Origin of the sequence: Pseudomonas sp. RIT-PI-q (assembly GCF_001297125.1) — a bacterium.
In the GTDB taxonomy this organism is placed as follows: domain Bacteria; phylum Pseudomonadota; class Gammaproteobacteria; order Pseudomonadales; family Pseudomonadaceae; genus Aquipseudomonas.
In genome coordinates, this window is sequence record NZ_LHPC01000077.1 from 1 (window position 1) to 57,115 (window position 57,115).

At 60.3% G+C, this 57,115-nt stretch carries 53 protein-coding genes and 1 pseudogene (1 of these 54 cut by a window edge); 29 read left to right on the plus strand and 25 right to left on the minus strand.

Going from position 1 to position 57,115, the window contains the following annotated elements:
* Positions 1–404: pseudogene (locus tag AEQ67_RS31790) on the plus strand (MipA/OmpV family protein); the annotation flags it as partial.
* 126 nt (positions 405–530) lie between these two features.
* Here AEQ67_RS31790 and AEQ67_RS31795 read toward each other — a convergent pair.
* The 11 genes from AEQ67_RS31795 to AEQ67_RS31845 form a co-directional block, all read right to left on the minus strand.
* The gene (locus AEQ67_RS31795) at positions 531–929 is read right to left on the minus strand and encodes a transporter (protein WP_059407696.1); all 399 of its coding nucleotides are present in this window, start codon (positions 927–929) and stop codon (positions 531–533) included.
* A gap of 10 nt (positions 930–939) precedes the next feature.
* Entirely contained in the window at positions 940–1,314 is a 375-nt protein-coding gene (locus AEQ67_RS31800; RefSeq protein WP_059407697.1) for a transporter, read from the minus strand.
* On the minus strand, positions 1,311–2,231 hold the full coding sequence (locus AEQ67_RS31805) for an arginase (protein ID WP_059407698.1): 921 nt from the start codon (positions 2,229–2,231) through the stop codon (positions 1,311–1,313). The genes AEQ67_RS31800 and AEQ67_RS31805 overlap by 4 nt, the downstream gene beginning before the upstream one ends.
* A 216-nt stretch (positions 2,232–2,447) precedes the next feature.
* Positions 2,448–2,777, minus strand: a complete 330-nt coding sequence (locus tag AEQ67_RS31810; protein WP_177333697.1) for a GlpM family protein — start codon at positions 2,775–2,777, stop codon at positions 2,448–2,450.
* Between the two features lie 8 nt (positions 2,778–2,785).
* On the minus strand, positions 2,786–4,114 hold the full coding sequence (locus tag AEQ67_RS31815; protein WP_059407700.1) for a sigma-54-dependent transcriptional regulator: 1,329 nt from the start codon (positions 4,112–4,114) through the stop codon (positions 2,786–2,788).
* On the minus strand, positions 4,111–6,012 hold the full coding sequence (locus AEQ67_RS31820; protein ID WP_059407701.1) for a sensor histidine kinase: 1,902 nt from the start codon (positions 6,010–6,012) through the stop codon (positions 4,111–4,113). The genes AEQ67_RS31815 and AEQ67_RS31820 overlap by 4 nt, the downstream gene beginning before the upstream one ends.
* A gap of 129 nt (positions 6,013–6,141) precedes the next feature.
* Positions 6,142–6,876 (minus strand): amino acid ABC transporter ATP-binding protein, encoded by a 735-nt coding sequence (locus AEQ67_RS31825; protein ID WP_059407702.1) that lies wholly within the window; start codon positions 6,874–6,876, stop codon positions 6,142–6,144.
* Positions 6,873–7,544 carry an amino acid ABC transporter permease gene (locus AEQ67_RS31830; RefSeq protein WP_059407703.1) on the minus strand — a complete coding sequence of 224 codons (672 nt, stop codon included), beginning with the start codon at positions 7,542–7,544 and terminating at the stop codon, positions 6,873–6,875. Before AEQ67_RS31830 ends, AEQ67_RS31825 begins: the two co-directional genes overlap by 4 nt.
* Positions 7,544–8,290: an amino acid ABC transporter permease gene (locus tag AEQ67_RS31835; RefSeq protein ID WP_059407704.1), complete on the minus strand. Its 747-nt coding sequence runs from the start codon at positions 8,288–8,290 to the stop codon at positions 7,544–7,546. Before AEQ67_RS31835 ends, AEQ67_RS31830 begins: the two co-directional genes overlap by 1 nt.
* A gap of 190 nt (positions 8,291–8,480) precedes the next feature.
* Entirely contained in the window at positions 8,481–9,395 is a 915-nt protein-coding gene (locus AEQ67_RS31840) for a glutamate/aspartate ABC transporter substrate-binding protein (RefSeq protein WP_059408033.1), read from the minus strand.
* A 278-nt stretch (positions 9,396–9,673) separates the two neighbouring features.
* Positions 9,674–11,299 (minus strand): glucan biosynthesis protein D, encoded by a 1,626-nt coding sequence (locus AEQ67_RS31845; protein WP_059407705.1) that lies wholly within the window; start codon positions 11,297–11,299, stop codon positions 9,674–9,676.
* A 413-nt stretch (positions 11,300–11,712) separates the two neighbouring features.
* Between AEQ67_RS31845 and AEQ67_RS31850 the strand changes: the two genes are divergently transcribed.
* Positions 11,713–11,898 (plus strand): hypothetical protein, encoded by a 186-nt coding sequence (locus tag AEQ67_RS31850; RefSeq protein ID WP_059407706.1) that lies wholly within the window; start codon positions 11,713–11,715, stop codon positions 11,896–11,898.
* 313 nt (positions 11,899–12,211) lie between these two features.
* Here AEQ67_RS31850 and AEQ67_RS31855 read toward each other — a convergent pair whose 3' ends face one another.
* Positions 12,212–12,718 (minus strand): BRO-N domain-containing protein, encoded by a 507-nt coding sequence (locus AEQ67_RS31855; protein WP_059407707.1) that lies wholly within the window; start codon positions 12,716–12,718, stop codon positions 12,212–12,214.
* 436 nt (positions 12,719–13,154) lie between these two features.
* Here AEQ67_RS31855 and AEQ67_RS31860 point away from each other — a divergent pair, with 436 nt between their 5' ends.
* Positions 13,155–14,408 (plus strand): AAA family ATPase, encoded by a 1,254-nt coding sequence (locus tag AEQ67_RS31860; RefSeq protein WP_059407708.1) that lies wholly within the window; start codon positions 13,155–13,157, stop codon positions 14,406–14,408.
* 2 nt (positions 14,409–14,410) lie between these two features.
* Positions 14,411–15,037, plus strand: coding sequence for an RloB family protein (locus tag AEQ67_RS31865; RefSeq protein ID WP_059408035.1), 627 nt, complete (start codon positions 14,411–14,413; stop codon positions 15,035–15,037).
* A gap of 44 nt (positions 15,038–15,081) precedes the next feature.
* Here the strand turns inward: AEQ67_RS31865 and AEQ67_RS31870 are convergent, their stop codons facing one another.
* The 8 genes from AEQ67_RS31870 to AEQ67_RS31905 all read right to left on the minus strand — a co-directional run bounded on the left by AEQ67_RS31870 (position 15,082) and on the right by AEQ67_RS31905 (position 25,241).
* Positions 15,082–16,566 (minus strand): APC family permease, encoded by a 1,485-nt coding sequence (locus tag AEQ67_RS31870; protein ID WP_059407709.1) that lies wholly within the window; start codon positions 16,564–16,566, stop codon positions 15,082–15,084.
* Between the two features lie 253 nt (positions 16,567–16,819).
* Positions 16,820–18,244: a gamma-aminobutyraldehyde dehydrogenase gene (locus tag AEQ67_RS31875; RefSeq protein ID WP_059407710.1), complete on the minus strand. Its 1,425-nt coding sequence runs from the start codon at positions 18,242–18,244 to the stop codon at positions 16,820–16,822.
* A 164-nt stretch (positions 18,245–18,408) separates the two neighbouring features.
* Positions 18,409–19,218, minus strand: a complete 810-nt coding sequence (locus tag AEQ67_RS31880; RefSeq protein ID WP_059407711.1) for an ABC transporter permease — start codon at positions 19,216–19,218, stop codon at positions 18,409–18,411.
* The gene (locus AEQ67_RS31885; RefSeq protein ID WP_059407712.1) at positions 19,208–20,155 is read right to left on the minus strand and encodes an ABC transporter permease; all 948 of its coding nucleotides are present in this window, start codon (positions 20,153–20,155) and stop codon (positions 19,208–19,210) included. The genes AEQ67_RS31880 and AEQ67_RS31885 overlap by 11 nt, the downstream gene beginning before the upstream one ends.
* 1 nt (position 20,156) lies before the next feature.
* Complete coding sequence (locus tag AEQ67_RS31890) at positions 20,157–21,194, minus strand: ABC transporter ATP-binding protein (protein WP_059407713.1); 1,038 nt, start codon at positions 21,192–21,194, stop codon at positions 20,157–20,159.
* Positions 21,195–21,363: 169 nt separating this feature from the next.
* Positions 21,364–22,515: a putative ABC transporter substrate-binding protein YdcS gene (gene ydcS, locus AEQ67_RS31895; protein WP_059407714.1), complete on the minus strand. Its 1,152-nt coding sequence runs from the start codon at positions 22,513–22,515 to the stop codon at positions 21,364–21,366.
* Positions 22,516–22,736: 221 nt separating this feature from the next.
* Positions 22,737–24,194, minus strand: a complete 1,458-nt coding sequence (locus tag AEQ67_RS31900) for a gamma-aminobutyraldehyde dehydrogenase (RefSeq protein WP_059407715.1) — start codon at positions 24,192–24,194, stop codon at positions 22,737–22,739.
* Between the two features lie 132 nt (positions 24,195–24,326).
* Positions 24,327–25,241, minus strand: coding sequence for a LysR family transcriptional regulator (locus tag AEQ67_RS31905; protein ID WP_059407716.1), 915 nt, complete (start codon positions 25,239–25,241; stop codon positions 24,327–24,329).
* 186 nt (positions 25,242–25,427) lie between these two features.
* Here AEQ67_RS31905 and AEQ67_RS31910 point away from each other — a divergent pair, with 186 nt between their 5' ends.
* From AEQ67_RS31910 to AEQ67_RS31980, 15 genes are all read left to right on the plus strand, one after another.
* On the plus strand, positions 25,428–26,150 hold the full coding sequence (locus tag AEQ67_RS31910) for a tellurite resistance TerB family protein (RefSeq protein ID WP_059407717.1): 723 nt from the start codon (positions 25,428–25,430) through the stop codon (positions 26,148–26,150).
* Positions 26,151–26,373: 223 nt separating this feature from the next.
* A complete protein-coding gene (locus tag AEQ67_RS31915) occupies positions 26,374–27,996 on the plus strand; it encodes a methyl-accepting chemotaxis protein (protein ID WP_059407718.1) in 1,623 nt (540 codons plus the stop codon).
* Complete coding sequence (locus AEQ67_RS31920; RefSeq protein WP_059407719.1) at positions 27,996–28,532, plus strand: chemotaxis protein CheW; 537 nt, start codon at positions 27,996–27,998, stop codon at positions 28,530–28,532. The genes AEQ67_RS31915 and AEQ67_RS31920 overlap by 1 nt, the downstream gene beginning before the upstream one ends.
* Positions 28,529–29,794 carry a CheR family methyltransferase gene (locus AEQ67_RS31925; protein WP_059407720.1) on the plus strand — a complete coding sequence of 422 codons (1,266 nt, stop codon included), beginning with the start codon at positions 28,529–28,531 and terminating at the stop codon, positions 29,792–29,794. The genes AEQ67_RS31920 and AEQ67_RS31925 overlap by 4 nt, the downstream gene beginning before the upstream one ends.
* Positions 29,791–30,474, plus strand: coding sequence for a chemotaxis protein CheW (locus AEQ67_RS31930; protein WP_059407721.1), 684 nt, complete (start codon positions 29,791–29,793; stop codon positions 30,472–30,474). Before AEQ67_RS31925 ends, AEQ67_RS31930 begins: the two co-directional genes overlap by 4 nt.
* Positions 30,471–32,741 (plus strand): hybrid sensor histidine kinase/response regulator, encoded by a 2,271-nt coding sequence (locus AEQ67_RS31935; protein WP_059407722.1) that lies wholly within the window; start codon positions 30,471–30,473, stop codon positions 32,739–32,741. Before AEQ67_RS31930 ends, AEQ67_RS31935 begins: the two co-directional genes overlap by 4 nt.
* A complete protein-coding gene (locus AEQ67_RS31940; RefSeq protein WP_059407723.1) occupies positions 32,738–33,748 on the plus strand; it encodes a chemotaxis response regulator protein-glutamate methylesterase in 1,011 nt (336 codons plus the stop codon). The genes AEQ67_RS31935 and AEQ67_RS31940 overlap by 4 nt, the downstream gene beginning before the upstream one ends.
* Before the next feature lie 48 nt (positions 33,749–33,796).
* Positions 33,797–34,798 carry a response regulator gene (locus AEQ67_RS31945; RefSeq protein WP_059407725.1) on the plus strand — a complete coding sequence of 334 codons (1,002 nt, stop codon included), beginning with the start codon at positions 33,797–33,799 and terminating at the stop codon, positions 34,796–34,798.
* Between the two features lie 348 nt (positions 34,799–35,146).
* Positions 35,147–36,242 (plus strand): peptide chain release factor 2 gene (gene prfB, locus AEQ67_RS31950; RefSeq protein WP_152974944.1). Its coding sequence is split into 2 segments (ribosomal slippage): positions 35,147–35,218 and positions 35,220–36,242, totalling 1,095 coding nucleotides; the frame shifts between segments, so codons are not numbered across the junction.
* A 112-nt stretch (positions 36,243–36,354) separates the two neighbouring features.
* Positions 36,355–37,857, plus strand: coding sequence for a lysine--tRNA ligase (gene lysS, locus AEQ67_RS31955; protein WP_059407729.1), 1,503 nt, complete (start codon positions 36,355–36,357; stop codon positions 37,855–37,857).
* Positions 37,858–37,956: 99 nt separating this feature from the next.
* Positions 37,957–38,673, plus strand: coding sequence for a TetR/AcrR family transcriptional regulator (locus AEQ67_RS31960; RefSeq protein ID WP_059407731.1), 717 nt, complete (start codon positions 37,957–37,959; stop codon positions 38,671–38,673).
* A gap of 158 nt (positions 38,674–38,831) precedes the next feature.
* Positions 38,832–39,386: a hypothetical protein gene (locus AEQ67_RS31965; protein WP_059407732.1), complete on the plus strand. Its 555-nt coding sequence runs from the start codon at positions 38,832–38,834 to the stop codon at positions 39,384–39,386.
* A gap of 36 nt (positions 39,387–39,422) precedes the next feature.
* The gene (locus AEQ67_RS31970; RefSeq protein ID WP_059407736.1) at positions 39,423–40,700 is read left to right on the plus strand and encodes a flavohemoglobin expression-modulating QEGLA motif protein; all 1,278 of its coding nucleotides are present in this window, start codon (positions 39,423–39,425) and stop codon (positions 40,698–40,700) included.
* Between the two features lie 162 nt (positions 40,701–40,862).
* The gene (locus AEQ67_RS31975) at positions 40,863–41,777 is read left to right on the plus strand and encodes an alpha/beta hydrolase (protein ID WP_059407738.1); all 915 of its coding nucleotides are present in this window, start codon (positions 40,863–40,865) and stop codon (positions 41,775–41,777) included.
* Positions 41,774–42,103, plus strand: coding sequence for a hypothetical protein (locus AEQ67_RS31980; protein WP_059407739.1), 330 nt, complete (start codon positions 41,774–41,776; stop codon positions 42,101–42,103). The genes AEQ67_RS31975 and AEQ67_RS31980 overlap by 4 nt, the downstream gene beginning before the upstream one ends.
* 166 nt (positions 42,104–42,269) lie before the next feature.
* Here AEQ67_RS31980 and AEQ67_RS31985 read toward each other — a convergent pair whose 3' ends face one another.
* From AEQ67_RS31985 to AEQ67_RS31995, 3 genes are all read right to left on the minus strand, one after another.
* Complete coding sequence (locus AEQ67_RS31985) at positions 42,270–43,058, minus strand: OmpA family protein (protein ID WP_059408037.1); 789 nt, start codon at positions 43,056–43,058, stop codon at positions 42,270–42,272.
* A 48-nt stretch (positions 43,059–43,106) separates the two neighbouring features.
* Positions 43,107–43,520, minus strand: coding sequence for a DUF4398 domain-containing protein (locus tag AEQ67_RS31990; RefSeq protein WP_059407740.1), 414 nt, complete (start codon positions 43,518–43,520; stop codon positions 43,107–43,109).
* A gap of 318 nt (positions 43,521–43,838) precedes the next feature.
* The gene (locus AEQ67_RS31995; protein WP_034150733.1) at positions 43,839–44,183 is read right to left on the minus strand and encodes a hypothetical protein; all 345 of its coding nucleotides are present in this window, start codon (positions 44,181–44,183) and stop codon (positions 43,839–43,841) included.
* A gap of 842 nt (positions 44,184–45,025) precedes the next feature.
* Between AEQ67_RS31995 and ppc the strand changes: the two genes are divergently transcribed.
* The 7 genes from ppc to AEQ67_RS32030 all read left to right on the plus strand — a co-directional run bounded on the left by ppc (position 45,026) and on the right by AEQ67_RS32030 (position 52,313).
* The gene (gene ppc / locus AEQ67_RS32000; RefSeq protein ID WP_059407741.1) at positions 45,026–47,656 is read left to right on the plus strand and encodes a phosphoenolpyruvate carboxylase; all 2,631 of its coding nucleotides are present in this window, start codon (positions 45,026–45,028) and stop codon (positions 47,654–47,656) included.
* 288 nt (positions 47,657–47,944) lie between these two features.
* Positions 47,945–48,592, plus strand: coding sequence for an adenylate kinase (adk, locus tag AEQ67_RS32005; protein WP_059407743.1), 648 nt, complete (start codon positions 47,945–47,947; stop codon positions 48,590–48,592).
* A 94-nt stretch (positions 48,593–48,686) separates the two neighbouring features.
* On the plus strand, positions 48,687–49,361 hold the full coding sequence (gene tsaB, locus AEQ67_RS32010) for a tRNA (adenosine(37)-N6)-threonylcarbamoyltransferase complex dimerization subunit type 1 TsaB (protein ID WP_059407744.1): 675 nt from the start codon (positions 48,687–48,689) through the stop codon (positions 49,359–49,361).
* A gap of 233 nt (positions 49,362–49,594) precedes the next feature.
* Positions 49,595–49,900 carry a hypothetical protein gene (locus tag AEQ67_RS32015; RefSeq protein ID WP_059407747.1) on the plus strand — a complete coding sequence of 102 codons (306 nt, stop codon included), beginning with the start codon at positions 49,595–49,597 and terminating at the stop codon, positions 49,898–49,900.
* The gene (locus tag AEQ67_RS32020; RefSeq protein WP_059407749.1) at positions 49,900–50,760 is read left to right on the plus strand and encodes a DUF72 domain-containing protein; all 861 of its coding nucleotides are present in this window, start codon (positions 49,900–49,902) and stop codon (positions 50,758–50,760) included. The genes AEQ67_RS32015 and AEQ67_RS32020 overlap by 1 nt, the downstream gene beginning before the upstream one ends.
* Positions 50,761–50,793: 33 nt before the next feature.
* The gene (locus AEQ67_RS32025) at positions 50,794–51,615 is read left to right on the plus strand and encodes an isocitrate lyase/PEP mutase family protein (protein WP_059407751.1); all 822 of its coding nucleotides are present in this window, start codon (positions 50,794–50,796) and stop codon (positions 51,613–51,615) included.
* Between the two features lie 2 nt (positions 51,616–51,617).
* A complete protein-coding gene (locus tag AEQ67_RS32030) occupies positions 51,618–52,313 on the plus strand; it encodes an extensin-like domain-containing protein (protein ID WP_059407753.1) in 696 nt (231 codons plus the stop codon).
* 3 nt (positions 52,314–52,316) lie between these two features.
* Here the strand turns inward: AEQ67_RS32030 and AEQ67_RS32035 are convergent, their stop codons facing one another.
* Positions 52,317–52,937, minus strand: a complete 621-nt coding sequence (locus AEQ67_RS32035) for a hypothetical protein (RefSeq protein WP_059407755.1) — start codon at positions 52,935–52,937, stop codon at positions 52,317–52,319.
* Positions 52,938–53,030: 93 nt separating this feature from the next.
* On the opposite strand from AEQ67_RS32035, the gene AEQ67_RS32040 reads away from it, so the two are divergent.
* The gene (locus AEQ67_RS32040; RefSeq protein WP_059407758.1) at positions 53,031–53,813 is read left to right on the plus strand and encodes a class I SAM-dependent methyltransferase; all 783 of its coding nucleotides are present in this window, start codon (positions 53,031–53,033) and stop codon (positions 53,811–53,813) included.
* Between the two features lie 114 nt (positions 53,814–53,927).
* On the opposite strand, the gene AEQ67_RS32045 is transcribed toward AEQ67_RS32040, so the two are convergent.
* Positions 53,928–54,566, minus strand: coding sequence for a TetR/AcrR family transcriptional regulator (locus AEQ67_RS32045; protein ID WP_059407759.1), 639 nt, complete (start codon positions 54,564–54,566; stop codon positions 53,928–53,930).
* A gap of 93 nt (positions 54,567–54,659) precedes the next feature.
* On the opposite strand from AEQ67_RS32045, the gene AEQ67_RS32050 reads away from it, so the two are divergent.
* Both AEQ67_RS32050 and AEQ67_RS32055 read left to right on the plus strand, forming a co-directional pair.
* A complete protein-coding gene (locus tag AEQ67_RS32050) occupies positions 54,660–55,760 on the plus strand; it encodes an efflux RND transporter periplasmic adaptor subunit (protein WP_059407761.1) in 1,101 nt (366 codons plus the stop codon).
* A gap of 6 nt (positions 55,761–55,766) precedes the next feature.
* On the plus strand, positions 55,767–57,115 hold the 5' portion of the coding sequence (locus AEQ67_RS32055) for an efflux RND transporter permease subunit (RefSeq protein WP_059407762.1). It continues 1,717 nt past the right edge of the window; only the first 1,349 of its 3,066 coding nucleotides appear in the window; it begins with the start codon at positions 55,767–55,769; its stop codon lies beyond the right edge, outside the window.

Sequence of the window (57,115 nt, forward strand, 5' to 3'; positions counted from 1 at the left end):
GTGGGGTTGCGTGCGTCGGGCGAGCGGTGGGTGGGGGCGGCGGGCAGGGCGGGGTGGTGGGGCGGGTCGGGGGGGAGGGGGGTTAGCCAGTGGGCGGCGGGGGGAGCGGCAGCACGAATTTGACCGCGCATTTCGCCGATGCCCGGCAGACCCGGACGTTCTTTGGGGTGAGTGCCGATGAGTCGCAGGCGTCCGGGATTCGGCCGTACAACGCTGGCGGTGGATTGCAGAATGTGGCCCTGACCCAGAGCTTCGAATTTCCCTTGGCGCCGCACTGGTCGCTGCTAACCAGTGCGAGCTGGATTCACCTGACGGGTTCGGCGGCGGATAGCAGTATCGTCAAAGCCGTGGGAGATACTAATCAGGGAGAAGTGCAGGCGGCGGTGGCTTACAAATTCGACTGACCACCACCGAAACCCTGTAGGAGCTGTCGAGTGAAACGAGGCTGCGATCTTTTGATCTTGATCTTTCTAAAATCAAAAGATCGCAGCCTCGTTTCACTCGACAGCTCCTACAGGGGGATGTTGTTTTCAGGTTTCTTCACCCTCGGCCAACAACGCAATCCCGCCCATAATCACCGCCACTCCCACCCAGTGCAGCACGCTGATCTGCTCGCCCAACCCCAACCACGACCCCAGTAAAACCCCGACAAACACCAGCGAACTCAGCGGAAACGCCAGGGACAAACTGCTGCGCCGCAGTATCAGCATCCACACAAAAAACGCCCCGATGTAGCAGGCTATCGCCAGCCATACGCCAGGGTTGACCGCCACGGCCAGCAGCCATTGCAGGTTTAAATCCATCTGCCCCAGTTGATCACCGCCCACTTTGGTAGCGATCTGCCCGGCGCTTTCAAAACCGATCAACAGCGCCCACAGCACCACCGTACCGAGGCGCTCATGCAGCCAGTCGGTCTTGCTCCTGACCATCGATTGAACCTCAGGCATGGGCGACACACACGAGCATCACGCCCGCCGTAATCACCCACGTGCCGAGCCAGCGCCGACGGCTGACGGTTTCACCGAGGATCAGTTTTCCAGCCAGCACCACGCCGCAATACGCCAGCGCCGCCGCCGGAAACAACAGGCTCAACGGCGCGCGGGACAGGGCTTCGAGCCAGACGAAAAACTCGATCACGTAGGCGCCAATGCCGCACCACAGCAGCGGCGCGTTGAACACTTGGCCCCAGAACGCATTCAGCCGAAACCCGCCTTCAAGCTCGGGCAAACGGTCGAGGCCGAGCTTGAAACAGAGCTGGCCGATGACGTCCAGCACAATGGAAAACGCCACCAGCACAATCACCGTGAAGGTCATGGGAACAACTCCTCGAACAGCTCGATCAGCGCCTGATTGGTCGCCACGTTGCGCAGCAGATCGGCTTCGCTCCAGCGTTCGGCGGGCGGCTGGTCAGACTTGGCTTCCCAGCGTTTGAAGGCGTTGCTGAAGGCCGGCGGCGCGTATTCCCCGCAGATGTCGATGCCGATGATTCGTTTGCCGGCCGCCAACACGCGTATGGCTTGCAGCAAATGGCTGAGGCGCATGCCGCCTTGATCCCAGTTGGTCGCCGCGTCTTCGCTGGCCAAAACGTCCTTGTCGATGGTGATCCACACCGCGTCGGTGGGCAGGCTGGCGATCATTTGTTGAAGAAACACCGGCCAGTCCAGCTCGGCCAGATTGCGCCAGTGCAGCAGATTTTCCTGTTGCTGATGCCCGGCACCGTCGCCGACCCGGCCCCAGACCTTGGAGGGCGGGTGCTGCCACGGGAACAGCTGCAAGACACCACGCCTGAGGGCACTGAGGTTACCGCCCTTGAGCTGCGGATTTTGCAGGTCGTCGCTGCACGGGCCGAGCGTGACGATGCGCCGGATGTTCGGCAGCTTCAGCGCCTGGTTGACCCACGAACCGCAATGCCGACGCGGGGCGAAGTGAACCCAGTCGGGGTGATTGTCGAAATGGATCAGGCTCACCGGCTCTGGCAAATCGCTGAGGAAGGCCGGCGTCAGGTGATGGTAATCACCAGAGCCCACGAAGAAGATTTCCGGCTGCGGGCCGCTGTGGCGCGGGCGTTGTTGCAGGCGTTCAACGAAGCGCCGCCACGTTCGTTCGCTGGACCAGAGCCGCAGTTTCGGGCCGAGGTCGAGCAGGTCCAGGCGTTTGGCGCTACCGCTGTCGAGCAGCCGTGCGATCGGTGCCTGGGCAGTCAGGCTGTGGTCGAGATCTAAAATGTTCAAGGTCGCAATTCACCCTTGGCACACCCTCCCAGACACCGGCTCCATCCATCATGAAGGCCGGCCGAGCGGGCTTTCAGGGGTAAATGCAAGGGCCGGGCCAGCCACACACCGCTGACCTGTAGGAGCGAGGCTTGCCCGCGAATGGGCCGCCACGGATTATCTGGTACACCGCGTTATCGTTCTTCGCGGGCAAGCCTCGCTCCTACGGGAGATGAATCACGCTTGGAAGCGGAGCCAGACGGTGACCAGCACCGTCGCCGCCATCAACCACGCCACCGCCGCCACCGCCAGCGACGCCTCCAACCGCATCCGGTCGACCATCACGTACAACGTCGCCAGGTAGATGAAGTACGGAATGATCGACCACATGCCAAACACGATGGTGGTCTTCAAATCCTCCAGCGAGCGGCCCTTGCCGACGATGTAATGCGCAATCAGCGCAAAGGTCGGAAACAGCGGCACCAGTCCGGCGATGTAATAGTTTTTGGTCTTGGCCAGGGCGGCGAGGATCAGCACCACCGCCGCGCCCAGGGTTGCTTTGAGAATCAGGTCCATCAGTGGCTCAGCCCGTACTTCTTCACTTTGTCGAACAAGGTGGTCTTGGCCATCCCCAGTTCCAGGCTGGCCTGGGTCAGGTTGCCGCCGCTGCGCTGCAACGCATCGCTGAGCAGGTTACGTTCAAACGCTTCCACCGCTTCGGCGAAGGCCAGGCCTTGATTGCTGCCGCTGACGCCGGTCTTCTTGAAGGCTGGCAGACCGAGGGCGAAGCGTTCGGCAACGTTGCGCAATTCACGCACGTTGCCCGGCCAGTCGTGGCTCATCAGGTTCGACAAGGTCTGGTTGTCCAGCTCCGGCACGGCGCGGTCGAAGCGCAGGGACGACTGCTGCAAGAAGTGTTCGAACAATTGCAGGATGTCTTCGCGACGTTCGCGCAATGGCGGCAGTTCGAGGGTCACCACGTTGAGGCGGTAATACAGGTCACTGCGGAATTCGCCGGCCTTGCTCGACTCGTCGAGATCGGACTTGGTCGCGGCGATCACCCGGCAATCCACCGCCACGCTCTGGTTCGAGCCGAGGCGTTCGAGGGTGCGTTCCTGCAACACCCGCAGCAGTTTGATCTGCAAGGGCAGGGGCATGCTTTCCACTTCGTCGAGGAACAATGTGCCGCCGTCGGCGTGTTCGATCTTGCCGATCCGCCGCTTACCGGCGCCGGTGAACGCGTTGGCCTCGTGGCCGAAGATCTCACTTTCGAACAGGTTCTCCGGCAAGCCGCCGCAGTTCAGCGCGACGAACTGTTTGGTGTGGCGCCGACTGAAGTCGTGCAGGCAACGCGCAACCAACTCTTTACCGGTGCCGGTCTCGCCTTCGATCAACACGTTGGCGGAGGTATCGGCGACATTGGCAATCAGTTCGCGCAGGTTCTGCATCGCGGGCGAGCGGCCGATGATCCGGCCTTCCAGGGAATCGCGTTCGGCCAGTTGCCGGCGTAGCGAGGAGACTTCCCGCGCGAGGCTGCGTTGCTCCAGCGCGCGGCGGGCCACGTCCACCAGGCGTTCGGGGGAGAAGGGTTTCTCCATGAAATCGTAGGCGCCTTTCTGCATCGCGCCGACGGCCATGGAAATATCGCCGTGGCCGGTGATCAGCACCACCGGCAGGCTGCGGTCGCGGGCCTTGAGCCGGGTCAGCAATTCCAGCCCGTCGATGCCCGGCAGGCGGATGTCGCTGATGACGATCCCGGCAAAGTTGTCGCCAACACGCTCCAGCGCTTCTTCGGCGCTGCCCACGCCCACGCAGGGAATGTCTTCCAGGGTCAGCGCCTGTTGGCAGCCGAGCAGCACATGGGGGTCGTCTTCGACGATCAGCACACTAAGGTCGTTGTTCATATTGGCTCGGCGGAAGTGAGGCTTACCAACGGTAAACTGAGGACGAAGGTGGTTCCACCGCTGGCCGGGTGTTCGACACCCAGGTGCCCGCCGGTGGCGGCGGCCAGGCTCGCCGACAGGGTCAGGCCGAGGCCCAGGCCCTGTTCGCCGGGTTTGGTGGTGAAGAACGGTTCGAACAGATGCTTGCGCGCTGCGGCGTCGATGCCGTGGCCGTTGTCGCGCACCCGAAGGCGATATTTGCCATCGAACACTTCGCCTTCGAGCCACAACTCTGGCAGCGGCTGCGCCTGCATCGCGTCGAGGGCGTTGCCGATCAGGTTCACCAGGATCTGCTCCAGGCGGGTCTGGTCGATCTGCACCTGCACATCGGCGAAGTCACGATGCAGTTGCAGGTGGACACTTTCCACGCGACTGCCGAGCAGTTGCAACGCGGCGTCCACCGCTTTGCCGAGGCAGGCCCGGCCTTTGTCGTCGCCGCGACGGGCGAAGGAGCGCAGGCTGGCGGTGATCCGGCCCATGCGGTCGATCAGTTCGTTGATGGTCTTGAGGTTGGTGCTGGCGACGTCCAGCTGACCGCGTTCCAGAACGCGCACGGTGTTGCCGGACAAGGTTCGCAGCGCGGCCAGCGGCTGGTTCAATTCGTGGGCAATGCTGGTCGACATCTGGCCGATGGCGGCAAGTTTTCCGGCCTGTACCAGTTCATCCTGAGCCCGGCGCAACGTCTCTTCGGCCTGACGGCGTTCGCGGATCTGGCCTTTGAGCCGTTCGTTGCTGGCGCGCAGGTCGGTGGTGCGTTCGGTAATCCGACGCTCCAGTTGATTGTTGGCTTCCTGCAAGGCTTCGCGGGCGGCGAGACGGGTGGCGATCACCTTGCGCCGCTCGTTCCAGGCGATCAGCAGGAACGCCACGAGCGCAAACGCCACCGCCACCAGAATTCCCTGATTGATCGCTTCGCGGCGCAAATCCTGCAGCGGTGTGAGCAGGGTGAAATTCCACGGGGTGTCGCTCAGTGGGCGAGTTTGCGAGAGGTAGCTGATGTCCTCTTCGTCGGATTCCACTTCGCTATTGGCGGGAAACGTCAGTTTTTCTTCGCCTTCAGCCAGTTTCTCCCGGGCCAACGGTTGCAGTTCGTTCAGCGGAAACCAGTAATACTGCAGGCTGCGGGCGAGTTTTTCCTTGGTCTCGTCGCTCAGCGGTATCACCGATTTGAGCCGCCGCGCCGGATCGCTGGAGAGAATGATGATGCCATTCTCGTCGCTGACGAACGCTTCGAGGCGCGCCCGTTGCCAACGTTCTTCCATGGCTTCGAGGCGGACTTTGACCACCGCGACGCCGATGATCTTGCCGTGTTCTTCCAGGCCGTGGGCCAGGTAATAACCGGGTTCGCCGTTGGTGCTGCCGATGCCATAGAAGCGCCCCGGCTGACCGCGCACGGCATTCTGGAAATAGGCGCGAAAGGACAAGTCTTCACCCAGGTAACTGTCGACATCGCGCCAGTTGCTGGTGGCCATCACGCGGCCGGTGGTGTCCATCACGTAGATAGCCCGACTGCGGCTGCGCCGGTTCAGGCCTTCGAGGTAATCATTGACCGTCTGTCGGTGTTCCGGCGTCGGGTCGGCCAACAGCGTTGAAACGCTGGTTTCGAGTTCCAGCAGGCTGGGCAGGTAGGTGTACTTGCTGATCTCGCTCTCGACGGCGCGGGCGTGCAGTTCCAGCTGACGCTGGCCGTTCTCGCTGAGGCTGCGGATGCCGTAGTGCTCACTGACCCAGAAGCCGATATAGCCCAATCCGATCATCAGGGCGATGACCAGCGGCGGCAGGAACAGATGGCGGATCAGACGGGGTTTCACGGCGAGTGATGGCGGCGCGGCGCGATAGAGAGTGGGGTCGCATTTCATCACAGATGCCTTGGGTCAACCACAACACAAATCTGTAGGAGCCGGCTTGCTGGCGAATGCGGCGACGCGGTGTGCCTGACACACCGCTTTCGCTGGCAAGCCAGCTCCTACAAGGGAGCGGTGTCTTTCTTAGTGCTGCAGGATCTTGTTGAGGAAATGCTGCGTACGCTCGGCACGGTGGCTGATGTCGCCGAAGAAATCCTCTTTCTTGCAGTCTTCGATGATCTTGCCCTGGTCCATGAAGATCACGCGGTCAGCCACTTTGCGGGCAAAGCCCATTTCGTGGGTCACGCACATCATGGTCATGCCTTCGTGGGCCAGTTGCACCATCACGTCGAGCACTTCGTTGACCATTTCCGGATCGAGCGCCGAGGTCGGTTCGTCGAACAGCATGACGATCGGGTCCATCGCCAGCGCACGGGCGATCGCCACACGCTGCTGCTGACCACCGGAGAGTTGCCCCGGATGCTTTTTCGCATGGGCCGAAAGACCGACGCGTTCGAGCAGTTGCAGGGCTTTCTTGGAGGCCTCGTCCTTGCTGCGACCCAACACCTTGACCTGTGCGATGGTCAGGTTGTCCATGATGCTCAGGTGCGGGAACAGTTCGAAATGCTGGAACACCATGCCCACGCGCGAACGCAGTTTCGGCAGGTCGGTCTTCGGGTCGGCGATGGACGTGCCATCAACCACCACGTCGCCTTTCTGGAACGGTTCCAGGGCGTTGACGCATTTGATCAGGGTGGATTTGCCGGAGCCGGACGGTCCGCACACCACGATCACCTCGCCTTTTTTGACCTCGGTGCTGCAATCAGTCAGTACCTGGAAGTCCCCATACCACTTGTTGACGTTCTTGATAGAGATCATACGGCGAACCTTTTTTGCAGACGCTTGACCAGCTGCGAGGCGGCAAAGCTGATGATGAAGTAGGTGAAACCGGCGAAAATCAGGAACTCATTGGAGCGCCCGATGATGTCGCCACTGGCGCGCGAGGCATTGAGAAAGTCCACCAGGCCGACCGCGTAGACCAGCGAGGTGTCCTGAAACAGGATGATGCTCTGTTGCAGCAGCAGCGGGGTCATCTTGCGGAACGCTTGCGGCAGGATGATCAAGCGCATCATCTGGCCATAGGTCATGCCCAGGGCCTGGGCAGCACCCATCTGGCCCTTGGGAATCGACTGCACGCCGGCCCGGACGATTTCGCAGAAGTACGCCGCTTCAAACATCATGAACGCCACGATGCACGAGGCAAACGCGCCGATCGGGGTGTCTTCGCCGGTGATCCAGCGCAGCACGAACGGCACCGCCAGGTAGAACCAGGTGATGACCAGCAGCAGCGGGATCGAACGGAAGTAGTTAACGTAGGCGCCGGCAATGTTCGACAGCAGTTTGCTGTGGGACAGGCGCATCAACGCGAGGAGGGTGCCGAGGATGATCCCGCCGACGACGCCCAGCGCCATCAGTTGCAGGGTCATGACCATGCCGTTCCACAAGCCCGGCAGGGACGGGATGATGCCCGAGAAGTCGAATTCCATCATTTACCCCCTACGGAGATCAGGCCAGGCACGGCGACTTTCTTCTCGACGCCGCGCATCAGCAGCATCAGGCCCATGTTCAGGGTGAAGTAGATCAACGTTGCCAGGGTGAACGCTTCGAACAGGTTGGCGGAGAACTCGGCGGTCTGTTTGGTCTGTGCGAGCAACTCCATCAGGCCGATCAGCGAGGCCACGGAGGAGTTCTTGAAGACGTTGAGGAATTCCGAGGTGAGCGGCGGAATGATGATCCGGTAGGCTTGGGGCAGCAGCACGTTCCAGTAGATCTGCGGCAGCTTGAAGCCCATGGCACGAGCGGCCGCTTCCTGGCCGCGAGGCAGCGCCTGGATGCCGGTGCGCACTTGTTCGCAAACCCGTGCGGTGGTGAACAGGCCCAGGCATACCACGACGCTGAGGAAGGCCGAGGTGGTCGGGTTCAGGTCCTGTTTGTACCAGTCCTGCAAGTTCTGCGGCAGCAGGTCGGGCACCAGGAAGTACCAGATGAACAGCTGCACCAGCAGTGGCACGTTACGAAAGAGTTCGACGTAGCAGGTCGCGATGCCCGACACGATGCGATTCGGCACCGTACGCATGACACCCAGCACCGAGCCCAGCAGCAGCGCGATGATCCAGGCAGCGACGGCGATGGCGATGGTCCAGCCCAAACCGGAGAGATACCAGTCGAAATAAATCTCGCTGCCCACGCCGGTGGACTTGAAGAACACGCCCCAGTCCCAGTTGTAATTCATTAGGGTCTCCCCTCAGATCGTTCGATGTACAAATGCCCGCCTGGGGAAACTCCGTTCCCGCCCGATTGAAAATCAGGCACACACGAGCGGCTCGACAGCCACCGGTTCGAGTGTTTCCAAAAATGCCAGCAGGGAGTGACAACCTCCTGAAAGGGCAGAGGCCCTCTCAGGAGATAAGGTTAGTCAGAAATCAGGATTTCTTGTCGTCAGCCGCTTTATCGGTCGGATTGGCGATCAACGCCTTGAGCTCGTCGCTCATCGGGAAGTTCAGGTTCAGGCCTTTAGGCGGGATAGGTTGCATGAACCATTTGTCGTAGATCTTGTTGATCTCGCCCGACTTGTAGGTCGCGATGATCGCGTCGTCGACCGCCTTCTTGAACGGCTCGTCGCCCTTGCGGACCATGCAACCGTAGATTTCGTAGGACTGTGGAGTACCGGTCACGGCCCAGTCATCGGCCTTCTTGGCCTTGGCGGCTTCACCGGCCAGCAAAGCGTCGTCCATCATGAAAGCAACGGCACGGCCGGTTTCCAGCATCTGGAAGGACTCGCCGTGGTCTTTGGCGGAGATGACGTTCATGCCCATTTGCTTGTCGGCGTTCATCGACTTGAGGATGCGCTCGGACGTGGTGCCCGCGGTGGTCACGACGTTCTTGCCTTTAAGGTCGTCGAAATCCTTGTACGCAGAGCCTTTTTTGGACAGCAGGCGCGTACCGATTTCGAAGATGCCGACGGAGAAGGCCACTTGCTGCTGACGCTCGACGTTGTTGGTGGTGGAACCGCACTCGACGTCCACGGTGCCGTTCTGCACCAGCGGTATACGGGTTTGCGAAGTGACAAGGTTGTATTTGACCTGCAGGTTTGGCAAGTCCAGGTCTTTCTTGATGGCTTCGACGATTTTCAGCTGGATATCGTGGGAGTAGCCAACCGGTTTGCCGGAAGCGTCCGCGATATAGGAAAACGGAATGGATGCGTCACGATGCCCGAGGGTGATGACGCCGGACTCTTTGATCTTCTTCAGTGTGCCGGTGAGTTCGGCAGCGAAAACTGGAGTGCTAATCAGAGCGGCAGCAATGGCTGCGCCCAGGATATGGGGAACGATGCGCATCAAATTTTCCTCGACATTGTTTTTTTTATGGAGCCAGTTCATCGGCCCTTTTTGTGCATCGAATGTCTGTCGGCTCCTGAAGGGTTGGCGCAACAAAGCATTCGTCCAAGAGTGTAGAGCATGACTCGTGCCAGGCCAGGCATGACAGATCAAGTTATTGATTTATAAAGAAATTAAATATTTATGGCGCCGATTTGGCCACTGGATAATCCGGTTAACCGAACCGACCGGCAGGTCGCGTTCGGAAAACCGAATGAAATCTCGACGTCAGCCGGATATCAGCTGTATTTGCGCTTGTCCGGCGCTGGCGGGAAGTATTGGTACAACCAGGTTTCGCTCAACGTGCGGTCATGGGTGCGGATGAACAACCGCAATTCCACTGGCTCCACGCTGTCGTTGGTCGGATACCAGTCGAACGTGATGCGGTAGCCCTTGATGTCATCGAGCACCAGCACGTTGAAGTCCTTGACCTGACCGTTCGAGCACGTGACCACCGGTTCGATCCCGGCGCCCTCTGGCAACCGGTCCAGACCGCCGCCCGTGAAATCCACGGCGAAGCGCCGCGCCCAGACTTCCGGATAATGCTCACCCGGTGCCCAGCCTTCGATGAAACCACCCATGCCCGAGCGGGTAGCATTCACTCGTGCCAGCGGCGTGCCGACCGGCGGCAGGGCGCTCCAGTAGAGCTTGTAGCCGTAGTTCAGCGAGTCGCCGGCAGCCACCGGTTTTTTTGGAGTCCAGAACGCAACGATGTTATCCAGGGTTTCGCCGGTCGTAGGAATTTCCAACAGATCGATAGAGCCTTCGCCCCATGCGGTTGTAGGCTCTACCCACAGGCTTGGGCGTTTGCTGTACCAGTCGACGGTGTCCTGATAGCTGTCGAACTCGTGATCGGTCTGTACCAGGCCGAAACCTTTCGGGTCGGTGTCGGCAAACGCGTTGAACTGCAGAGTGGCTGGGTTGTTCAGCGGACGGCAGATCCACTCACCGTTACCGCGCCACATGGCCAGACGGTCGGAGTCGTGGATCTGCGGGTGAATGGTGTCGCACATGCGCCGTTCATGGGTGCCGCAGCTGAACATGCTGGTCATCGGGGCGATGCCCAATTGTTCGATGGCGGTGCGCGCATTGATGTGGGCGTCGATGGCCATGACTACCTGGCTGGCCTGGCAATCAATATCGAAACGGTAGGCGCCGGTGGCACTCGGCGAATCCAGCAGGGCATAGACCACGAAGCGCGTGCTGTCCTTGTCCGGCGTCTCGAACCAGAACTTGGTGAAGTCCGGAAACTCCTCACGCTTCTTGGCATAGGTATCAATCGCCAGGCCGCGCGCCGACAAACCGTACTGGCCGCTGGCATCTACCGCACGGAAATAGCTGGCGCCGAGGAAGGACAACACATCGTGTTGATCCAACTCGGGAGCCTTGAACAGCTTGAACCCGGAAAACCCTAGATCGGCGCCGAGCTGCTTGGTGTCGACTGTGGTTTTTTCATAGTTGAAAAGGGACGGGCGGAAATGCACCTCCCGCGCCTGACGCGTCTTGGGATCGACGCTGTACATGCGCACCGGCTGCTTGAACCCCATGCCGACGTGGAAAAACTGCACATCCAGCTGACCGTTCAGATCATTCCAGAGGGAATGATTGCCGTCGTAGCGGATCGCGTTGAAATTCTGCGGCGTCATGGTCGCCAGCGTCGGCGGCAGCACTTGCTTGGTGTCTTGATAGCGATTGCCAGCGAGCTGCTTGGCTTGAATCTTCAAGGCTTCGAAGTCGAAAGCCTGGGCGTCGCCGTCGGCCGCGCCATTACCGGCCCAGGCACGAGCGGCCAGGAGGCCACTGGCCGAAAGACCGGTGTAGGCCGCAATGGCCATGGACGCTTTGAGCAAATTCCTGCGGTGCATAAGTATCAACCTGTCGTGAACAATCCCGCGCCGTTCCTGGCACGTACTGGATCAAAAATAACGGTTCGGACATGCCTTCGGCCAAACGCAACGGACTCTAAACAGATGCCAAATAGCTTAAACCGTTCGGTTGCGCAGGAAAAATGATTGATATCACCGTGACAGCGCGGCAATGAAACAAGAAATGTCGGTGAAGTTTTCCGACAGGACTTTCTGATTTATAGGGCATTTCTGCTTTTTTCGACTAATTACTCTAAAAACGCTTTTCAGCGCCGATTTACTTCCTATTCTATGGGCATGACCGGTTTCGGCCCTTCAGGCCGGTGCGTTTCAGCGGGCACAGAGCGACTGCTGAAAGTAATAGGGCGATGCAGGTTTTTCAGATTTCTTTGACGTATAGAAGGACATCGTCCATGTCGAAAGTACAAGGCATCACTGAACTGTTGGGAATCCTTCCATGCCTGGTGACAGGGCGGCGCAGGCGTCGGCTGAATTCGGAGGAAATGAAATTGGTGGAACGGTATAGAGAGCTGTCGGAGAGCGACCGGATTGCAATGCGGTATCTGGTGGATGCGATGAGGAGTGTTTCAAGGTTTTGAGGAGGCGAAGGACCTGGCCGTACGCTGTGTTGCGGCCGCGGTCTGTAGCAGCTGGCGAAGCCTGCGTTCGGCTGCGCAGCAGTCGTAAAACCTGAGCGCACAGTCTTCCTGAAGCACCGCGCCGTCTGATTTCACGTCTGCTGCGCAGCCGAACGCAGGCTTCGCCAGCTGCTACAAAGTGCGTGTCTGTGCTGAGATAGGTGAGCAGCCTGAGGATTGATACTTTGGGCGGAGAACAAGGAGATTTGAGGAGCTGACTAACCAGAGGGGCGGACTGTGAAGCCTGCCCCTTTTTCATTTATTCACCCTGCCTTTAACTGCAAGTGCCCATGACCGTAAACGGCCGCTGTGCCTGCATCAGATCAGGCATGTCCCGCCACTTGATCCAGGCCTGATGCTGCCAATGCAGCAGCGGTACTGAGATGCCGGCCCACTGCAATGAACTCAGGCTGGGAGTGTTATCCACAGATGTCGCATTCGAATCACGCAGCATTGGCATAACTTCGTTGCTTAGCCATTGACGCAAGTTTCGATTTTCCGGGATGTAATGGTGAACCAGAAGGGCGTACATCCCTGGCTCGCTGACCATCAGTGATTCGACGATTTTGCCGTTCTTGAGCAGCCAGACGTATCGGCGCTGATCGGGATCGAGTTTCAGGGTGAGGCGTTGGTCAAGTGGGCAACCCATCAGACGACCGAGATCCTGGACGCAGAACCAGGCTTGGTTGTCTTGCATCAAGGCGTGGAGGAAGCGGTTGTGGCGGGTGAAGACGGTTGGGGTGAAGCTGGAAAGGGGTGAGTTTTGAGCGTGCGTTGGCATGAAATGACTTCCGTTTTGATATGGAAAGTCGCCATCAACCCTTCGACAGGTTGGGTGGCGAACCGAGTGGCGTTCGAAGTCGGGCCCCTTCCAGAAAAACGGAAGCCAAAAGGCCCGCCCCCCACGCCCCGCCATAAAGCAGAACTGACGGCATAAAACAGTCGCAGTTCTATGGGGGCACGCAAGCACCGTTTTGACTTTTTCCGGCTTCGACCCCGGGTCGCTGATTTGGCAGCGACGAGGTAAAGCCTATCGTTCTGGCGCACGCGGCGCCAAGTCTACTCTGGCGACGGTTGTTGTAGGAATTGGTGTTCTGGTTAGAAGGGCTGATCTGTAGGAATTGCCTGTTTTTGCATGAAGTGCGGTGAAGCAACGCCGCACCTGAAGTTTTTCCTATAGGTTTTCTGCCTTCAGTCATGAACTGCAGGTTTGCTACATGTTGATCGAGTTTTCGGTTGCCAATTATCGCTCCTTCCGTGAGAAGCAGACCCTGTCCATGGCTGCGACGCCGCGCCTGAGCAAAAAACGCAATGTATTCAAACCACCCGTAAAGGGAGAAAAACTGCCGGACTTGTTGAAGGTGGCCGCGATTTACGGACCCAATGCGTCCGGCAAATCTTCGCTGATTCGGGCGATGGGGATCATGGGGCATTTGCTCGCCTCTACAACGACTTCAAATGATGAACCTCTGCCGGTTTCACCGTTTCGTTTTGACCCGCAGCTCAAGGACGCCCCCAGTTTCTTTGAGTACAACTTCATTCAAGGCAGGCTCCGCTATCGGTTTGTTCTGCGCATGACGGCGCAGCGGATAACCGAGGAGCAATTGGTTTCCTACCCCAATGGCAAAGAAACGCTGCTGTATGAGCGTCGCTTTGATGATGAAAGGGAGCGCTATGTTTTTGGCTCAAGCCTTGAAGGTGGCGAAGAAGTTCACAACGCCTGGCGGCGTTTGACGAGCCCGAAGATGTTGTTTATTTCGCAGGCGGTTGCGAACAGTAGCGAGGAGCTGACGCAATTGCGGGGGCCGTTCAGCTGGTTTCAAACCGGTCTGCTCGTTATTGAACAGAACAACATGATGGGGCTGTCAGCAGCGTCCATCAGGTTCCTTCGAATGGCTTCGGATTACACGAGCGATTTGCGCGACTTTCTAAAGGAAGTGGACATTCCGGTGTCAGCGATCCAACTCAATACCGAGGATGCAGAGTCTGTTCAACGCGCTAAAAAACTCACCCTCAAGGAGTTCTTTGCCGCAGCCCAAAAAGACAAAGTCACCCTGACGCACACAAGTCTTTTAGGCAAAGCCGAGTTTGATTTTTCCGAGGAGTCTGGTGGTACGAAAAACCTGATCGGATTCTGGCTGCCCTGGTTCATGATCAATCACGCCGATGGGAGCGGAATCCTTGTTGTCGACGAGTTGGACAGCAGCATTCACCCCTCAATCGTCGCTGGCCTGATTGAGAAACACCTGAACAGTGGGTTGGATACTCAGCTGATCTTTTCCACTCACGACACACATCTAATGGACGCCAAAGCGCTTCGGCGCGATCAGTTCTGGATCACCGAACGAGATGCTAACGGCGCAACCGGCCTTTTCTCTGTTCATGATTTTGAAGGACGGGAAGGGGAGGACGTCGAGAAACGCTACTTTGAAGGGCGTTATCGCGGGTTGCCATTGATGAGGCGGGGTTGATCGTGGCGCGCTCGATACGCTTGTTTGATCGTAAGGCTCCGCGCTTCAAGCCTCAACCCAAAGTGCTAATCCTCTGTGAAGACAGCAAGTCAGGAAAGCGATATCTGGAGGAAGCTGCCTTTCACTTCCGCGCTAACGCTCAGGTTGAAATTGCTCACTGTGGGGTAACACACCCAAGTGGCATTGTGGAAAAAGCGATCATCCGTCAGAAACGCTTCGACAAGGTGTTCTGTGTATTGGATCGCGACACGCATCTGTGCTTTGAGCGGGCAATAAATCTGGCGAGGCCGCATCTAAAAATCAATGTCATCGCTTCATACCCCTGTTTTGAGTTTTGGCTGCTTTTACACTTCGGTTTCAATCGAAAGCCCTTTCGAGCGGTCGGGAAGCATTCTCCAGGCCACTTAGTGGCCAGAAGTCTCAGAGAGAAACCCAACATGGATAAATATGAGAAGGGTGAAAACAACAACTATTTTGCACAACTCTTGGGTGAGCCATTTCAAAGGGCACGCGCTTTAGCACCAAAGATTATCGAGGACGTCGCTGTCAGCGGCGAACCCAACCCCAGCACCGAAATCCACCTGCTGATGGATGAATTCGAAACCCTCTCCAAGCCTCAAGCCATCTAGCATCACGAACCCTGCCCGCATCACTGCGAGCAGGGCAAGCGTCGTTACCGACTAACCTTCCAGGCATCCCCCGCAGGCGCCGTCCCATGGTCATACGGCTTGGCAAGCCACATATAAAGCAGCCCCAACCCAATCACGATCGCCGTACTCAACACCATCGCGTAGTTGATGTACCACGCCGCATCCGGCGTACGCGGCCAGGCCATGTTGATGATCGCGCCGACGCCGTAAACCAGTGCGCCAATGTTCACGGCCCAGCCCCAGGCGCCGAGGGTGAATTTGCCGCTCGGTTTCCAGCCTTTCATGCGCGCATAGAGCGCCGCGAGGACGATCATCTGGAAGGCCAGGTAGATGCCGATGGCCGCGAAGCTGACGATGGTGGCCACCGCGTCCTGCAGGAAGAAGCCGAGGATGATGATCAGCGCCGGCAGGACGCCGGAGACGAACAGGGCTGCAACCGGCACCTGAGTTGTAGGGGAAATCTTTTTCAGCAGTGAGCTGCCGATGACCATTTCATCCCGTGCGTAGGAATACAGCAGACGACTCGCCGCTGCTTGCAGGCTGATGACGCAGGAGATGAAGGAAATCATCACCACGCCCATCACCACTTTCGAACCGACCGGGCCGAAGGCATTGTTGAGGATGGTGGTGACCGGGTCTTTGTCGGTGCCGTTGATCACGGCTTGCATGTCGGGCACGGCGAGGATCAGCGCCAGGCACGCGAACATCGCGGCGATGCCGCCGATGTAGATGGTCATGCGCATGGCCACCGGGATCTGCTTGCTTGGGTTCGGGGTTTCTTCGGCCACATCGCCGCAGGCCTCGAAGCCGTAGTAGAGAAACATCCCCGCCAGCGAAGCGGTGAGAAAGGCCGGCAGGTAAGAGCCGTCGATGCTGATGTCGAAGGTGTTGAACAACACGCTGATCGATTGATGACGTTCGAAGATTAGCAGGTAAACACCGACGATCACGGCACCGACCAATTCGCAGAGGAAGCCGAACATGGCGATCCGCGCCAGCACTTTGGTGCCGCTGAGGTTGACCAGGGTGGCGAACAGCGTCAGGAACAGCGCGATGACGATGTTGGTGTTGTTGCTCGGTTCAAAGCCCATCATCGCGGCCAGGTACGGGCCGGCACCGACTGCCACAGCGGCGATGGTCACGCACAGGGCGATGGAGTAGATCCAGCCGACCATCCACGCCCAGCGTTTGCCCACCAGGCGGCGGGCCCACGGGTATACGCCGCCGGAAATCGGGAACTGCGAGACCACTTCACCGAAGATCAGGCACACCAGCAACTGGCCGCAACCGACCAGTAAATAGGCCCAGAACATCGGTGGCCCACCGGCGGCGAGGCACAGGCCGAAGAGGGTATAAACCCCTACGACCGGCGAGAGGTAAGTGAAGCCCAGGGCGAAGTTTTCCCACAGGCTCATGCTGCGGTTGAAGTTCGAGGTGTAGCCCAGCTTGCGTAGCTGCTCGGCATCGCTGTCGGCGACGGCTGTGGAGAGTTCGGGTGATGCACTCATGGTGTGTTAGCTCCGGAAAATCGGCAGATTTCGGATGTCCGAAACCGTGGCGGGGCCTTTAAGGCTCAGCCAGGATCGGTGGTTATTGTTTTGACTTCTTTGGTGTGGAGCCTGGTGGTGCGTACTGCCGGTTTCTGCCTTGAAACCGAGGTGACGCCTTCGCGGGCAAGCCTCGCTCCTACAGGTTTTGTGGTGGGCTTTGATCATGTGAACGACACAAAACCTGTAGGAGCGAGGCTTGCCCGCGAAGCTTTTAATGCTTGAACATCACATGCCGCACAACGGTGTAGTCCTCCAATCCATACATCGACATGTCCTTGCCGTAACCGGACAGTTTTTGACCGCCATGGGGCATTTCGCTGACCAGCATGAAGTGCGTATTCACCCACGTGCAGCCGTACTGCAACCGCGCTGAAAGGCGATGTGCACGGCCGACATCCGCGGTCCAGACCGACGACGCCAGCCCATAGTCCGAATCATTGGCCCAGCCCAGCACCTGGGCTTCATCGGTGAACTTAGTCACTGACACCGCCGGCCCGAACACCTCGCGACGGACGATTTCGTCGTCCTGTTGTGCGTCGGCCAAAACGGTCGGTTCGAAGAAGAAGCCATTGCCGTCGACCGCCTTGCCACCAGTGATCAAGCGGATATGCGGCTGCGCCACGGCACGTTCGACGAACCCGGCGACGCGGTCGCGATGTTGTGCGGTGATCAACGGCCCCAGTTCGGTCGACGGGTCATCCTGCAAACCGTACTTGATGCTGCTGACCGCTTCGCCGAGTTTCTCGACGAATTTTTCGTAGATGCCGGCCTGGGCGTAGATACGGCATGCGGCGGTGCAGTCCTGGCCGGCGTTGTAGAAACCGAAGGTGCGAATGCCTTCCACGGCTGCGTCGATGTCGGCGTCGTCGAAGATGATCACCGGGGCCTTGCCGCCCAGTTCCATGTGCATGCGTTTGACGCTGTCGGCAGTGCTGGAAATGATGTTCGCGCCGGTGGCGATCGAGCCGGTCAGTGACACCATGCGCACTTTCGGGTGCGTGACCAATGGGCTGCCGACCGTAGGACCACGGCCAAACACCAGGTTCAGCACGCCGGCCGGGAAAATCTCCGACGCCAGTTCGGCCAGGCGCAGGGCGGTCAGCGGGGTTTGTTCCGACGGCTTGAGCACCACGGTATTACCAGCGGCGAGGGCCGGGGCGATTTTCCAGGCGACCATCATCAGCGGGTAGTTCCACGGCGCGATGGAGGCGATCACGCCGACCGGGTCGCGGCGGATCATCGAGGTGTGCCCGGCCAGGTATTCACCGCCCGCCGAACCGCTCATGCAACGGCTGGCGCCGGCGAAGAAGCGGAACACGTCGGCAATCGCCGGGATCTCGTCATTCAGCGCGGCGCTGTAGGGTTTGCCGCAGTTGTCCGATTCCAGTTTGGCCAGCTCTTCGCCATGGGCTTCGATGGCGTCGGCGAGTTTGAGCAGCAGCAGCGAGCGCTCTTTCGGCGTGGTTTGCGACCAGCTGTCGAAGGCGCTGTCGGCGGCCCGCACGGCGGCATCGACCTGCGCTTCGCTGGCTTCGTTGATTTCCACCAGCACACGGCCAAGGGCCGGGTTGAACACCGGTTGGGCGGGGCCGTCGCCGTCAATCAGTTGGCCGTTGATCAAGAGTTTGGTTTGCATGGCATTGTCCTCATTGCAGCTTTTATTTTTCTGTCGGAACCGTAAAACCTGTGGGAGCGGGCTTGCCCGCGATAGCGGTGGATCAGTCAACATCATCGTTAAATGTGACGCCCCCATCGCGGGCAAGCCCGCTCCCACAGGGGACAGTGGTGTCTGTTATGAATTTATTTCCCGCCACTCCCCGCAACGCTTTCGCCGCCACGGGTCAGGTAATAGGCGCCGAGAATCGGCAGCATGGTCACCATCATCACCAGCATCGCGACGACGTTGGTCACAGGCACGTCCCGAGGGCGGCTGAGCTGGTTGAGCAGCCACAGCGGCAGGGTGCGTTCATGGCCGGCGGTGAAGGTGGTGACGATGATTTCGTCGAACGACAACGCAAACGCGAGCATGCCGCCGGCCAGCAACGCCGAGCCGAGGTTGGGCAGGACGATGTAGCGGAAGGTCTGCCAGCCATCGGCGCCGAGGTCCATCGAGGCCTCGATCAAACTGTGCGACGTGCGGCGCAGACGGGCGATGACGTTGTTGTAGACGATTACCACACAGAAGGTCGCGTGGCCGACGATGATGGTGAACATCCCCGGTTCGATGCCCAGCGTCTTGAAGGTCGCCAGCAAGGCGATCCCGGTGATGATCCCCGGCAGCGCAATCGGCAGGATCAGCATCAGCGAGATGCCTTGCTTGCCGAAAAAATCCCGCCGGTACAACGCCGCTGACGCCAACGTGCCGAGTACCAATGCAATCAACGTTGCGACGGAGGCAATCTGCAGCGACAGCTTGATCGCTTCCAGAACGTCGGGCCGCGAGAAGGCCACGCCGATCCACTTCAAGGTGAAGCCTTTCGGTGGAAAGCTGAACGCCGCGTCTTCGGTGTTGAAGGCGTACATGAAGATAATCAGGATCGGGAAGTGCAAAAACACCAACCCGCCCCAGGCTGCGATGCGCAAGCCTATAGACGCTTTCTCAGAGTGCATCGAAGGCCCCCAGTCGTTTGACGATGGACAGGTAAAGGGCGATCAGCACGATCGGCACCAACGTGAACGCGGCCGCCATCGGCATGTTGCCAATCGCACCTTGCTGCGCGTAAACCATGCTGCCAACGAAGTAGCCCGGTGGCCCCACCAGTTGCGGCACGATGAAGTCGCCGAGAGTCAGGGAAAACGTGAAGATTGAACCGGCCGCGATGCCCGGAATCGACAGCGGCAACGTCACCTGCATGAAGGTCTGGCGCGGCTTGGCACCAAGATCGGCAGAAGCTTGCAGAAGCGATGGCGGCAAACGTTCCAGCGACGCCTGAATCGGCAGGATCATGAACGGCAGCCAGATATAGACGAACACCATGAAACGCCCCAAGTGCGAAGTCGACAACGTGCTGCCGCCCACGCCCGGAATACCCAACACGAACTGCAACACCGGCTCCAGCCCCAGGTGTTGCACGAACCACTGCGCCACGCCGCCCTTGGCCAACAGCAACGTCCAGGCATAGGCCTTGACGATGTAGCTGGCCCACATCGGCATCATTACCGCGATGTAGAAAAACGCCTTGGTCTTGCCAGTGGTGTAGCGCGCCATGTAGTAGGCAATCGGGAACGCGACGATGGCGCTGGCGATCGACACGACGATGGCCATGCTCAAGGTGCGCAGAATGATGTCGAAGTTCGACGGCTGGAACAGCGCGGCGAAGTTCGCCAGCGTCAGGTCCGGCGTGACCGCCATGGTGAAGTCGTCGAAGGTGTAGAAGCCTTGCCACAGCAGCACCAGCAGCGAACCGAGGTAGATCGCGCCAAACCACAGCAGCGGCGGCACCAGCAGCAGCGACAGGTAAAAGTTCGGCCGGCGATACAGTAGGTTGGCGAACCTGCGCAGCGGCGAGCCGCCCGCCGGGGTATGAGGGAGAGCCACGCTGGTCATCTCACACCCCGCCGACAATGTTGTCGTGCAGCGGGATCATGGCTTCCCGTGCCCAGCGTGCGCTGATGCGTTGGCCGGTCTGGTGTTGCGCGCTGACGTCCAGCCACTGCACGTTGGCCTGGCTGATGTTCAGGGTCTGGCCGTTTTCCAGTTTCACTTCATAGCGCGTGGCGCTGCCCTGGTACTGGATGTCGTGGAGCAGACCGCTGACTTCGATCTCGTGACTGGCCAGCGGGCCTTCGGCGAAACGCACGTGTTCCGGGCGAATCGAAAACGGCTGTGGATTGCCGCTCAACTGCTTCGCCAGATCGCCGCGAATCACGTTGGAGGTGCCGACGAATTCGGCGACGAAGGTGGTCGCCGGTTTCATGTAGAGATTGCGCGGCGTATCGACTTGCTCGATGCGCCCCTTGTTGAACACCGCCACGCGGTCGGACATCGACAGTGCTTCGGTCTGGTCATGGGTGACGAAGATGAAGGTGATGCCGAGCTGACGTTGCAGCTTCTTCAGTTCACTCTGCATTTGCTCGCGCAGTTTCAAGTCCAGAGCCCCGAGCGGTTCATCGAGCAGCAATACGCGCGGGCGATTGACCAAGGCGCGGGCCAGGGCCACACGTTGGCGCTGGCCACCGGACAATTGCACCGGTTTGCGCTCGCCGTAGCCGCCGAGGGCGACCATGTCGAGGGCTTCTTCGGCGCGCTTGTTGCGCTCGGCCTTGCCGACGCCTTTGACTTTCAGACCGTAGGCAACGTTGTCGAGGACGTTCATGTGCGGGAACAACGCGTAATCCTGGAATACGGTGTTGACGTCACGCTGGTACGGCGGCAGCCCGGCGGCTTCCTCGCCGTGAATTCGGATGGAGCCTGCGCTGGGTTGTTCGAAACCGGCGATCAGGCGCAGGCAGGTGGTTTTGCCCGAGCCGGAAGGGCCCAGCATGGAGAAGAACTCGCCGTCCTGGATGTCGATGGAAACCCGGTCGACGGCTTTCACTTCGCCGAACTGACGGGAAACGTTGGTGAACTGGACTGCAAGCGTCATGGTGCGGTGCTCCGAAAAGGCGCGCTTTCTATCAAGTAAATCGGGTATGCCGTGAAAAGATCGCAGCCTGCGGCAGCTCCTACAGGATTTGTGCAGGGCGCTGTATTTGCGGTGCATGCCGTCGGTGTAGGAGCTGCCGAAGGCTGCGATCTTTTGATCTTATGAAGGGTTATCTGCCGCCCATGATCGCGATGTAATCCTGGGTCCAGCGGCTGTACGGCACGAACTTGCCGCCTTCGGCCTGCGGGGTTTTCCAGAAGGCCAGGTTGGCGAATTGGTCGTAACCATTGGCCGCACACCCTTCAGCGCCCAGCAGTTCACTGGCCTTGCAACCTTCAGGCACTGCCGGCAATGCGCCGAACCACGCCGACACGTCACCTTGCACTTTCGGTTGCAGCGACCAGTCCATCCACTTGTAGGCACAGTTGGGGTGCTTGGCCTCGACGTGCATCATCGTGGTGTCCACCCAGCCCGTAGCGCCTTCTTTGGGAATCACCGAAGCCACCGGCTGCTTGTCGGCCACCAGGCCGTTGACCATGTAGCCCCAGGTGCTGGATGCCACCACGCCTTCGTTCTTGACGTCGCTCATCTGCACGGTCGCGTCATGCCAGTAGCGGTGGATCAACGGTTGTTGCTTGCGCAGCAGGTCCAGCGCCGCTTTGTACTGGGTTTCGTTGAGCTCGTAGGGGTTCTTGATGCCCAGTTCCGGATGGGTCGACTTGAGGTACAGCGCCGCATCGGCGATGTAGATCGGGCCGTCGTACGCCTGAACCCGGCCCTTGTTGGACTTACCGTCCGGCAGGGTCTGCTCTTCGAACACCACGCTCCAGCTGTCCGGCGCGGTCTTGAATACATTGGTGTTGTACATCAGCACGTTCGGGCCCCATTGATAGGGCGTGCCGTAGGTTTGTTTATTGACGACGTACCAGGGGCCGTCCTTGAGGCGCGGGTCAATGTTCTTCCAGTTCGGAATCAACGACGTGTTGATCGGCTGCACACGCTTGCCGACGATCAGTCGCAGGGAAGCGTCGCCGGACGCGGTCACCAGGTCATAACCGCCCTTGGCCATCAGGCTGACCATTTCATCCGAGGTCGCGGCGGTCTTGACGTTGACCTTGCAGCCGGTTTCTTTCTCGAAACCGGTGACCCAGTCATAGGCCTTGTCGCTTTCGCCACGTTCGATGTAGCCAGGCCAGGCCACGATATCCAGTTGACCTTCGCCAGCGCCGACAGCTTTCAGCGGTTCGGCGGCCTGGATACTGGCACTGGCGAGCAATGCAGTGGTGATTGCACTGAGCAGTGCGGTCTTGTGCACGAACATGGGAATTCCCTCTTCTTTAATTATGGTCGGGGCAGTTGTGAACGTGGTTGCAACGTTGTGAACACGGTCCTGTAGGAGCCGGTTTGCCGGCGAAGAGGCCTTCAAGCCTTGTGGTGTTTTTGCGGGCGCCTTCGCTGGCAAGCCAGCTCCTACAGGGGATCGCGGTGTTCTGACGTTTCAATACCAATGCCGTTACGGCTAATTGTTAGCGTAGTGCGCTTTTACAAATGCTGGCCGTGGCGGGCCATGATGTGCCGCACCACGCTGTAGTCCTGAAGCGAATCGCTGGATAAGTCTTTGCCGTAGCCCGAACGCTTCAGGCCGCCGTGGGGCATTTCGCTGACCAGCATGAAATGGCTGTTGATCCAGGTGCAGCCGTACTGCAAGCGCGCCGCGACCTGCATGGCTTTGTCGAGGTTCTGGGTCCAGATCGAGGAGGCGAGGCCGTATTCCGAATCGTTGGCCCAGTCCACCGCTTGTTCCAGTCCATCGAAGCGGGTCACGGTGACCACCGGCCCGAACACTTCACGCTGGACGATCTCATCGCTCTGTTTGCAACCCGCCAGCAAGGTCGGCTGGTAATAGAAGCCGGCGCCGGAATGCACCGCCGCACCGGTCACCCGTTCGATGTGCGGCTGGCCGAGGGCGCGTTCGACGAAACTGGCCACGCGATCGCGCTGGCGGGTGCTGATCAGCGGGCCGATTTCGTTGTCGGCGTCACGCTTGCCGGCGAAGCGCAGGCTGCTGACTGCCGCGCCGAGTTCAGCCACCAGGCGGTCGTGAATCCCGGCCTGTGCATAAACCCGGCACGCCGCGGTGCAATCCTGCCCGGCGTTGTAATAACCGTAGGTGCGCACACCTTCGACCACCGCTTGAATGTCCGCGTCGTTGCAGACGATCACCGGAGCCTTGCCGCCGAGTTCGAGGTGCGTGCGTTTCAGGGTTTTCGCTGCGGCCTGGAGGATTTTCTGCCCGGTGACGATGTCGCCGGTCAACGACACCATGCGCACTTTCGGGTGGCTGACCAAGTGGCTGCCAACGCCTTCGCCGCCACCGCAGACGATATTGATCACGCCGCGTGGCAGGATTTCCGCCAGCGCCGGCGCCAGGGCCAGGATCGACAGCGGCGTATGTTCCGACGGCTTGAAGACCAGGGTGTTGCCAGCGGCCAGGGCCGGGGCGATTTTCCACGCGGCCATCATGATCGGGTAGTTCCACGGCGCAATCGATGCCACCACACCAATCGGATCGCGCCTGACCATGCTGGTGTAACCGGGCAGGTATTCACCGCTGAGCTGGCCGGTCTGGCAACGCACGGCCCCGGCGAAGAAGCGGAAAACATCGACCGTGGCGCTCAAATCGTCCTGGCGCGCCAGGTGCAACGGCTTGCCGCAGTTCAGCGATTCGAGGCGGGCGAGGAGGTCGGCGTTTTTTTCGATGGCGTTGGCGATGTCCAGCAACAGGTTCGAGCGTTGCTGCGGCGTGGTCCGCGACCAACTGGCAAAGGCGCGATGGGCCGCGAGAATAGCGGCTTCGACTTGCTCGGTGCTGGCTTCGGCAATGTGCGTCAGCACTTCACCGGTGGCCGGGTTGAGGATCGGTTCGACAAAACCCTGGCCTGCGACCAATTCGCCATCAATCAACAACGCGGTGAACAAAGGGGTCTGCGCGCCAGCCATTTTTCGGGTTCTCTTTTCTTGTGTGGCCATGCTGCTCCCTGTGACTGGGGCCCGGCCGTCTTATATAGATACAACAAGACTAGTGCGCGGGTCCGAGGTCGACAAATACTAAATACTGAAGGTGGCATTCGATTAAATAGATGGCTTGCGTCCGCCGTGGGGTTGTTCGCGGGCGACGGTCAGGAAGGGGTCCACCAGCGCCGGGCGCGCGGTGCCTCGGCGCCAGGCCAGGCCGACGTCGAGCGTCTGGCTGAGGTCGGCAATCGGCCGGGCTTCGATGATGTCGCCCTCCAATGACCACGGGCGGTAGGTCATGTCGGGCTGGATCGAGACGCCCAATCCCGCGGCAACCAGGCTTCGAACGGCTTCCGTCGAGGCGGTTTTGAGCGTGATGCGCGGCTGCAGGCCGGCACCGCACCACATGCGGCGCGCGTTGCGATCCATCTCATCGACGTTCAGCTGAATCAACGGCTCGCGGGCTACATCGGCGAGGTTGATGCTGTCGTGCTCCAGCAAGGGATGCTGGGCCGGCAGCCACAGTCGATGGGGCGAATGGGTCAGGACTTCGGTCTGCAAGGCGTGACGGTCTTCGAGGTTGGAGAGGATCAGCACGCCGACATCGATTTCGCCGCTGACCAGCAAATGCTCGATGTATGGCCGCTCGTCTTCCATCACGCGGATTTCGACGTTGGGATACGCGCGCTGGAAACGGGTGAGCAAATCCGCCAGGTAGTAACCGGCGACCAGGCTGGTCACGCCGACGATCAATTGCCCGGCCACCTGGTCGGTGCTCTGCTGGAGGCTGCGTTTGGCGTTGTCGACGGTGGCTAGAATCAGGTGGGCCTGGCGCAGGAACTGGTGGCCCTGGTGTGTCAGCGTCATGCCCTTGGCGTGGCGGTTGAACAGGCCGACGCCGATTTCCTGCTCCAGTTGCTGGATCGCCAGGGTCAATGTCGACTGGGAAATGAACGCGGTTTGCGCGGCGGCGGAGATCGAGCCGGTCTCGGCCACGGCGATGAAGTGACGGATCTGACGCAAGGTCATCATGGGGAAAGTACCCGGTGGGCGGTTTTTATAGATTTGTTCGAGTGTATATCTATTTTTCTGAGGTGCTGCGGTCAGCGCAATGACGCAGCGCAACATCTCGAAGCACTCTCACACCCGGATCCCGGGCACTTTCGATCTAGGCTGGAGGCCTCAAGGTCGGTTAAACCCATTTCGTGGAGGCAACAAATGAACACCCGTGGATTGCTCGATCAACTACTCAAGTCCGGCCAGGACCTGTTGCAGAACAAGGCGGGCGGCACGCAGAACAAATCTTCCAGCGGCGGCCTGGGCGGACTGCTCGGCGGCAGTGGCGGCTCGGGTGGGCTTGGCAGCCTGCTCTCGGGCGCGGGCGGCGGTGCATTGGCGGCTGGCGCCATGGGCCTGTTGCTGGGCAGCAAGAAGGGCCGCAGTGTCGGCGGTAAAGTTCTGACCTACGGCGGCCTCGCGGCGCTGGGCGTGATTGCCTATAAGGCTTACGGCAACTGGCAGGCCCAGCAGGGCACTGCGCCAAAGGGCGAACCGCAAACCGTCGACCGCGGGCCAGCGGCTCAGGTTGAAAAACACAGCCAGGCCATTCTCAAGGCCCTGGTGGCCGCCGCCAAGGCGGACGGCCATGTCGATGAGCGCGAACGTGCGTTGATCGAAGGCGAGTTCACCAAACTCGACAACGATCAGGAGCTGCAACACTGGCTGCATGCCGAGCTCAACAAGCCGCTTGACCCGACCGATGTGGCTCGCGCCGCCAGCACCCCGGAAATGGCCGCTGAAATGTACATCGCCAGCGTGATGCTGGTGGACGAGGAGAATTTCATGGAAAAGTCCTACCTCGATGAACTGGCGCGCCAGCTCAAGCTTGAGCCGGGTTTGAAGGCTGAGCTGGAGAAACAGGTGCGTCAGGCCTCGGTGTAAGTCTTCAGGGCCTCTTCGCGGGCAAGCCTCGCTCCTACAGGACTTCGTGTGAACCTGTAGGAGCGAGGCTTGCCCGCGAAGACGTCCTCAGCTCCACCACACCCCTAAATGCCCCAATCCCGGCTATTTCTGCCAGAGATGAGAAATGCTGCGTAACCCTTGATAGATGCACCCCCACCCTCGGCTATACTCGGCAGCATTTGAATGGCCCCGAGGAATGACTGTGAAAAACTGGACGTTGCGCCAACGGATCCTGGCGAGCTTTGCAGTAATTATCGCCATCATGCTGCTGATGGTTATCGTCTCGTATTCCCGGTTGTTGAAAATCGAAGAAAGCGAAGCCAGCGTCCGTGACGACGCGCTTCCCGGGGTGTATTACAGCTCGATGATTCGCGGGGCCTGGTCCGACAGTTTCCTTCAAACCCAAGAGCTGCTGGGCTTGAAGCAAGGGCAGGGCATCAGTGCTGAAGATGCCGCCGATTACAAAAACTTCGAAGCGCGTCTGCAAGAGGAGATCAGTAACTATCGCGGCACCGTCACCACGGATGAAGACAAGGTCGAGTTCGCCGCTTTCGAAAAGCTCCATGCCAACTACAACAACGCCCTGGCGACTGTGCTCGACCTGCATAAACGCAATCAGGAAGCGGACGCCATCAAGGCGTTCAATGAACAGCTGATCCCGGCTTGGACAGCGGGCCGCATGAAACTCAACGACATCATCCGTGAAAACAAAGCGGTGGCCGACCAGGACATGGCAAACATTGATGACGCGGTGATCACCGCGAAAATCATCATGGGCATTTCCCTGTTGGTCGCGGTACTGGCCGCCGGCCTCTGCGGCCTGCTGTTGATGCGGGCGATCATGGCGCCGATGAATCGCATCGTGCAGATCCTCGAAATCATGCGCACCGGCGACCTCAGCGGCCGCCTGAACCTGGAGCGCAAGGACGAGTTTGGCGCCGTGGAAACCGGCTTCAACGACATGATGACCGAGCTGACGTCCCTGGTGTCGCAGGCCCAGCGCTCCTCGGTGCAGGTCACCACGTCGGTCACCGAGATTGCCGCCACTTCCAAGCAACAACAGGCGACCGCCACCGAAACCGCCGCCACCACCACCGAAATCGGTGCGACATCCCGTGAAATCGCCGCCACCTCCCGTGACCTGGTGCGCACCATGACCGAAGTGTCCACCGCCGCCGACCAGGCCTCAGTGGCCGCCGGTTCCGGGCAGCAAGGCCTGGCGCGGATGGAAGAGACCATGCATTCGGTGATGGGCGCGGCGGATCTGGTCAACGCCAAACTGGCGATCCTCAACGAGAAGGCCGGCAACATCAATCAAGTGGTGGTGACCATCGTCAAAGTCGCCGACCAGACCAATCTGCTGTCGCTGAACGCGGCGATCGAGGCTGAGAAGGCCGGTGAATACGGTCGCGGGTTTGCCGTGGTCGCCACCGAAGTGCGGCGACTGGCGGACCAGACTGCCGTGGCCACTTACGACATCGAGCAGATGGTGCGCGAGATCCAGTCGGCAGTGTCGGCCGGGGTCATGGGCATGGACAAGTTCTCCGAAGAAGTGCGCCGCGGCATGTCCGAGGTGCAGCAGGTCGGCGAGCAGCTGTCGCAGATCATCCACCAGGTGCAGGCGCTGGCGCCGCGGGTGTTGATGGTCAACGAAGGCATGCAGGCCCAGGCCACCGGAGCCGAGCAGATCAACCACGCGCTGGTGCAGTTGGGCGACGCCAGCAGCCAGACGGTCGAATCGTTGCGCCAAGCCAGTTTTGCCATCGATGAACTGAGCCAGGTGGCCGTAGGGCTGCGCAGCGGCGTCTCGCGATTCAAAGTCTGATGAGCGAACTCACGGCCAAACGCACCGCCGTGAAGCCGGCGGCGCAATCGTTGTTCCTGGTGTTCCGCATCGGCAGCGAGCGCTATGCCTTGCAGGCGGTCGAGGTGGCGGAAGTGTTGCCGCGCCTGCCCTTGAAACCGATCCCGCGTGCGCCGGACTGGGTTGCCGGGGTGTTCGCCTATCGCGGCGCAGTGGTGCCGGTGATCGATCTCAGCGCGCTGACCTTCGGCCAACCGGCCCAAGCCCGGACCAGCACGCGATTGGTGCTGGTCAATTACCGTGCGGATCAAACCGCGCCGGTGCAATTGCTCGGGCTGATTCTGGAGCAGGCGACCGATACCTTGCGCTGCAACCCGGCGGACTTTCAGCCCTATGGTCTGGATAACCGTCAGGCGCTGTACCTAGGGCCGGTGCGTGAAGATGCGCAAGGACTGCTGCAATGGGTGCGGGTCGCCGACCTGCTCGACGATCAGGTCCGCGTGCTGCTGTTCCCGTCGCCGCCCATGAACCTGACGCTGCTTGAGGAGCGGCCATGAGCAGCGATCAGCGGTTTTTCGATTTCCTCAAAGAGCGCATCGGCCTCGATGTGACCTCGGTCGGCCCGGCGATCATCGAGCGTGCGGTACGCCAGCGCAGCACCGCGTCCAACGCGCTGACGGCCGATGAGTATTGGCACACCTTGCTGGGGTCGCACGATGAGCAACAGGCGCTGATTGAAGCGGTGATCGTTCCGGAAACCTGGTTTTTCCGTTACCCGGAATCCTTCGCCACGCTGGCCAAATTGGCCGCCAAACGGCTGGCCGAGATCAACCACATGCGGGCGCTGCGAATTCTCAGCCTGCCGTGTTCCACTGGCGAGGAACCGTACTCGATTGCCATGGCCCTGCTCGATGCGGGGTTCAAGCCGCATCAGTTCAAGGTCGAAGGGATGGACGTCAGCCCGCTGTCGGGGGAAAAAGCCCGGCGCGCGCTGTACGGCAAGAATTCGTTGCGGGGCCAGGACATCGACTTTCGCGGGCGACATTTTACCGCCGAAAGCGATGGCTATCGCCTCAGCGGACGCGTGCTCGAGCAGGTGCGTTTGCAGGTCGGTAATTTGCTGGATCCGGCGTTACTGGCCAACGAACCACCTTACGACTTCGTGTTCTGCCGCAACCTGCTGATCTATTTCGATCAGCCGACCCAGCAACAAGTCTTCGAAGTGCTCAAGCGCCTGACCCACGTCGATGGCGTGCTGTTTATCGGCCCGGCCGAGGGCAGTCTGCTGGGGCGTTTTGGCATGCGATCGATCGGCATCCCGCAGTCCTTTGCCTTCAGCCGCCAGAGCTTGCCAGAACCTGAACCGCTTCCAGCCTTCGTTCCGACCCCTTTGCCCGTGCGCCAACCGGTGCGCAGCGTGACCCCGCCGCCCGTGCGCAGTCGCCCGTTTGCCACGGTTGCACCGCTACCCGTTACCCCGAAAGCTTCGGACGCCGCGACATTGCTGGCCAACATCGCCGCCCTCGCCAACGAAGGCAAAAGTGCCGAAGCCCGCGCCGCATGCGAAAGCTATTTACGCAGCCACGAACCGGTGGCTCAGGTGTTCTATTGGTTGGGGCTGCTCAGCGATGTCGCCGGCAGTGCGCTTGAAGCCCAGGGTTTTTATCGCAAAGCGTTGTACCTCGAGCCGCAACATCCCGACGCGTTGATGCACCTGGCTGCCTTGCTGCAATCCCAGGGCGACACGGCGGGGGCCAGACGCTTGCAGGCACGCGCCGCCCGCAGCGAACGCGCCGCCGACAGTGAGCGTAAACGATGAACGCCACCGACACTTTCCGCCTCACCCATGACGATGCCGAGGCCATCGACGATTGCTGGAACCGCATCGGTATCCACGGCGACAAGTCCTGCCCGCTGCTGATCGAGCATATTCACTGCCGCAATTGCGCGGTGTATTCGGCCGCCGCCACGCGCTTGCTCGACCGCTACGCGTTGCAGCAGGAAGACCGCGGGCAAGTGTCCACCGTGGCCGAGAGCGAAGTGAAAACCCGCTCGCTGTTGATGTTCCGTCTCGGCGAAGAATGGCTCGGTCTGGCGACGCGCAGCCTGGTGGAAGTGGCGCCGTTGCAGGCAATTCACTCCTTGCCGCATCAACGCTCCCGGGCCTTGCTCGGTGTGGCGAATGTGCGCGGCGCCCTGGTGGCGTGCCTGTCTTTGGTCGAGTTGCTGGGGCTCGATGGCGTCAGCAGCGTGGCGTCCGGCGCGCGAGTCATGCCGCGGATGCTGATCATTGCTGCCCACGGCGGGCCGGTGGTGGTGCCGGTCGACGAAGTGGACGGGATTCATGCCATCGACGAGCGCATCCTCGATGCCGCCTCCCGATCTGGCGCGCAGGCCAGCGCCAAATACACCCGTGGCGTGTTGCAATTCAAAGGACGCAGCCTGCGTTGGCTGGATGCAGACCAGTTGCTGTCCGCCGTGACCCGGAGCCTCACATGACCCCCGAGCAAATGCGCGACGCCTCTTTGCTGGAACTGTTCAGCCTCGAAGCCGAGGCTCAGACCCAAGTGCTGAGCGCGGGGCTGCTGGCGCTTGAGCGCGATCCGACCCAGGCCGATCACCTCGAGTCGTGCATGCGCGCGGCGCACTCGCTCAAGGGCGCGGCGCGGATCGTCGGGGTCGATGCCGGGGTCAGCGTGGCCCATGTGATGGAAGATTGCCTGGTCAGTGCCCAGGAAGGGCGCCTGTATCTGCGCCCCGAGCACATCGATGCGTTGTTGCAAGGCACCGATCTGCTGATGCGCATCGCGACGCCGAACAACAATCCCGTGCCAGCAGACATCGAGGCCTACGTGGCCCTGATGGCGCGGCTGCTCGATCCCTTGGCGCTGGCCGCGCCGATCAGCACGCCGATAGCGCCCTTCATGTCCGCGCCCGAGCCCGAGGCGCCCGCACCCGTTGTCGAAGGGCCGACCCCGGTTGCCGAGCCGAGCAAGAACAAGCGCACCACCGAAAACGGCGAACGCGTATTGCGGGTCACCGCCGAACGTTTGAATAGCCTGCTCGACCTGTCGAGTAAATCCCTGGTGGAAACCCTGCGGCTCAAGCCGCACCTGGCCACCATGCAGCGCCTCAAACGCATGCAGAACAATGGCCTGCGGGCCCTGGAAAACCTCAACGTCCACCTCAAGGATCTTGCCTTGAGCCTGGAAGCACAGGAAGCCCTCGATGATGCCCGCCGGTTGTTGGCGGAAGCCCAACAGCTGCTGGTGGAAAAAAACGCCGAACTGGATGAGTTCGCCTGGCAGGCCAGTCAACGGGCGCAGGTGTTGTACGACACGGCGCTGGCCTGTCGCATGCGGCCGTTTGCCGATGTGTTGACCGGGCAAGTGCGGATGGTCCGCGACCTCGGCCGCAGTCTTGGCAAGCAAGTGCGGCTGGAGATCGAGGGCGAAAAGACCCAAGTCGATCGCGACGTGCTGGAAAAACTCGAAGCACCGCTGACGCACCTGCTGCGCAACGCCGTCGACCATGGCATCGAATCGCCGGAGCAACGGCTGTTGGCCGGCAAGCCGGCTGAAGGGCTGATTCGCCTGCGCGCCTCGCATCAGGCCGGATTGCTGGTGCTGGAGCTGAGCGATGACGGCCATGGCGTCGACCTGGAAAAGGTCCGCCGCAGCATCATCGAGCGCCAATTGTCGCCAGCCGAAACCGCCGCGCAGTTGAGCGAAGAAGAACTGCTGACCTTCCTGTTCCTGCCGGGCTTCAGCCTGCGGGATACAGTCACCGAAGTCTCCGGGCGCGGCGTCGGCCTGGACGCGGTTCAGCACATGGTCCGGCAAGTACGCGGCGCGGTGGTGCTGGAGCAGACGGCGGGCGAGGGCAGCCGCTTCCATCTCGAAGTGCCGCTGACCCTGTCGGTGGTGCGCAGCCTGGTGGTGGAAGTCGGTGACGAGGCGTATGCCTTCCCGCTGGCGCACATCGAGCGTATGTGCGACCTGGAGCCGGCGGACATCGTTCAGGTCGAAGGTCGCCAGCATTTCTGGTACGAAGGCCGGCATGTCGGGCTGGTGGCGGCCAGTCAACTGTTGCAGCGTCCGGCGAGCCAAAACAGCCCGCAAACCCTCAAAGTCGTGGTGATCCGCGAGCGCGAGGCGATCTACGGCGTGGCGGTCGAGCGTTTCATTGGCGAGCGCACGCTGGTGGTATTGCCGCTGGATGAGCGTCTGGGCAAGGTCCAGGACATTTCCGCCGGGGCGTTGCTCGATGACGGCTCGGTGGTGCTGATCGTCGACGTCGAAGACATGCTGCGTTCGGTGGACAAACTGCTCAATACCGGGCGTCTGGAGCGGATTGCCCGCCACAGCAACCAGGTCGTGGAAGCCGCGCGCAAGCGGATCCTGGTGGTCGACGATTCCCTGACTGTGCGCGAGTTGCAGCGCAAGCTGTTGCTCAACCGCGGCTACGATGTCGCGGTCGCGGTGGACGGCATGGATGGCTGGAATGCCCTGCGTTCGGAGGATTTTGATCTGCTGATCACTGACATCGACATGCCACGCATGGACGGTATCGAACTGGTGTCTTTGTTGCGCCGGGACAATCGATTGCAATCGCTACCGGTTATGGTGGTGTCCTACAAGGATCGAGAAGAGGACCGTCGTCGTGGACTGGACGCCGGAGCCGACTATTATCTAGCCAAAGCCAGTTTTCATGACGACGCCCTGCTCGATGCAGTGGTTGAGCTCATCGGAGGAGCGCGGGCATGAAAATCGCAATCGTCAACGACATGCCCATGGCCGTAGAGGCCCTGCGCCGCGCTTTGGCCTTCGAACCGGCGCACGAGGTGGTCTGGGTGGCCAGCAACGGCGCCGAGGCGGTGCAACGTTGCGCCGAATTCACCCCGGACCTGATCCTGATGGACTTGATCATGCCGGTGATGGACGGCGTCGAGGCGACCCGGCGAATCATGGCCGAGACCCCGTGCGCCATTGTGATTGTCACCGTCGACCGGCAGCAGAATGTGCACCGCGTGTTCGAAGCCATGGGCCATGGCGCGCTGGACGTGGTCGATACGCCGGCGCTCGGTGCCGGCAATGCGCAGGAAGCGGCCGCGCCGTTACTGCGCAAAATCATCAACATCGGCTGGCTGATCGGTGACCGTGGCAATCGCGAGCGCTCGGCACCGGCGCCGCTGCGCAGTTCGGCCTCGCGCCAGCGCCTGGTGGCCATCGGTTCGTCCGCTGGCGGCCCGGCAGCGCTGGAAATATTGCTCAAAGGCTTGCCACGGGATTTTTCGGCGGCAATCGTGCTGGTGCAGCACGTCGATCAGGTATTCGCCGCTGGCATGGCCGAATGGCTGAGCAGTGCCAGCGGCCTGAATGTTCGTCTGGCTCAGGAAGGCGAGCCGCCACAAAGCGGCACGGTCCTGCTGGCCGGCACCAACCACCATATTCGTTTGTTGAAAAACGGCACGCTGGCCTACACCGCCGAACCGGTCAACGAGATCTATCGGCCGTCGATCGATGTGTTTTTCGAGAGCGTGGCCCATTACTGGAGCGGTGACGCCGTGGGTGTTTTGCTCACCGGCATGGGACGCGATGGCGCGCAGGGGCTTAAACTCATGCGCCAGCAAGGTTACCTGACCATCGCTCAGGATCAGAACAGCAGCGCTGTGTACGGAATGCCCAAAGCGGCAGCGGCCATCGACGCTGCCGTCGAAGTTCGACCACTGGACAAGATAGCGCCACGATTGCTGGAGATATTCCCAAAATGATCAATTTTCACAGCAATCCTGGCCCAAGTAGTACTCAGGTGACTGCACATGAATGACTTACAGATCGACGGCTTCAAAACCGACGAAAACGCCGCGATGGTGTTATTGGTGGACGATCAGGCGATGATCGGCGAGGCCGTGCGACGGGGGCTGTCGAATGAAGACAATATCGACTTCCATTTCTGCGCCGACCCGCATCAGGCCATCGCCCAGGCGATCCGCATCAAGCCGACGGTGATTCTCCAGGACCTGGTGATGCCCGGCCTGGACGGTTTGACGCTGGTGCGCGAGTACCGCAACCACCCGGCGACCAAGGACATTCCGATCATTGTCCTGTCGACCAAGGAAGACCCGCTGATCAAGAGTGCAGCGTTCGCCGCCGGAGCCAACGACTACCTGGTGAAACTGCCGGACAATATCGAACTGGTGGCGCGCATCCGCTATCACTCGCGTTCCTACATGACCTTGCTGCAGCGTGATGCGGCTTATCGGGCGTTGCGGGTCAGCCAGCAGCAGTTGCTCGACACCAACCTGGTGCTGCAACGCCTGATGAACTCGGACGGCCTGACCGGGCTGTCGAACCGTCGGCATTTCGATGAATACCTGGAGCTTGAGTGGCGACGCTCACTGCGTGACCAGAGCCAATTGTCGTTGCTGATGATCGATGTGGACTACTTCAAGTCCTACAACGACAGCTTCGGCCACCTTGAAGGCGATGAAGCCTTGCGCAAAGTGGCCACAGCCATCCGTGACGCCAGCGCCCGCCCTTCGGACCTGCCGGCCCGTTACGGCGGTGAAGAATTCGCCCTGGTGCTGCCCAATACGTCGCTGGGCGGTGCCCGGCTGGTGGCGGAAAAACTGCGCCAAACCGTGGCGGCGCTGAAAATTCCGCACATATTCCCGGTTGAAGGTTCGATCCTGACCATCAGCATCGGCTTGTCGACCATGACCCCGCAACCGGGCGGCGATTGCCGTCAATTGATTTCGGCGGCGGACAAAGGGCTGTACCTGGCGAAGAACAATGGGCGGAATCAGGTCGGCATCGAATAACCACTGCTGAACTACGCTCCTGTAGCAGCTGTCGAGCCCGCGAGGCTGCGTCTGCGGTGCTCCTGAAAAAACCGCGCCCTGTAGCAGCTGTCGAGCCTGCGAGGCTGCGTTCGAGGACGAAGTCCTCGCCACCCCTGCGCACGCGGTTCTCCTGAACGACCGCGTTGTCCGGTTTTACGACGGCTGCGCCGCCGAACGCAGCCTCGCAGGCTCGACAGCTGCTACAAGGGTTTCGCGGTGTTCCGGCAAAAACCATTCGCCCTTAAAGCCGCCAAGCGGGCTGCCGTGACAGCCTGATTACGGTATACTCGCCGGCTTTCAAAAGTTCGCCAACGAGTGCTGCCCGCCATGGAAATCAACCCGATCCTTAACAGTATCAAGGACCTGTCCGAGCGCTCCGAAACTATTCGGGGGTATCTTTGACTACGATCAAAAGCATGAGCGTCTGACTGAAGTCAATCGCGAGCTTGAAGATCCGGCTGTCTGGAACAACCCGTCGTACGCTCAGGAACTGGGCCGCGAGCGGTCCCTGCTGGCGCAGATCGTCGAAACCCTCGACGAAATGCACACTGGCCTGGCCGACGCCAAAGACCTGCTGCTGATGTCCGCAGAGGAAGAAGACCAGGCTGCCGTCGATGACGTCGCCGCCGAAGTCGAGCGTCTGCGCGAATCCCTGGAAAAACTCGAATTCCGTCGCATGTTCAGCGGTGAAATGGACGCCAACAACGCCTACCTGGACATCCAGGCCGGCTCCGGCGGTACCGAGGCCCAGGACTGGGCCAACATCCTGCTGCGCATGTACCTGCGTTGGGCTGACAAACGCGGTTTCGACGCGACCATCATGGAACTGTCGGCCGGTGAAGTCGCCGGGATCAAGGGCGCCACGGTCCACATCAAGGGCGAATACGCCTTTGGCTGGTTGCGTACCGAAATCGGCGTGCACCGTCTGGTGCGTAAAAGCCCGTACGACTCCGGCAACCGCCGCCACACCTCGTTCTCGGCCGTGTTCGTGTCGCCGGAAATCGATGACAACATCGAAATCGACATCAACCCGTCGGACCTGCGCATCGATACCTACCGCTCCTCCGGTGCCGGTGGTCAGCACGTAAACACCACCGACTCGGCCGTACGGATTACTCACGTACCGACCAACACCGTGGTCAGCTGCCAGAACGAACGCTCCCAGCACGCCAACAAAGACACCGCGATGAAAATGTTGCGGGCGCGCTTGTACGAGCAGGAAGTGCAGAAACGCAACGCCGCCTCCCAGGCCCTGGAAGACACCAAGTCGGACATCGGCTGGGGTCACCAGATCCGCTCGTATGTACTCGATGCGTCGCGAATCAAGGATTTGCGCACTAACATCGAACGCAGCGACTGCGACAAGGTGCTCGACGGCGACATCGACGAATACCTGGTAGCGAGCCTGAAACAAGGCCTGTAAGACATGCAATACCGGATCGGCTGACACACTGCGATCCCTGTGGGAGCGGGCTTGCCCGCGATCCCCGGCCGCAGGCCGGGGGCAACGAACCTGTGATGGAATATTTAAAGACATGAGCGACCTAGAACTCGACCCGCAAGCCCTGCAACAGGAAGAAAACTCCCTGATCGCCCTGCGCAAGGAAAAGCTGGCTGCCGAGCGCGCCAAGGGCAATGCCTTCCCGAACGACTTCCGCCGCGAAAACTACTGCGAAGACTTGCAGAAACAGTACGCGGACAAGACCAAGGAAGAGCTGGCAGAGGCTGCAATCCCGGTCAAGGTTGCCGGTCGCATCATGCTCAACCGTGGCTCGTTCATGGTGATCCAGGACATGACCGGTCGCATTCAGGTCTACGTCAACCGTAAGACTCTGTCCGAAGAAACCCTGGCCGCGGTGAAAACCTGGGACATGGGCGACATCATTGCAGCCGTTGGCACCCTGGCGCGCTCCGGCAAGGGCGACCTGTACGTCGAAATGACTGAAGTGCGCCTGCTGACCAAGTCGCTGCGCCCACTGCCGGACAAACACCACGGCCTGACCGACACCGAACAGCGCTACCGTCAGCGCTACGTTGACCTGATCGTCAACGAAGACGTGCGCCAGACCTTCCGTGTGCGTTCGCAAGTGATTGCGCACATCCGCAGCTTCCTGATGCAGCGTGACTTCCTGGAAGTGGAAACGCCGATGCTGCAAACCATTCCGGGTGGCGCGGCGGCCAAGCCGTTCGAGACTCACCACAACGCGCTGGACATGGGCATGTTCTTGCGCATTGCGCCTGAGCTGTACCTCAAACGCCTTGTGGTTGGCGGGTTTGAGAAAGTGTTCGAGATCAACCGCAACTTCCGTAACGAAGGCGTTTCGACTCGTCACAACCCTGAATTCACCATGTTGGAGTTCTACCAGGCTTACGCCGACTACGAAGACAACATGGACCTGACCGAAGAACTGTTCCGCGAACTGGCGCAGCTGGTCCTGGGCAGCACCGACGTCCCTTATGGCGACAAAGTGTTCCACTTCGGCGAGCCGTTCGTGCGTCTGTCGGTGTTCGACTCGATCCTCAAGTACAACCCTGAGCTGACCGCCGACGACCTGAACGACATCGACAAGGCGCGTGCCATCGCCAAGAAGGCCGGCGCCAAGGTGCTGGGCTTCGAAGGTCTGGGCAAACTGCAGGTGATGATTTTCGAAGAGCTGGTCGAGCACAAGCTGGAACAGCCGCACTTCATTACCCAGTACCCGTTCGAAGTGTCGCCGCTGGCCCGTCGCAACGATGACAACCCGAACGTCACCGACCGTTTCGAGCTGTTCATCGGTGGCCGTGAAATCGCCAACGCCTACTCCGAGTTGAACGACGCGGAAGACCAGGCAGAGCGCTTCATGGCGCAGGTGGCCGACAAGGACGCCGGCGACGACGAAGCCATGCACTACGACGCCGACTTCGTTCGCGCGCTGGAGTACGGCATGCCGCCAACGGCCGGTGAAGGCATCGGCATCGACCGTCTGGTGATGCTGCTGACCAACTCCCCGTCGATCCGCGACGTGATCCTGTTCCCGCACATGCGGCCGCAAGCGTAAGTGTTTCAATTAAAAAGCCGCCTATTCAGGCGGCTTTTTATTGCCTGTCTGGTACAAACGTATCAACTTGTTGCTTTCATCTGAGAGGAAAGACCTGTCGTGAATCATGCAATTGCTCAAGAAGGTGCAGCGGGTGTCGCCACTGCGGTCGCTGAAAGTGTTCAGTACCAGGGCCGCAAGGCCAGCCGACAGGGCAGTGAGCAGCGTCGCCAGGACATTCTCGATGCAGCCATGCGCATTGTCGTGCGCGATGGCGTGCGGGCCGTGCGTCACCGTGCGGTGGCGGCGGAGGCCGGTGTGCCGCTGTCGGCCACCACTTACTATTTCAAGGATATCGATGACCTGCTCACCGATACCTTCGCCCAATACGTGGAACGCAGCGCGGCCTTCATGGCCAAGCTGTGGGCCAACAACGAGGGATTGCTCCGGGAAATGGTCGCCTATGGCGATGGCAGCCCGGAGTCCCGTTCGCAGTTGGCGGACGACATTGCGCGGCTGACGTCCGACTATGTGCACCGCCAATTGCAGAACCGTCGCGAGCATTTGATGGCCGAGCAGGCATTCCGTCAGGAAGCGCTGTTGAACCCGCGCCTGGCGGAGTTGGTGCGCTCGCATCAGCAAATTCTCCTGCAGGGCACCTGCCATTTTTTCGAGGTGCTGGGTTCCCGCGAGCCACAACAGGATGCCAAAGTGTTGACGGCCATTATCGGACGGATGGAATATCAGGGCCTGCTCAACGACGCCGAGCCTGTTGCCGAAGAGGAAATGCTCGGCATCCTCACGCGCTACATGCACTTGGTACTGGCGTCGGTGTAATCCCGGGGGGGCACCGCACCCCTGTAGGAGCGAGGCTTGCCCGCGAAGGCGGCTTAACATTCAACATCGATGTTGACTGACATATCGCCTTCGCGGGCAAGCCTCGCTCCTACAGGGGCGGTGACCATTTGGGGCGTTGTGTTCATAGGGAGTGTTGAATGAAAGCCTGGCGTGTCGTTGTGATCGCCTTGTCGTTCCTGCTGCTCAGTGGCTGTCTGGTGACCTTCAAGGAGCCACTGCCCGACAGCGACCCCGCGCCCAAAGGGTTACTCGGCAAATGGACCAGCACCAATGCCTGGGGTGAACCGCTGAACCTGGAACTGACGCGCATCGGCGACCATCACTACCAGGCGGTCAGTTATTTCAAAGCCAGACCCAAGGAACGCGAAGCCTATCCGTTCACGGTGACGCGCCATGGCAGCCGCTGGTATCTGTCGGCGAAAGTGCCGGCGCAATTCGGCGGGCATTTCACCCTTTTCGGTTTTGAACTCACTGACAAACATGAGTTGGTTGTCTACAACCTCGACCTCGAGCAGATCAACCAGGCGTTGAAACAAAAGGTCCTGAGCGGCGAAGGCTACCAGACCGACGACGGCGACGGCGTGCTGATCAATACCAGCATGGATCAGGTGTTCGCCTACCTCGACGACCCGGCCAACTCTGATGTGTTCGTCGAGGCGGTGCGCTACCAGCGCCTGGCCAAAGCCAAATAATCCCAGTACGCAACGGTTTTTCTACAGGAGTTTCGGGTGGACGATTACCAGCAGTCGATACGCATTTTGTCCGATCGCATTGTGCTGGCGCAGACGCCGATCCGCGTCCTCGATGCGGTCAAATGGGACGACAGCATCCGCAAGGGTTTTCTCAAGGCCAAGGGCAAGGAAATGCCGGCGGTGGACCGCGATTACTACTTGAACCGGCCGCTGTCCTTCGACTCCAGCAAAGTGAAACTGGAATTCCAGAACATCGAGCGCGACATCACCCGCCAGCTCGGCCAGTTCAACCCGGTCGGCCAGATCATGCGTCGCATGTGCAAGGAATACCGGATGGTGGTGCGCATGCTCGAAGCGCGCGGCACCGAGGATTTCGGGCTGATTTCCCAGGAGCTGTACGGCGCCGCGTCCGACGCGTTCCACGCCGGTGACCCGACCCTGGCCGACCTCGGCCTGATGATGTCCGACTACCTGAATAACATCGATGGCCGTGGCGACCTGAAGGATGAGCCGAAAATCCTCACCGCCAAGGACGCGGTCAGCCTGCTGCAACATCGGTTGAACAAGGTGTTTGGCGAGGCTGAAGAAACCATTCGGGTGTTCGAGTCTGACGGGATCGTCGCCGATGCGGCCGCCGGTGCCGACTACATCAAGATCCGCGCCGATGCGATGTTCAACGACCGCGACGTACGTGCCCTGGAAGTCCATGAAGGCCTGGTGCATGTCGGCACCACGCTCAACGGCCTGAACCAGCCGATCTGCACCTTCCTCTCCAAAGGCCCGCCGTCGTCGACGGTGACCCAGGAAGGCCTGGCGATCCTGATGGAAATCATCACCTTCGCCTCGTACCCGAGCCGCCTGCGCAAACTGACCAACCGTACCCGTGCCATTCACATGGTGGAGGAGGGCGCGGACTTTTTGCAGATCTTCGAATTCTTCCGCGAGCAAGGTTTCGAAATGGCCGAAAGCTATGGCAACGCCAGTCGGGTTTTCCGTGGCTCGGTGCCGACAGGTCTGCCATTTACCAAAGACTTGTCCTACCTCAAGGGCTTTATCATGGTTTACAACTACATTCAGTTGGCCGTGCGTAAAGGCAAGCTTGAGCAGATACCACTGCTGTTTTGCGGCAAGACCACGCTGGAAGACATGCGCACCTTGCGCCAGTTGGTGGATGAAGGCCTGGTGGTGGCACCGAAGTATTTGCCGGATCAGTTCCGCGACCTGAACGCACTGTCGGCGTGGATGTGCTTCTCCAACTTCCTCAATCACCTGAGTCTGGACCGGATCGAAGCGGATTACTCGAACATCCTTTAAGGCTGGCGGGGACCATTGTGGGAGCGGGCTTGCCCGCGATGGCGGCTTAACATTCAGCATTCATGTTGGCAGTGACACCGCTATCGCGGGCAAGCCCGCTCCCACTGGTTCATTTTTTGCCACAAGATCCTGTGCCAACCCATTTTCGCGAGGTTTCAACGGATGAGAATCCTCGGTATTTTTTTCCTGCTCCTGACCCTCGGCGGTTGCAGCTCGCTGCTGTTCTACCCCGAGCCCGGCCAGTTGTTCACCCCGGAAAAAGCCAAGCTCGGATACCGCGACGTCACCCTGGTCACCGCCGACGGCCTCAAGCTGCACGGTTGGTGGTTGCCAGCGAAAAAAGGGGTCGAGGTCAAAGGCACGGTGCTGCACCTGCACGGCAACGGCGGCAACCTGCCGATGCACCTGGGCGGCAGTTGGTGGTTGCCCGAGGAAGGTTATCAAGTGCTGCTGGTGGACTATCGCGGATACGGTTTGTCCGAGGGAGAACCGTCGCTGCCGGCGATTTATCAGGACATCGATGCGGCGTTCAAATGGCTCGACGAGGCGCCGGAGGTCAAGGGCAAGCCGCTGATCCTCCTTGGCCAGAGCCTCGGCGGGTCGATGGCCGTGCATTACCTCGTGCAGCATCCCGAGCGGCAGAAACAACTCAAGGCCTTTGTCATGGACGGCGTGCCCGCCAGCTACCGCAGTGTCGGTCGCTATGCGTTGAGCAACTCATGGGTGTTCTGGACGTTCCAGGTCCCGCTGTCGTGGCTGGTGCCGGACGGTGATAGCGCGATCAACTCGATGGCGCAGCTCAATGGCGTACCGAAACTGATCTACCACAGCATCGATGATCCGATCGTGCCTCTTTCCAACGGCATCCGTCTGTATCAAGCTGCGCCGCCGCCGCGCGTGCTGCAACTGACCCGTGGCGGCCATGTGCAGACGTTCGCCGACCCGGTCTGGCGCAAAGTCATGCTGCGCTATCTCGACGATCCGCAGCATTTCAACGGCCTGCGCCGCCTGGCTGAAGTCCCCAACTACCCGGCACCCCCGAATTCAGAAGCTGAACCACCAGAGAGCCCGCAATGAGTGAAGAACGTAACGCCATCCCGCTGATCATCACCGGTATCTGCAGCATCATCGGCACCGTCGGAGCCCTGTGGTTCTACGGTTACCTGCACTTCGCCAAGCCTGAGGATGCGTTGCTGCTCAGCGACTTCACCATGCTCAAGACCGTGCCGGGCGAAGACTACAAAATCTCCCTGGAACCGGCGGCCCAAGTGGCCCAGTGCATCGACGGCGTGCTGGTGATGTTCGACACCGAACAAAAAGGCCTGAGCGGCGTATTGGTCAACAACAAGAAAAAAGCTGTGCGGTGCATGGGGCAGGACACCCCGCAGAAACTGCAACCGTAGCGCGTCTTGAAAGATCGCAGCCTCGTTTCTCTCGACAGCTCCTACAGGGACAGTGTGTTTCTGTAGGAGCTGTCGAGAGAAACGAGGCTGCGATCTTTTGATCTTAAAAAACGAAAGCCCCGCCTGATCAAATCAGGCGGGGCTTTTATGCATCAGCGATTCGAGCTTAGTTCGAGCTTACCGCCGAACGCGGAATCACCGGTTGGTTGTCATTGGAAATGGTCACTTCCACCCGACGGTTCATCGCCCGACCCGAGACACTGGCGTTCTCCGCTACCGGGTATTCCTTGCCATAACCCTGGGCCACAATGCGCGCCGGATCAACGCCCATTTTCACCAGGGCCGTGCGCACGGAACCGGCGCGACGTTCGGACAGCGACTGGTTATGGCTCGCTGTACCGGTGCTGTCGGTGTAACCCTCGACAATCACTTTGCGATCCGGATTTTCCGAGAGGAACTGCGCCAGTTTGTTGATATTCACCAGACCGCTGGATTTCAGATCAGCCCGGTCGGTGGCGAACAGCACGTCACCGAAAGTCACCAGCGTGCCGCGATCGGTCTGCTTGGCGTTCAGGCTATCCTGCAGCTGCTTGATCTGCTGGTCGCGGGCATCCAGACGCGCCTGGGCACGTTGTGCGGAGGCGTTTTTCAGATTGGCTTCAGCGGTGCGCAGGGCGATGGTCTGCTTCGCCACTTCAACACGCTGATTGGTCAGGTAAGCCAGTTGGTCGACCTTGGCCTGGTCTTCCTTATCCATGTAGGCCTTGTCAGCCTTGTCCAGGTAGTCGCTGGCGTCTTTGGTTTCCAGCGCCGCGACTTTGCTGGCTTGCGGGTTGGCTTGCAGGCCGGTGTAGTTGGTGCGGGCCTGTTCCAGGTTCGCGTTGGGCGGGGTGGAGCAGGCCGCCAGTGCAACGCTTGCCGCCAGAAGAGCCGGGATCATCAATTGTTTACGCATCATGGTTTCGTCCTTTTAGTCGAGTAAGAAATACGTCGTGCCGCGTCGTTACTGAACGGTGCGCTGGCTTTCCTGACGCAGTTCCTGAACCCCTTTCTGAGAGTCCTTCACCGCTTGTTCGGCTTTCATCGCCTGGGCTTTGCGTTCCGCCACGCGAGCGTCCCACTCGGCCTGTTCGGCCAGGGTTTTAGCCTGGTCGAACTTTTTGTCGTGCATGGCGAGTTCGGCTTGTTTGAGCTTGTCCTGGGCGGACTTCATTTCAACGGCGGCGAATTCGGTGCCGCCGGCGCTGACTGCACTGTTGACCGCCGATTCAGTCACGGCAAATTGCTCGGTCGGCGGGTTACCGGCGCAACCGGCCAGAACCAGGCTGCTGCCGAGTGCCAGTGCGGCCAGTTTCAAGCCGCGCAGGTGGGTGAACGAGGATTTGGCAGTACGGGTCTTCATGGTCTTCAACTCCATTGGGCTAACTCCTGAAAAACTTGAAATTCCATCCTGGGTATGGAGCCGCAACCTTCAGTTTCCGGGGTGTTTTGAAACGGCCGTCCCAGGCGTGGTTACTGGTTGTGACCCGAGGCGTTTTTCAAAAGTTCAGAGAAGATGGCCTGATGCCCGAAAAAACTTTGACCGAACAGACAAGGCTCTAAACCGGGTTTTTTCACGACTGTAGGAGCGAGCTTGCTCGCGATGGTCGTTAACGAAAACGCGTGATTACTGGGTAAACGCGTTGTTGTTAAGTCCATCGCGAGCAAGCTCGCTCCTACAGGTTTGGTGGTGGGATCAGTGTTTTTGCTTGTCGTTACCGGCCGACAAATCGTGCAAATGCCGGCGGGACAAGGCGAGAAAACGCGGCGTCGGTCCGACGTCTTCGTACAGTGGATCGCCTTCTTCGTCGGTGGCCACGACGGTCGATCCCTTCACGTACGGGAAGCTCTTCTCAAGCTCTTCCAGCGCGGCGCCAATCAGTTCGCCGAGCAGTTCTTCGGGCTGGCGCTTGGGGTACATTTCGGTAATCGCCGCCAGCCGTGCGGCGGCTTCCACGTCCAGATGAATTGTGTAGCCCGTTTCGGTCAGGCGACCCTTGGCGTTTTCTTCCCAATGCTGGGCAAGCTCGCGGATTTTCATAATGACCTCAATGCGCTCCTGCTCGTGGCAGGCAGTGTGGTGTCCGGCGGTGGCCGGCTGAGCCGTTGTACGGCTTACTCTTCAGACTAGCTTTAACCCACAAGGTTTAAAGTCCCTTCGTCGTCTGATGCTGTTCACTTTGGCTTGGTGCTTCTTGGTGCTTCTTGGGAATTGGGTGAATATCCGTTTCTGCGGTAACGGCTGCTATGGGTTTCGCCCTTACGGCGAGTCACTTGGAAAAGCCCCAAGTAACCAAGGGTTCTTGCTCCTTTCGTTCGGTGCCTCACGAGGGGCGGTGCATCCCCTGTAGGAGCTGGCTTGCCAGCGAAGGACGTTAACGATGACGCGTTTCAACAGGATAAACGCGGCGCTTTTGAGTGCTTCGCTGGCAAGCCAGCTCCTACAGGGGATTGGTGGTTTTCAGATTTCGCGTGTCAGTCGACATCAATGGCGGATGCCAGTCCGCTTTCGCGAGCAAGCCCGCTCCCACAGTTTGGATTTTTGTCAGCCATGGAATTGGGGCGCATAACTGATGCCAGCGTGACCAATAGGCCGGCCCGCAGGCCGCCGTGCTTTTGATTTTGCTTTTGATCTGCTTGCCCCATCGGAAGGCCGTACGCCAGGGGCAAGAGCCCTTGGTTACTTGGGGCTTTTCCAAGTGACTCGCTGTAAGAGCGAAACCATAAGCCGCCGTTACCGCAGAAACGGATATGTACCCAATCCCAATCCCAATCCCAAAACTCAGGCAAACACCATTCCCATCGTCGCCCGCTTGTAAGAACCGCCTTACGACGGCACTCTCTAACGACAAAGCACCCGGACTTTTTGCTGGAGAACTGCTGATGACCGATATTGATGCACGCTTGCGCGAGGACGTTCACCTGTTGGGTGAACTGTTGGGCAATACCATTCGTGAACAGTACGGGGACGGCTTTCTCGACAAGATCGAGCAGATCCGCAAGGGCGCCAAGGCCGACCGTCGCGGTTCGATGGACGCCGAACTGAGCGCCAGCCTCAACCAATTGAGTGAGGACGAGTTGCTGCCGGTCGCGCGGGCCTTCAACCAGTTTCTCAACCTGGCCAACATCGCCGAGCAGTATCAACTGATTCATCGTCGTGAAGAGTCGCAGCCAGCGCCGTTCGAAGCGCGGGTGCTGCCGGAACTGCTCGCCCGACTGCGCGCCGAAGGGCATGGCGCCGAATCCCTGGCTCGGCAACTGGGGCGGCTGGAGATCGAGCTTGTTCTCACTGCGCACCCGACCGAAGTGGCACGCCGCACACTGATCCAGAAATACGATGCCATCGCAGCGCAATTGGCCGCCCAGGACCATCGCGACCTGACCACTGCCGAGCGCGAGCAGATCCACGCGAAATTGCAGCGCCTGATCGCCGAAGCCTGGCACACCGAAGAAATCCGCCGCACCCGCCCGACGCCTGTGGATGAGGCCAAGTGGGGTTTTGCGGTGATCGAGCATTCACTGTGGCAGGCGATCCCGAATTATCTGCGCAAGGCGGATAAAGCCCTGCATGACGCCACCGGCCTGCATTTGCCGCTAGAGGCCGCGCCGATTCGCTTTGCCTCGTGGATGGGCGGCGATCGCGACGGCAACCCTAACGTCACCGCTGCCGTGACCCGCGAAGTCTTGTTGCTGGCGCGCTGGATGGCGGCGGACTTGTACGTGCGCGATGTCGATCACCTCGCTGCCGAATTGTCGATGCAGCAGGCCAGCGATGCCCTGAAAGCCAAGTCCGGGGACAGCGCTGAACCTTATCGCGCCGTGCTTAAACAGTTACGCGAACGCCTGCGTGCGACCCGCAACTGGGCTCACGCTTCCTTGACGAGCACCACACCGGCACCGGCCGACGTCCTGCAAAACAACCGCGACCTGCTCGATCCGCTGGAGCTGTGCTACCAGTCGTTGCATGAGTGCGGCATGGGCGTGATCGCTGACGGGCCGCTGCTCGATTGTCTGCGTCGCGCGGTCACGTTCGGTTTGTTCCTGGTGCGACTCGACGTGCGTCAGGACTCGTCCCGGCACTCGGCGGCGATGACCGAAATCACCGATTACCTGGGGCTCGGTCGCTACGAAGACTGGAGCGAAGAAGAACGCATCGCCTTCCTGATGCGCGAATTGAACAACCGTCGGCCGTTGCTGCCGGCGTACTTCAAGCCGTCCGCCGACACCGCCGAAGTGCCGGCGACCTGCCGGGAAATCGCTGCGGCACCGAGCGCATCCCTCGGCTCCTATGTAATCTCCATGGCGGGCGCCGCCTCCGCCGTGCTGGCGGGGCAAATGCTGCTGAAAGAATCCCGCGGATTGCGCCCGATGCGCGTGGTGCCGCTGTTCGAAACCCTCGCCGACCTCGACAACGCCGGGCCGGTGATCGAAAAGCTGTTGCTGCTGCCGGGTTATCGCGCGCGTCTGCAAGGGCCGCAGGAAGTGATGATCGGCTACTCCGACTCGGCCAAGGACGCTGGCACCACGGCGGCGGCCTGGGCGCAGTACCGGGCGCAGGAGCGTCTGGTCGACATCTGCCGCGAGCAACAAGTGGAACTGCTGTTGTTCCACGGTCGCGGCGGCACCGTGGGCCGTGGCGGCGGCCCGGCGCATGCGGCGATTCTGTCGCAGCCACCGGGTTCGGTCGCGGGACGGTTCCGCACCACCGAGCAGGGGGAAATGATTCGTTTCAAATTCGGCCTACCGGACATCGCCGAACAAAACCTCAATCTGTACCTCGCGGCGGTGCTGGAGGCGACTTTATTGCCACCGCCGCCACCAACGCCTGAATGGCGGCACTTGATGGACGAATTGGCCGCTGACGGTGTCAGTGCTTACCGCGCCGTGGTGCGGGAAAATCCGCAGTTCGTCGAGTATTTCCGCCAGTCGACCCCGGAACAGGAACTCGGGCGTTTGCCACTGGGCAGCCGTCCGGCCAAGCGCCGCGCTGGCGGCATCGAAAGCCTGCGGGCTATTCCGTGGATTTTCGGCTGGACCCAGACACGTCTGATGCTGCCGGCCTGGCTCGGCTGGGAAGCGGCCCTGAGCAAGGCACTGGAACGCGGTGAAGGCGAACTGCTGGGGCAGATGCGCGAGCAGTGGCCGTTCTTCCGCACGCGCATCGATATGCTGGAAATGGTCCTGGCCAAAGCTGACGCCGATATCGCCCGGTCCTACGATGAACGTCTGGTTGAGTCGGATTTGTTACCTTTGGGCGCGCATTTACGCGACCTATTGTCGCAGGCCTGCTCCGTGGTCCTGGGGCTGACTGGTCAGTCGCAGCTACTGGCACATAGCCCAGCCACCCTTGAATTCATCCGCTTGCGCAACACTTACCTCGACCCTCTTCATCTATTGCAGGCTGAGTTGTTGGCGCGTTCGCGGCAACAGGAAGTGGAGCAGGGCAGCCCGGTAGAACAGGCATTGCTGGTGTCTGTGGCGGGGATTGCCGCCGGTTTGCGTAATACCGGCTAAGGTTTTTGTCGTGGGGGCAGGCACTCGATGCGAGCGTCGAATGCCTGCGTGGGACGGGGCTTAAATGTGCTGCCAGGCGACAGTTAATGATGGGGTTGCGACTTGGGGTACTCCATCCCAAGGTCACTTAAGGTGCGGGTTTCTCCGACTTTCGGCGGCTTGTGTGGTCCGGGCCTGCTGTGTATCTTGAGCAGCCTTTGGCCGTTTGGGCGGTCACGACCCTGTTTTTGAGATTGGCCCCACGAGGCGAATCCGTTGTTATTAAATAAAAAATTGAGGAGCACATCGATGCGCGTCATTCTGCTGGGAGCTCCCGGGGCCGGTAAAGGTACTCAGGCAAAGTTCATCACCGAAAAATTCGGCATCCCGCAAATCTCCACCGGCGACATGCTGCGTGCTGCGGTCAAGGCCGGCACCGAGCTGGGCCTGATCGCCAAGAGCGTCATGGACAGCGGTGGTCTGGTTTCCGATGACCTGATCATCAATCTGGTCAAGGAACGTATCAGCGAGGCAGATTGTGCCAACGGTTTCCTGTTCGACGGTTTCCCGCGCACCATTCCCCAGGCTGAAGCCCTGGTGAAGGCGGGCGTTGAGCTGGATCACGTGGTGGAAATCGACGTTAAAGACGAAGACATCGTCCAGCGTATCGCCGGTCGTCGTGTTCACGAGGCTTCCGGCCGCGTGTACCACATCGTCTACAACCCGCCGAAAATTGCCGGTAAAGACGACATCACCGGTGAAGAGCTGGTGCAGCGCAAAGACGATACCGAAGAAACCGTGCGTCATCGTCTGTCGGTCTACCGCGCCCAGACCGAGCCACTGGTGAAGTTTTACCAGGAGCTGTCGACCGCTCAAGGCAAACCGAAGTACAGCCACATCGAAGGTGTTGGCTCGGTTGAAGCGATCACCGGCAAGGTGCTTGAAGCGCTGAACTGAAAAGTCTGAAACGCTTCATCTTCTACGGCCCGCTTGCGGGCCGTAGTTGTTTATACTGGCGCACTTTTTCTGAACCTCTCTTACGGAAACATCGATGAGCACCTTGTTGGCCCTGGACACCGCGACTGAAGCTTGCTCCGTTGCCTTGCTGCATGACGGCAAGGTTACGAGCCATTACGAGGTGATCCCGCGCCTGCATGCGCAGAAACTGTTGCCGATGATCCAGCAGTTGCTCGCCGATGCGGGCACCACGTTGCAAGCGGTCGATGCCATCGCATTTGGCCGTGGGCCGGGCGCGTTCACCGGTGTGCGAATCGCCATCGGCGTGGTGCAGGGCCTGGCGTTTGCGCTGGATCGCCCGGTGCTGCCGGTGTCGAACCTGGCCGTGCTGGCGCAGCGCGCGTATCGCGAACACGGCGTCAGCCAGGGCGCGGCCGCCATCGATGCGCGCATGGATGAGGTGTATTGGGGTTGCTACCGCGAAACGGCGGGGGAGATGCGCCTGGTCGGCAAAGAGGCGGTGTTGCCACCGGAAGTGGCGGCATTGCCGGCCGATGCCAGCGGCGAGTGGTTTGGCGCGGGCACCGGTTGGGGCTATGCCGAGCGCATTGCCGTTAGCCTGACCGGGCAGGATGCAGGCATGTTGCCGCATGCCGAAGACCTGCTGACCCTGGCGCGTTTTGCCTGGGCGCGCGGTGAAGCGATCGTGGCGGATGAGGCGCAGCCGGTTTATCTGCGCGATAAAGTCGCGACGCCAAAAGCGCGTTAATCCTGAGTACCGAGTTGTTCCAATCGCGGGCAAGCCACGCTCCCACAGGTTTTGCGCAAATCCTGTGGGAGCGGGCTTGCCCGCGATGGCGATTTGGCGGTTACCGCCAATCGTCGATTTATACTGCCCACTTTTAAACCTTTTCGCTTTTCTGTGTTCTAGTTATCACTCGGCGGTTTGCGCAGCTCCTTTAGCGCCACTAAACTGCCATCATTGATACCGGACATGTACTCATGCGTATAGACGGCCTTTCTTCTCAGTCCTACCCCATCAAGCGCCAGCCTCGCAAAGGCCAAGTGGTGGAGGACGAGTCCGTCGATATCGACGGCGAGCTGGAAATCCCCTCCGAAGAGCAACTGGCCGCCCGCGCCGCCAAAGCCTCTGCGCAACGCTTGAGCAATCTTCCCGCCCGTCAACAAGACATGCTTTACCACCGCGCCATGAGCAACAGCGTCGCGAAAGCCCTGGCCAGCTACCTGAGCACCGCCGGTTTTGTCGATTGGGATACCGATGTGCTGGGTCTCGACCTGTACATCTGATGGTGCTGCCTTACTACCTCGGTTGCCCGTCCTGGAGTGAAAACGCCTGGCGCGACAACCTGTATCCGCAAGACGCCAAACCCGCCGAATTTCTAAATCTCTATTCCCAAGTGTTCAACGCCGTGGAAGGCAATACGACCTTCTACGCGAGCCCGTCTGCCGCCACCGTGCAGCGCTGGGCCGAGACCATGCCCGAACACTTTCGCTTCACCGCCAAGTTTCCCGGCGACATCAGCCACAGCGGTGACTTGCGCGAACAACTGACCGCCGCCGAAACCTTTCTGCAATTGCTCAGTCCGCTCGGCGAGCGGGTTTCTCCGATCTGGCTGCAACTCTCCAAAAGTTTTACCCCGCAACGATTGTCGGAGCTGGCCGGATTCATCGACGTGATGGATCGCCCGCTGGCCGTCGAAGTGCGGCATGACGATTTCTTCGCCAAGGGCGATGCCGAGCGCCAGCTCAATCGCCTGTTGCTGGATCGCGGCGTCGAGCGTATCTGCCTCGATCCGCGTGCGCTGTTCAGTTGCACGTCGACCGATCCATCGGTGCTCCACGCACAATCGAAAAAGCCCCGGGTTCCGCCCCGTCCGGCGGCGTTCACCCAATTTCCGCAGGTGCGCTTCATCGGCCACCCGCAGCTTGAGGCCAACGATCCGTTCCTGGTGCCGTGGGTGGAGAAAATCGCCTTGTGGATCGAAGAAGGCCGCACGCCGTATATCTTCCTGCACACCGCCGACAACCTGCTGGCCGCCAAACTGGCGCAACGTTTTCACGCAAAACTGATGCTGCGTTTGCCTGGCTTGCCGCCGCTGCCTGAGCTATACAGAGAACCCGCCGCGGAGCAACTTGGCCTGCTCTGAAGCGGATTCCTTGCCCTTTTCAGGAGCCTGACAATGGATGCGCAAACCCTTCGAGCCCAGGCGTTCAAAGCCCTGCATGAACGCGACGGCGCTTTTGTGATTCCCAACCCCTGGGACGCCGGCTCGGCGAAAATGCTCGCCAGCCTTGGCTTTGAGGCACTGGCGACCACCAGTGCCGGTTATGCCTTTTCCCAAGGACGTCCCGACGGTGCATTGAACCTCGACGATACCCTGGCGAACGTTCGCTCGATTGTCGCGGCCACCGATTTGCCGGTCGCGGTCGATTTGGAAAACGGTTTTGCCGACGATCCTGCCGAATGCGCCCAAAGCATCTTGCAGGCTGCAGCCGTAGGCGCCGTTGGCGGTTCGATCGAAGATGCCACCGGGCGCGAAGACGGTCCGATCTACTGTTTCGAACACGCGGTGGCGCGCATCGAAGCTGCAGTCGCGGCGGCGCGCAGCTTGCCTTTTCCGTTCACGCTGACGGCTCGCGCGGAGAACTTTCTACACGGCATTCCCGATCTCGCCGATACGATTCGCCGTTTGCAGGCCTTCGCCGAGGCCGGTGCCGACGTGCTGTATGCGCCGGGTCTGCGCAGTGCTGAAGATGTATTAGCAGTGGTGCGCGCCGTGGCGCCGAAACCGGTCAATGTGTTGATGTCCGGTGGGCTCAAACTGACGGTCGAGCAGTTGAGCGAGATGGGCGTCAAACGCATCAGCGTCGGGTCGGCCCTGGCGCTGGCGGCGTATGGCGAGTTCTTTCGTGCGGCCGAAGAGATCCAGACCTCGGGCACGTTTGGCTTCACCTCTCGGTCCATGCCGTACCAGAAAGCCAATCAATTCTTCAAAGGCTGAACATGCGGTTCCTCAGGGTTTTGCTGGTGCTGGTGTTGATCATCGGCACGGCGGCGGTGAGCGTCTGGCATGGCTGGATCTCGCTGCCGCCGCAGTGGAACCCTTGGGCGCCGCTGGACGTGAAGGCCGCCCCCAACCTGTTGACCCGCTACAAACTGATGCGTCTGCGCGATGATCCGCAGTTGTGCGATCAAGCCCTGATCAGTTCCGGGTTAAGCGTGACTCACATGGCCGACAGTCCTGACGCGAAGTGCCCGTTGACCAATACTCTGCGCGTGCAGGGCGGCGAGGTGGCCCTGAGCAGCAGCTTCCTCGCCAGTTGTCGCTTGGCGGTGTCGTTTGCACTGTTCGAGCGCCACGCGCTGCAACCGGCGGCACAAGCGGTCTATGGGCAGGCGGTGACGCATGTCGATCATCTCGGCAGCTTTGCCTGTCGCAACGTCTATGGCCGCGAGAACGGCAGGCTCAGCCAGCATGCCAGCGCCAATGCGCTGGATATCGCCGGGTTCAGATTGGCCGACGGCCACTCCATCAACGTGCTCAAGGACTGGCCGAAAGAAAATCAGGACGCACGGTTTTTGCGTCAGGTCCGTGATGGCGCCTGCGACATGTTCAGTGTGGTGTTGAGCCCGGACTACAACGCCGCCCACCGCAATCACTTTCATGTGGATGTCGGGCCGTGGTGGCTGTGTCGCTGAGGTTTAGGCGGCGATGCGCAGGTTTTGCAGGATGATCGGGCGAGCCCAGCCGTTATCGAAATCGAGTTGTTTCTGTTGCGCCACCAGTTCTTCAGGCGAGAACGGCGGGAAGGGCTTGTCCAGCAGATGCCGGTCGAACTCGGCAATCGGCAAGGGCAATGGGCGCGGGGGGGGGGCCGGGCCGGCTTCTGGCAGAGGCTGACCTGCGGTCAGTACGAGCGGGCGAACCCAGCCGCTTTCGAAATTCTGTTGTTGCTGTTGAGCGACGATTTCTTGCGCCGGGAACGGTGGGAAAGGTTTGTCGGCCAGGTCCATTTCGAACTCGGCAATCGGCAGGAACAGCGGCTCGGGCGGGCGAACTTCGGTGTCCTTCACGTCACATTCACGCTGGGCAACAATGTGCGCCAGCAGGTCGCTGCCAACCGTGGGTTCGACCGGGCTGTCGAGATCGACCGGTGGAAAGTTGAGCGATTCCGGCAGCACCTCGCCCGACTGATCGGCCAGCGCACGGGCAAAGAAATCCTGCCAGATGTGACTGACGCCGCTCAGTGCCTGGGTGTTTCGCAGGTTGTAATCGCCGTAGGGCGAGATAAAACCTGTGATTGTGGGTTGAATGTCTGACATTTCTCTCGGTCGACGCTCAGCTCTGGCAAAATGCTCGATAGTTTTGTTATCGGCCGTTTTTGCCGATCATTAATTTTTTGAGCGTGTTTTCCCATGATTGAGCAACCTGCGGCCTGCCGCATCCATGTCGAGGCCTTGGGCGCGACGTTTCAGCCACAGGCCGAGCAATGGGCCGAGCGCCTGGGCTTGCCATTGCAGGTGGATGACGGTGAGTTCGCCTTGCAGGTGGGCGACCAGGGTTTGCAGCTGCAGCAACTGGGTCCGGACGCACCGGGGCCGGTGCGGGTGGACTTCGTCGAGGGTGGCGCCGCCCATCGTCGGTTGTTCGGTGGTGGCACGGGGCAGATGATCGCCAAGGCGGTTGGCATTGCCCAGGGCGTGCGTCCGCGGGTGCTGGATGCCACGGCGGGGCTGGGCAAGGATGCGTTCGTGCTGGCGAGCCTGGGTTGCGAGATGAGCCTGATCGAACGTCAGCCGTTGATCGGCGCCTTGCTTGAAGATGGCCTGGCGCGCGGCGCGGAAGATTTCGACGTGGCGCCGATCGTGGCGCGGATGCGCTTGCTCAAGGGCAATTCGATCGAGGTGATGCGCAATTGGGAAGGCGAGCCACCGCAGGTGATCTACCTCGACCCGATGTTCCCCCATCGTGAGAAAACCGCGCTGGTGAAGAAGGAAATGCGCTTGTTCCGGCCGCTGGTTGGCGATGATCCGGATGCGCCGGCACTGCTCGAAGCGGCGTTGGCGTTGGCCAGCCACCGGGTGGTGGTCAAGCGCCCGCGCAAGGCGCCGTGCATTGCGGGGCCGAAGCCGAGTCATGCGCTGGATGGCAAGTCCAGTCGGTATGACATTTATCCGAAGAAAGCGCTGAAGCCCTGAGACCGAGTCGCTTTCTTCGCGGGCAAGCCTCGCTCCTACAAGGTCATCACCGTCCCTGTAGGAGCGAGGCTTGCCCGCGAAGGCGTCCGCCCGAACACTACAAACCCATCAGGCTCACTCAGGCCGATAAGCCCGCATAAACAACCCCACCACTTCCCGCACATGGCTCTCCGCCGCATCCCCGGTCAGCGGCTCGCCACAGCCATACAACAAACGAAAATTCCCCGCGCCCTTGAGCAGGCAGAAGAAATGCTCAGCCGCGTTGTGCGGTTTGTCGATGCTCAAGGCGCCACTCTGATCAACCTTGCTCAGCAACCGCTCCATGCCATGCAGCATGCGCTCCGGCCCGGCCTCGAAGAAGATCTGCGACAGTTTCGGGTCCTGGCTGCCCAGCGTCATCATCAACCGATGCAGGTTGACCGACTCGTCGCTGTTGATCAGCTGATGAAAGCCGCGTGCGATGTTCAGCAGTACCGTTTCCACCGCAACGCCGTCCGGCAATTCGAAAAACAGCGTAGGCAATTGCTCTTCGCACTTGGCCACCACGGCGGCGGAGAACAGTGTCTCCTTGTCGTTGAAATGGCTGTAGACCGTCAGCTTCGACACGCCGGCCTCGGCGGCCACGGCGTCCATGCTGGTGTTGGCATAGCCATTACTCAGAAACAGAATTTTCGCCGCATCGAGGATCGCTTGGCGCTTGGCCAGATCCTTGGGGCGGCCCGGACCGTTAGGTGCTGAAGGATTGTTCGGCATATTCGCTTTTATTACTGGACTGGTGAGTTTGCTATTAATAACATACTGGTCAGTATAATTATTCCAAGCACCATTAGCGAAAGGTCCTTCACCATGTTCCGCTATGCCTTGCCCCTCGCGTTGCCAGTCAGCCTGGCGATTTTATTGACGGCGTGTGGTCACGAAGAGGCGCCGCAAGTCACCGTGCGGCCGGCCATGGTGGTGCAGCCAGAGCCTTCGGCCCAGGCAATGGAAAGCTTTCCCGGTGAAGTCCGCGCACGCTTTGAGCCGGACCTGGCGTTTCGCATCGGTGGCAAAGTCAGCCGACGACTGGTCGAAGAAGGGCAGCGGGTCAAGGCCGACCAGCCTCTGGCAGAGCTCGACCCGCAGGACGTGCGCCTGCAACTGGAAGCCACCCGTGCCCAAGTCGCAGCGGCCGAAGCCAATCTGAGCATGGTTCGCGCCGAGCGCGATCGTTACAAGACCTTGATGGACCGTCAGATGGTCAGCCGCTCGCAGTACGACAATGCCGAAAACCTCTACCGATCCGGTGAAGCGCGCCTGAAGCAAATCAAAGCCGAGTTCAACGTCTCGACCAACCAGGCGAGCTACGCGGTGCTGCGCGCGCCTCAGGACGGTGTGGTGGCCAAACGGTCGGTGGAAGTCGGGCAAGTGGTGGCGGCGGGGCAAACGGTGTTTACCCTGGCGACCGATGGCGAGCGCGAAGTGTTGATCAGCCTGCCGGAACAGAGCTTCGGCCGTTTCAAGGTCGATCAACCGGTGTCGGTGGAACTCTGGACCCAACCCGATCAGCGTTTCGCCGGGCGTATCCGTGAGCTGTCGCCGGCGGCCGATCCAAAATCGCGCACCTTCGCCGCGCGCATTGCATTCACCGCCGGCAAAGTCCCCGCCGAACTTGGCCAGAGCGCCCGAGTGTTCGTGCAGACCGCCGATGTGGTCCCGCTGTCCGTACCACTTTCCGCACTGACCGCAGAAAACGGTACGACCTACGTCTGGGTCGTCAGTGCCAACAACACCTTGAAAAGGACCCCGGTGCGCGTTGGCGCCTTCGGCGAGAAAACCGTGCCGGTGCTCGAAGGCCTGAACGCCAGCGACTGGGTGGTGGCGGCCGGTGTCCATGTGCTTCTCGAAGGGCAGCAGGTGCGCCCGGTGGATCGCTCCAACCGCGTGGTCAATCTGGCGGACAAGGAGTAATCCCCGATGGGTTTCAATCTTTCCGAATGGGCGCTGCGTAATCGCCAGATCGTACTGTTCCTGATGCTGTTGCTGGCAATCGTTGGCGCACTTTCCTACACCAAGCTTGGCCAAAGCGAAGACCCGCCGTTCACCTTCAAGGCCATGGTCATTCGTACCAACTGGCCGGGCGCCACGGCGCAGGAAGTGTCGCGTCAGGTCACCGAACGCATTGAAAAGAAGCTGATGGAAACCGGTGAGTACGAACGCATCGTGTCGTTCTCGCGCCCGGGTGAATCCCAGGTCACGTTCATCGCCCGCGATTCCATGCACTCGGTGCAAATCCCGGAGCTCTGGTATCAGGTCCGCAAGAAGATCAGCGACATTCGCCACACCTTGCCACCGGGTATTCAGGGTCCGTTTTTCAACGATGAATTCGGCACCACTTTCGGCAACATCTACGCCCTGACCGGCGATGGTTTTGACTACGCGGTGCTCAAGGATTACGCCGATCGCGTGCAGATCCAGCTGCAACGGGTCAAGGATGTCGGCAAGGTCGATCTGCTCGGGCTGCAGGACGAAAAGATCTGGATCGAACTCTCCAACGTCAAACTCGCCACCCTTGGTTTGCCTTTGGCGGCGGTGCAGCAGGCGCTTGAAGAGCAGAACGCGGTGTCCACTGCCGGGTTTTTCGAAACCACCAGTGAGCGTTTGCAGCTACGGGTCTCGGGGAATTTTCAGACAGTCGACGAGATCAAGAACTTCCCGATCCGCGTAGGCGATCGCACTTTCCGTATCTCGGACGTGGCGAACGTGCGCCGTGGCTTCAACGATCCTCCCGCGCCGCGCATGCGTTTCATGGCCGAAGACGCTATCGGCCTGGCCGTGGCCATGAAGGACGGCGGCGACATTCTGGTGCTGGGCAAGGCGCTGGAAATCGAGTTCGCCCGAATCCAGAAAAACCTTCCGGCCGGCATGCAATTGCGCAAGGTCTCCGACCAGCCTGCGGCGGTGAAAACCGGTGTTGGCGAGTTCGTCCAGGTGCTGGTGGAAGCCCTGGCGATCGTGCTGCTGGTGAGCTTCTTCTCCCTCGGCGTGCGCACCGGCATGGTGGTGGCGCTGGCGATTCCGCTGGTGTTGGCGATGACCTTCGCCTGCATGTACTACCTTGGCATCGGCCTGCACAAGATTTCCCTCGGCGCGCTGGTGCTGGCGCTGGGCTTGCTGGTGGACGACGCGATCATCGCCGTGGAAATGATGGCGATCAAAATGGAGCAGGGCTTCGACCGGATCAAGGCCGCCAGTTTTGCCTGGACCAGCACCGCGTTCCCGATGCTCACCGGCACGCTGATCACGGCGGCGGGATTTCTGCCGAT

Bases quoted from the DNA above. Each gene is read 5' to 3' on its own strand.
- AEQ67_RS31795 (WP_059407696.1), bottom strand. From the start codon at position 929: ATGGTCAGGAGCAAGACCGACTGGCTGCATGAGCGCCTCGGTACGGTG.
- AEQ67_RS31800 (WP_059407697.1), bottom strand. From the start codon at position 1,314: ATGACCTTCACGGTGATTGTGCTGGTGGCGTTTTCCATTGTGCTGGAC.
- AEQ67_RS31815 (WP_059407700.1), bottom strand. From the start codon at position 4,114: ATGAACAACGACCTTAGTGTGCTGATCGTCGAAGACGACCCCCATGTG.
- AEQ67_RS31820 (WP_059407701.1), bottom strand. From the start codon at position 6,012: ATGAAATGCGACCCCACTCTCTATCGCGCCGCGCCGCCATCACTCGCC.
- AEQ67_RS31825 (WP_059407702.1), bottom strand. From the start codon at position 6,876: ATGATCTCTATCAAGAACGTCAACAAGTGGTATGGGGACTTCCAGGTA.
- AEQ67_RS31830 (WP_059407703.1), bottom strand. From the start codon at position 7,544: ATGGAATTCGACTTCTCGGGCATCATCCCGTCCCTGCCGGGCTTGTGG.
- AEQ67_RS31835 (WP_059407704.1), bottom strand. From the start codon at position 8,290: ATGAATTACAACTGGGACTGGGGCGTGTTCTTCAAGTCCACCGGCGTG.
- AEQ67_RS31840 (WP_059408033.1), bottom strand. From the start codon at position 9,395: ATGCGCATCGTTCCCCATATCCTGGGCGCAGCCATTGCTGCCGCTCTG.
- AEQ67_RS31845 (WP_059407705.1), bottom strand. From the start codon at position 11,299: ATGCACCGCAGGAATTTGCTCAAAGCGTCCATGGCCATTGCGGCCTAC.
- AEQ67_RS31850 (WP_059407706.1), top strand. From the start codon at position 11,713: ATGTCGAAAGTACAAGGCATCACTGAACTGTTGGGAATCCTTCCATGC.
- AEQ67_RS31855 (WP_059407707.1), bottom strand. From the start codon at position 12,718: ATGCCAACGCACGCTCAAAACTCACCCCTTTCCAGCTTCACCCCAACC.
- AEQ67_RS31860 (WP_059407708.1), top strand. From the start codon at position 13,155: ATGTTGATCGAGTTTTCGGTTGCCAATTATCGCTCCTTCCGTGAGAAG.
- AEQ67_RS31870 (WP_059407709.1), bottom strand. From the start codon at position 16,566: ATGAGTGCATCACCCGAACTCTCCACAGCCGTCGCCGACAGCGATGCC.
- AEQ67_RS31875 (WP_059407710.1), bottom strand. From the start codon at position 18,244: ATGCAAACCAAACTCTTGATCAACGGCCAACTGATTGACGGCGACGGC.
- AEQ67_RS31880 (WP_059407711.1), bottom strand. From the start codon at position 19,218: ATGCACTCTGAGAAAGCGTCTATAGGCTTGCGCATCGCAGCCTGGGGC.
- AEQ67_RS31885 (WP_059407712.1), bottom strand. From the start codon at position 20,155: ATGACCAGCGTGGCTCTCCCTCATACCCCGGCGGGCGGCTCGCCGCTG.
- AEQ67_RS31890 (WP_059407713.1), bottom strand. From the start codon at position 21,194: ATGACGCTTGCAGTCCAGTTCACCAACGTTTCCCGTCAGTTCGGCGAA.
- ydcS (WP_059407714.1), bottom strand. From the start codon at position 22,515: ATGTTCGTGCACAAGACCGCACTGCTCAGTGCAATCACCACTGCATTG.
- AEQ67_RS31900 (WP_059407715.1), bottom strand. From the start codon at position 24,194: ATGGCTGGCGCGCAGACCCCTTTGTTCACCGCGTTGTTGATTGATGGC.
- AEQ67_RS31905 (WP_059407716.1), bottom strand. From the start codon at position 25,241: ATGATGACCTTGCGTCAGATCCGTCACTTCATCGCCGTGGCCGAGACC.
- AEQ67_RS31910 (WP_059407717.1), top strand. From the start codon at position 25,428: ATGAACACCCGTGGATTGCTCGATCAACTACTCAAGTCCGGCCAGGAC.
- AEQ67_RS31920 (WP_059407719.1), top strand. From the start codon at position 27,996: ATGAGCGAACTCACGGCCAAACGCACCGCCGTGAAGCCGGCGGCGCAA.
- AEQ67_RS31925 (WP_059407720.1), top strand. From the start codon at position 28,529: ATGAGCAGCGATCAGCGGTTTTTCGATTTCCTCAAAGAGCGCATCGGC.
- AEQ67_RS31930 (WP_059407721.1), top strand. From the start codon at position 29,791: ATGAACGCCACCGACACTTTCCGCCTCACCCATGACGATGCCGAGGCC.
- AEQ67_RS31935 (WP_059407722.1), top strand. From the start codon at position 30,471: ATGACCCCCGAGCAAATGCGCGACGCCTCTTTGCTGGAACTGTTCAGC.
- AEQ67_RS31940 (WP_059407723.1), top strand. From the start codon at position 32,738: ATGAAAATCGCAATCGTCAACGACATGCCCATGGCCGTAGAGGCCCTG.
- AEQ67_RS31945 (WP_059407725.1), top strand. From the start codon at position 33,797: ATGAATGACTTACAGATCGACGGCTTCAAAACCGACGAAAACGCCGCG.
- lysS (WP_059407729.1), top strand. From the start codon at position 36,355: ATGAGCGACCTAGAACTCGACCCGCAAGCCCTGCAACAGGAAGAAAAC.
- AEQ67_RS31965 (WP_059407732.1), top strand. From the start codon at position 38,832: ATGAAAGCCTGGCGTGTCGTTGTGATCGCCTTGTCGTTCCTGCTGCTC.
- AEQ67_RS31975 (WP_059407738.1), top strand. From the start codon at position 40,863: ATGAGAATCCTCGGTATTTTTTTCCTGCTCCTGACCCTCGGCGGTTGC.
- AEQ67_RS31980 (WP_059407739.1), top strand. From the start codon at position 41,774: ATGAGTGAAGAACGTAACGCCATCCCGCTGATCATCACCGGTATCTGC.
- AEQ67_RS31985 (WP_059408037.1), bottom strand. From the start codon at position 43,058: ATGCGTAAACAATTGATGATCCCGGCTCTTCTGGCGGCAAGCGTTGCA.
- AEQ67_RS31990 (WP_059407740.1), bottom strand. From the start codon at position 43,520: ATGGAGTTGAAGACCATGAAGACCCGTACTGCCAAATCCTCGTTCACC.
- AEQ67_RS31995 (WP_034150733.1), bottom strand. From the start codon at position 44,183: ATGAAAATCCGCGAGCTTGCCCAGCATTGGGAAGAAAACGCCAAGGGT.
- ppc (WP_059407741.1), top strand. From the start codon at position 45,026: ATGACCGATATTGATGCACGCTTGCGCGAGGACGTTCACCTGTTGGGT.
- adk (WP_059407743.1), top strand. From the start codon at position 47,945: ATGCGCGTCATTCTGCTGGGAGCTCCCGGGGCCGGTAAAGGTACTCAG.
- tsaB (WP_059407744.1), top strand. From the start codon at position 48,687: ATGAGCACCTTGTTGGCCCTGGACACCGCGACTGAAGCTTGCTCCGTT.
- AEQ67_RS32015 (WP_059407747.1), top strand. From the start codon at position 49,595: ATGCGTATAGACGGCCTTTCTTCTCAGTCCTACCCCATCAAGCGCCAG.
- AEQ67_RS32020 (WP_059407749.1), top strand. From the start codon at position 49,900: ATGGTGCTGCCTTACTACCTCGGTTGCCCGTCCTGGAGTGAAAACGCC.
- AEQ67_RS32025 (WP_059407751.1), top strand. From the start codon at position 50,794: ATGGATGCGCAAACCCTTCGAGCCCAGGCGTTCAAAGCCCTGCATGAA.
- AEQ67_RS32030 (WP_059407753.1), top strand. From the start codon at position 51,618: ATGCGGTTCCTCAGGGTTTTGCTGGTGCTGGTGTTGATCATCGGCACG.
- AEQ67_RS32035 (WP_059407755.1), bottom strand. From the start codon at position 52,937: ATGTCAGACATTCAACCCACAATCACAGGTTTTATCTCGCCCTACGGC.
- AEQ67_RS32040 (WP_059407758.1), top strand. From the start codon at position 53,031: ATGATTGAGCAACCTGCGGCCTGCCGCATCCATGTCGAGGCCTTGGGC.
- AEQ67_RS32045 (WP_059407759.1), bottom strand. From the start codon at position 54,566: ATGCCGAACAATCCTTCAGCACCTAACGGTCCGGGCCGCCCCAAGGAT.
- AEQ67_RS32050 (WP_059407761.1), top strand. From the start codon at position 54,660: ATGTTCCGCTATGCCTTGCCCCTCGCGTTGCCAGTCAGCCTGGCGATT.